We start from the raw sequence: 55,531 nt of genomic DNA on the forward strand, positions 1-55,531 counted from the left end.
TCCACGATGACCACTTGCCGCGTCGCGCGGGGCGGGCTCGGCTGCTCCAGCGTGCGGCCATCGCTGAGCAGCCAGAGCCAGCCGTCGAACGCTGGCGCTTGGGCGTGCCCGCTGCCCTGGGCCGCATGGGGCGCATGGCGCGCACGGGTGGCCGAGGTGGCGCGAGCAGCGCCGCAGACGCGTGAGGCGGCTTGCAGCAGACGGTCCGCCTCCGACAGGGCTTGGGCCAAGGGCGTGCCTCCGCCCCCGCCCAGGGGACGCAGGCGATGGCGGGCCGCTGACCGCACCGGCCCGGGGGGTATCAGCAGCTCCACGCCCCGGCCACCAAAACACAGCACGGCCACGTCGTCACCCTGGCGCGCGGCCTGCTCCAGCATCGCGGCCACCTGCCCCTTGGCCCGGGCCAAGCGGCCCTGCTGGTGCATGGAGCCGGAGGTGTCGAGCACGATGCAGTGCAGCCGCGCGGCGCGCGCGGCCAGGGGGCGATGGCGCAGGTGCTGGCGCCGCAGGGGCGCGGGGCCTTTGGCCAGCAAGGTCGGCAACCAGGCGATGGACGCGCCAGGCGCGCGCGTGCTCATGGCGTGCTCGCTCACACGAGGTCGTGCAGGTCGCATCGTGGCAAGAGGCCACCGCCCGCCGCCCGCCCCGCCTGGGACTGGGCGGCCGGGGTGGCCTAGGCTTTTTTTGCGGGCCACCCCGCAATGCGCGGCGCCGCGACCATGCCGGCCGGCTGGGCGGGCAAGGCGCCCCAATCGCCGTTCGGCTTGGGATTGGGATTGGACCGCGCCCCCGAGTGGCCTGCAGTGGACAGATGATCCTCGGCGGGGCCTGCGCCCTGCGACGGCTGACCAGGCGCGGAGGAAGCGGTAGTGGTAGCAGTGGCAGTGGCGGGGCCGCGTGTCTGAGGACCTGCCGCATTGCGCTCGGCCGCGCGGGCGTGATTCGCCTGGTGCGCCTGATGCGCCAGAGGGTTCGCATCGGCCAGATCGGACGGATCAAGCCTGCGGTGCGCCAAGGCGAATTCGGCCACCGCGTCCACATCGGCCACCGTCACCGCGTCGCGCGCCTGCAGCGCGGCCAACGCGCGGGCGGCGCGCAGCATGACGAGATCGGCGCGCAGGCCGTCCACGCCCGCGTGCAGCGCGCGGTCCGCGGCATGGCGCAGCACCTCGTCCGGCCACGCCAGGCGGGGCAAGGCGGCGCGGGCCGTGATCAAGGCGGCGCTCAAGGCCTGCTGCCGTGCCGCATGCTGGGCGATGAGCGCGGCGGGGTCGGCGTCGAAGTCCAGGCGCGCGCGCAGGATGGCGGCGCGCTGTGGTGCGTCCGTCGGGTTGTCCAATGTCACCGAGAGCCCAAAGCGGTCCAGCAGTTGGGGACGCAAGTCGCCCTCCTCCGGGTTCATGGTGCCGACCAGCACGAAGCGCGCGGCGTGCTGGTGCGAGATGCCGTCGCGCTCCACGGTGTTGACGCCGCTGGCGGCCACGTCCAGCAGGGCGTCCACCAAGGCATCGGCCAGCAGGTTGACTTCGTCCACGTACAGCACGCCCCCGTGGGCGCGGGCCACCAGGCCAGGCGCCAGGCGCAGCTGGCCGTCGCGCAGCACGTCTTCCACATTGAGCGTGCCCACCACCTGCTCCAAGCTGGCCGCCAGCGGCAGCGTCACGAAGGGCGCGCCGGGCAGCAAGGCCGCCAGCGCGCGCGCCGCGGTGGACTTGGCCGTGCCGCGCGGTCCGCTGATCAGCACGCCGCCAATGCCGGGGTCGATGGCGGCGAGTTGCAGGGCCAATTGCAGCCGGGGCTGCCCGATCAGCGCGGTGAAGGGGAAAGGCAGGCGCACGGCGGGCTCGGTCGCTGAACCCGGTGTGTGCGCGGATGCTTGCGGGGTGCTCATGGCAAAGGTCCTTCTCCGTGTTCTTCGAGGCGGCGCTCCAGCGCCAGCAAATGGTCTTCGATGCGCGCGCGGTGCTCACCGGGCTCGGCCCACAGGCCGCGCTGCATGGCTTCGAGCAGGCGTTCGCCGATGCCGCGCAAGGCGCCGGGGTTGTGCTGTTCCAGGAAGGCGCGGTTGGTGTCGTCGTGCAGGTAGGCCTCGGCCACGAGGGCGTACTGGTGGTCACCGACCACGCCGGTGGTGGCGTCGAAGGCGAACAGGTAATCCACCGTGGCGGCCATCTCGAAGGCGCCCTTGTAGCCGTGGCGGCGCACGCCTTCCAGCCACTTGGGGTTGACCGCGCGTGAACGCACCACGCGCGCCACCTCTTCGCCCAGCGTGCGGATGCGCGGCGCGCCGGGCACGCTGAAGTCGCCGTGGTAAAGCGCGGCCGCCTTGCCTGCGAGCTGCGCCACCGCCACGGCCATGCCGCCCTGGAACTGGTAGTAGTCGTCCGAGTCCAGCACATCGTGCTCGCGGTTGTCCTGGTTGTGCAGCACGGCGTCCAGGCCGCTCAGGCGCTGCTCGAAGCTGGCACGCGCGGGCACGCCATGGCCGCCGCCTTGGCCTTCCTGGTCTGGCCCGTGGCCTCGCCCATAGGCAAAGGCCCCCGCGCGCAGATAGGCTTGGGCCAGGTCGGCGCCATCGTTCCAGCGCCCGCTGGCCATCAGCTCTTGCAAGCCGGCGCCGTACCCGCCGGGACGCGGGCCGAAGACCCGCCAGGTCGCTTGGCGCTGCGCCGCCTCGGCGTCCATGCCCTGGGCCTGCGCCTGCGCGGCCTCGCGCCGGATGCGAACACGGATGGGGTTCACGTCGTCGGGCTCGTCGTCTTCGCTGATGGCGGCGACCGCGCGCACGGCGGTGTCGAACAGATCGATCACGTTCGGAAAAGCGTCGCGGAAGAAGCCCGAGACCCGCAGCGTCACGTCCACGCGCGGGCGGTTGCGCACGGCCATGGGCAGCACCTCGATGTCCACCACCCGGCTGCTGCCCGCCGCCCATTTGGGCCGCACGCCCAGCAAGGCAAAGGCCTGGGCGATGTCCTCGCCGCCCGTGCGCATGGTGCTGGTGCCCCAGACCGAGAGGCCCACTTGCCCTGGCATCACGCCGTGGTCTTGCAGATGGCGCTCGACCAGGCGCTCGGCCGCGGCGGCGCCCATGGCATAGGCGGTCGGCGTGGGCACGGCGCGCGTGTCCACCGAATAGAAATTGCGCCCCGTGGGCAGCACGTCGGGCCGTCCGCGCGAGGGCGCGCCACTGGGCCCGGCGGGCACGTGCCGCCCGTCCAGACCCGCCAGGCATTGCGCGATCTCCTCGGGGCCGCAGGCGTCCAGGCGCGAACGCAGCACGGCGCGCATGCGCTGCAGCACGGGGGCGGTGTGCGGCCAGGGGCGCAGTTCATCGGCGCTGGCCTGCGCATCACCCAGCACATGGCACTGCACCAGCTCACGCGCGAGCAGTTCCAGCCGCTCGCGCGTGTGGCCGGCATGTCGCCAGGCTTCGCTGCTCACGGCTTGCAGCACGGCCGGGCGCGGTCCCTTCCAGGGTGTGGCCCATTCGGGGTTCAGGACGTGGAAGCCGTCCAGGCCCTCCAGGCCCAGGTCGTGCGCCAGCGCCACCAGCAGGCTGCGCTGGCCCGGCGCGGTGCCCGAGGGGAAGCGCGCCAAGGCCACCAGCGTGTCGATGCGTTGGCGGCCCTGGGGTGAGCTGCCCAGGATGTGCAGGCCATCGCGAATCTGCGACTCCTTGATCTCGCAGAGGTAGGCGTCCAGGCGCCGCAGCAGCGCTTCGCGGCCCTCTTCATCGGTGCCGTTGTTGCTGTTGCTGGTGTTGCTGTTGTTGGCGGCTCCGGTGAAGCCCAGCTCGGTGTGCAGCCCCTCGCGCAGCACGTGGTCGAGGATGTCGTTGCGCAGGCGCTGGGCGCGGCGCGGGTCCAGCGCCAGGGCCTCGTAGTACTCGTCCATCTGGCGCTCCAGCGCCTGTAGCGGCCCGTAGGTCTCGGCGCGCGTCAGGGCCGGCATCAGGTGGTCAATGATCACGGCCTGCGCGCGGCGCTTGGCCTGGCTGCCCTCGCCCGGATCGTTGACGATGAAGGGGTAGAGATGCGGTAAGGGGCCCAGGATCGCGTCAGGCCAGCAGGCCGCGCCCAGGGCCACGCTCTTGCCGGGCAGCCACTCCAGGTTGCCGTGCTTGCCCACATGCACCACGGCGTCCACCGCGAACTGGCGGCGCAGCCAGAAGTAAAAGGCCAGGTAGCCGTGCGTGGGCACGAGGTCGGCGTCGTGGTAGCTGGCGACCAAGTCCAGGTCGCGCCCACGCGCGGGCTGGATGCCCACGAACACGTTGCCCAGGCGCAGGCCCGCGACCATGAAACGGCCGCTGCGCACCATGGGGTCGTGCTCGGGTTCGCCCCAGAGCGCGTTGACCGCGTCGCGGCTGGCTACATCAAGGCGGTTGAAATCAGTCAGGTAGTCGGCCAGGGACAGGCTCTGCCCCGCCGGTCGGGCGTCATTCGCATCGAGGTTGTTGGTCACGCCCGCGACCAGGGCGGCGATCAGCGCGTCGCCGCTGTCGGGCAGGTCGCCTGTCGCGTATCCAGCACCTTGCATGGCGCGCAGCAGGGCCACGGTGGAGGCCGGGGTGTCCAGGCCCACGCCGTTGGCCAAGCGCGCGTCGTCGTTGGGATAGTTGGCGAGGATGAGGGCCACGCGTTTGTCCGCGTTCGGCTTGTCGCGCAAGACGCACCAGCGGCGCGCGAGTTCGGCCACGAAGGCGATGCGCTCGGGCTCAGGCTGGTAACGCGCCACGTCGACCTCGGTGCGCTCGCAACGCCAGGCCAGGCCCTTGAAGCTGATGGCGCGCGTGACGATGCGGCCGTCCACCTCGGGCAGCACCACCTGCATGGCCAGGTCGCGCGGGCTCAGGCCGTGCGGGTCGGCCTGCCATTGCTCTTGGGCGCAGCCCGCGGTGATGAGCTGCAATACCGGCGCGTCACCGGCCAATGCCTGGGTGCGCGCATCCAGCACGCCGTCGCCATCCGCCGCATCCAGGCTGCTCAAGGCGAAGCTGGTGGCGTTGAGCACCACGCCCGCGCGGTGTTGCCGCGCCAGCTCGCGCAGCAAGGACAGGCTGGTCGGGTTCTTGAGCGAGTCCACTGCCACCGCCAGGCTGTTGAGCCCGCGCTCGGACAGCGCGGCCTGCAAGGCCTCGAACACCGCCGTGTTGCCAGATTGCCAATGCGCGCGGTAGTACACCAGCAGCGCCATCGGTGCGCCATCGTGACTAGGCAGATCGGCCGCCGCGCCCTGGGGCGGCACCACGAGCGCGGGCGGCAGCGAGACGGGTGGCTCGGGCCGCTCCCCGATGCCAAACACGGCATGGCCGATCAGGGCGTAGAAACTGCGCGCGTGGTCGGGCCCGCCTTCGCGCAGGCAGCGCCAGAGGTGGCGGCAGTCGTCGTGCGCGGCCGTGCTGCGCAAGAGCAATTGCAAGTCTTCGCCGAAGTCCCCCGAAAACAGGGCCAGCCATTGGCGTCGTGCACGGGCCTGTTCCTGCGCGCGCTCCACCAGATAGGCCCAGTCACTGGCCGCGCCCAGGTGGTCAATCACCACCACGCGGGCGTGCCGCAGCACCTCGTCCACGTAGAGGTCCACCGACGCGGGCTGGCGCAGCCACATCAGGTTGGCCAGACGGACCGTCGGAAAATCGGCGGGCAAGGCCCGCGCCGCGTCGGCCAGCAAGGCCAGCGTGGTGTCGGCCGCGCTGAGCACCACGATGTCGCCCGGCGTCTGGGCCACGCGCACCACGCCTTGGCCCCCGTCGTCGACGTGGCCGCCTGGGCGGGTGGAGAGCAGATGCATGAGAGATTGATCCGGGTGCGTGGGACCGCGCGCTCACGCGGTCACGGGCGCGGCCAGTGCCGCTTCCAGCTCGGCCTGAAGCGAGGCTTCGTCCAGCGCCGAACCAATCAAAACCAGGTGTGACTGACGGTTCTCGCCGAAACTCCAGGGCCGGTCGAAATAGCTGTCAAACCGCGTTCCCACGCCCTGCACCACCAGGCGCATGGTCGCGTTCGGCAAGGCCACGAAGCCCTTCACACGGTAGATCTCGTGACGCGCCACCAGCGCCTGCAAGGCCTCCAGCAGCTGTTCGCGGCTGGGGACGTCCAGCGCCACCTGCACCGAGTCAAAGGCATCGTGGTCGTGGTCCTCTTCGTCGTCGTGGTGGGTCTTGCGCTGGTCGATCTGGTCTTCCACCGCGCGCTTCAAACCCAGCAGCACGTCGATGTCGACACGGCCGTGCTGGGCATGCACCAGCTTCACGCCGGGCAGGGTTTCGGCGCGGATGGCGGCCTCAACGCGGGCCAGTTCCTCGGCACCGAGGCCATCGGTCTTGTGCACCACCACCAGATCGGCGGTAGCCAGCTGGTCTTCGAACAGCTCGTGCAAGGGCGAGTCATGGTCCAGGTTCTCGTCGGCGCGGCGCTGGGCGTCCACGGCCACGGGGTCGTCGGCGAAATCGCCCGCGGCGACGGCGGGCGCGTCCACCACGGTGACGACGGCGTCCACCGTGAAGGTGTTGCGCAGGGCGGGCCACTGGAAGGCCTGCACCAGGGGCTTGGGCAGGGCCAGGCCCGAGGTCTCGATGACGAGGTGGTCGATCTGGTCGCGGCGCGCGGCCAGCTGCTCCATCACGGGCGCGAACTCTTCCTGCACGGTGCAGCACAGGCAGCCATTGGCCAGCTCGTAGAGCTGGCCGTTGTCCTGACCGTTCTCATCGCAGCCGATGCCGCAGCCGCGCATGATTTCGCCGTCGATGCCCAGTTCACCGAACTCATTGACGATGACCGCGATGCGGCGGCCCTGGGCGTTGGCCAGCAGGTGACGCAGCAGCGTCGTCTTGCCGCTGCCGAGGAAGCCGGTGACGATGGTGGCGGGTATTTTTCGAGATGGCATGCGCACAGTCCTTGAATTAAAAAATGTCAGCGAAGGTTGAGGTATTTCGGCGCGCTACTCACGCGGGGGCAAGGCCATGAGGCAATCGACCAGCATCTGCGCGGCTTCGCCCAAGCGCGGGCCGGGGCGCGAGAGCAGGTCCATGCGGTCCGCGTCCAGCAGGCACAACTGCTGCTGGCGCAGGGCGGGCAAGGCGCTCCAGCCTGGGCGGTCCGCCGCGTGGGCCAGCGTGGCGCGCGGGCCGATGATGAGGTCCGGCGGCTTGCGCAGCAGCAGCTCGGGGTTGATGCGGGGGAACAATCCCAGCTCGCCCCCCACCACATTGACCAGACCCAGCCGGGCCACGGTCTCGCCGATGAAGCTCTTGTCGCTGGCGGCCGATCCGGGCGCCACTTCGACGTAGACGGAACGCCCGCGCAGCGCGGCGGGCAAGCGCGCGGCGGCCGCGGCCAGCTCGGCGTCGATGCGCGCCACCAGCTCGGCGGCGCGGTCCGGCTCGCCCAGGGCCTCGCCCAACTTGAGCAACATCCGCTTGAGGTCGGCGTGGGTGCGGCCATCCAGCGTCAGCACGGGCACGCCCAAGGCCTGAAGTCGTTCGCCCGCGCGGCTGCGCGGCCCCAGCAGCACCATGTCGGGCCGCAAGGCGACGATGCCTTCGATGTCCGCGTCCTCCAGCCCACCCATCCGGGGCAGCGGCAACACGCTGAGGGGCCAGCTCGAATGGCGGTCGGCACCCACGAGCTGCGCGCAGTGCCCCAGAGCGCAGACGGACTCGGTCAGCGAAGGCGCGAGCGTGACGATGCGCTGCGGCGGCTGGGCCGAGGCCACGCACGACAGCAGGCTCCAGGCCGCCACCGAGGACAGGCGGGACAGTCTGAAACGCGTGGGGGGCAGCGCAGCACACGCAGTGGCCAGCGTGGGGGCGAACATGTCCCTAGTCCTCGATGCCGCGCTGCGCCGGCACACCCGCGTTGAAGTGGTGCTTGATGAGGGTCATCTCGGTCACGGTGTCGGCCAGTTCCACCACCTCCGCGGGCGCGTTGCGCCCCGTCAACACCACGTGCACATGCGCCGGCCGCTCGCGCAGGCAGGCAAGAACGGACTCCAGCGCAATCCACCCATAGCGCAGCGGGTACATGATCTCGTCGAGCACCACCATGAAGTGCTCACCCGCGCGGATCGTGGCCTCGGCCTTGGCCCAGCCTTCTTGCGCCAACTGGGCCGAGTGGTCCAGATCGCGGCTCTTCCAACTGAAGCCGTCGCCCAGGCCTTCGATGGGGATGCCCAGCTGCTCGAACAAGCGGTGTTCGCCAAAGCGGGCCGTCGGCACTTTCATGAACTGGTAGACCTTGACGGCCTTGCCGCGGCCATGCGCGCGCAAGGCCAGGCCGAAGGCGGCGGTGCTCTTGCCCTTGCCGGTGCCGGTGTGCACCAGCACCAGGCCCCGGCGTTCGCCCTGGGGCTTGGGGGTGTCGCGGTGGATGGGAGGGGTTTCAATCTGCATGGTGTTCAACGGTGTTGCGTGCCCGCCTGAGCAGGTAGGTGTCCATGAGCCAGCCGTGCCGCGCGCGCGCTTGCTCCCGCTCCCGCACGATGGTAGCGGACACCTCGGCCAGCGGACCGCTGATGCACAGCTGGTGCGGCATGCCCAGGAAGGCGCCCCACCAGATGTGCAGGCCCACGGGGTCCAAGTGCTGGAAGGACCCCTGCCCGTCGAGCAGCACGGCCACGGTTTCGGCGCTGGCGGGCCAGCCATCGGCGCGCAACTGGCGTCCGGTGGTGATCAGCACCGGCGCGTTGATCTCGTTGAGCGGGATGGCGTGCGCCGCCGTCAGCGCCTGCAGCGCGGTGATGCCCGGCACCACCGTGACGGACAGGTCCACGCGCGAGGCCAGGCGCTGGGCGATGCGCAAGGTGCTGTCGTAGAGCGAGGGGTCCCCCCAGACCAGCAAGGCCACGGCGCCGCCTTCGGGCAGGTGACGCGCGATGGTGTCCAGCCAGACCTGGGCAATCGCGTCGTGCCAGCGGTCCACCGCGCCCAGGTAATCCGTCTCGCCTCCTTGGCGTACCGGCATGTCGAACGGGGCCAGCACCGCGGCGCCGGGCGGCAGCAGTTCGCGGCACAGGCTCAGGCGCAGATCGGCCAGGTCCGCCTTGTCCGCGCCCTTGCGCGGCACCAGCACCAGCTGCGCGCGGCGCAGCGCCGCCACGCCTTGAAGGGTGATGTGATCGGGGTGGCCCGCGCCCATACCGATCAGGCTGAGGTGGACTTTCATTCGCCCTCCTCGGGGAAACGCGGCACCGGGCCCAGCGGGCGGTAGCGGCGGTCGTAGTCCGCCGCATAGAGGCGGCTGTGGCCGAAATCCACCGCCCCCAGGTTGCGCCCCACCAGGATCAGCGCGGTGCGGTCGATCTCTGGCGCGATGGCGGCTTCGATCATCGCCAGGCTCGCGCGCACCACCCGCTCGTCGGGCCAGCTGGCGCGCCAGACCACGGCCACTGGACAGTCGGCTCCATAGTGCGGCAGCAAGTCCTTCACCACGCGCGGCAAGACGTGAATGGACAGGTGGATCGCCAGCGTGGCCCCCGTGCGCGCGAAGTTCGCCAGGGCCTCCCCTTCGGGCATGGGGGAAGCACGGCCGCTGGTGCGCGTGAGCACCACCGACTGGCTCATGCCCGGCAGCGTCAGCTCGGCACCGAGCGTGGCGGCGGCCGCGGCGAACGAGGGCACACCGGGTGTGACGGTGTAGGGAATGCCAGCCTCGCGCAGGGCCCGCATCTGCTCGCCCAGGGCCGACCAGACCGACAGGTCGCCCGAGTGCAGTCGGGCCACGTCCTGCCCGCGCGCGTGGGCCTGGCGCATCTCTTGCACGATCTGCTCCAGCGACAACGGTGCGGTGTTGACGATGCGCACGCCGAGCGGGCAATGGGCGAGCACGCCTTCGGGCACGAGCGACCCGGCGTACAGGCACACCGGGCTGGCGGCGATGAGGTCGCGGCCACGCAGGGTGAGCAGATCGGGAGCGCCGGGTCCGGCACCGATGAAGTGGATGGTCATGGGGTCGGGGGCTCGGACGAAGGGTCGGCGATGGCGATGGCGGCCGTGGCGCTGCCATCGGCGCTGACGTGGCGGCCACCGGCCAGCACCGCTGCGGGACCGGCGGCAGCCAGGGCCGCAGCTTCGGCCACGCTGCGTGCGCCATAACGCGCGGGCACATGGGCGCTGGGCCGCGCGGCCTGCAAGGGCAACTGGTCAAGCGCCACGGCACGCAGCGGCAAAGCCGATTCGCGGGCCAGTTGCAGCAGGGCCGGGTGCTCGCATTTGTCGGCCGCGCTGGCCAGCGCGCACAGCCTCAGCGGCGCCCCGACCTGCTGCCCGGCCTCGGCCAGAGCCACGGACAGGACCTGGCGCAAGGCCTGCACACTGGCCTGCTGACGCAGACCGATGCCAGCGATCACGTGGGTCACTTCGGTCAGTTCGGTCACATGGGTCCGGACGGTCACAGCACAACACTCCACTGCACCACCGGGCGCACCGGCTGCCAGCCACGCATGTTGCCCAAGGACTCGGCATGGGCCAGCGACACCTGCAGCAGTTCGCCACCGTGGCGCGCGTGCAATTGCAGCAGCAGGGTCTCGGTCTCCAGGGTCACGCTGTTGACGACCAGGCGGCACCCCGGGCGCAGCAGCGCCCGCAGGGCGTCGAACAGGGTGGCGTCCATGCCGCCGCCCACGAACACCGCGTCGGCGGCGGGCAGCGTGGCCAATACATCGATGGAGGCCGCGTGATGCACCCGCAGGCGATGCGGCACCCCCAGTTGCTCGGCGTTGCGGTGGATATTGGCCACGCGCGAGGGCGACCGCTCCACGGCGTGACACACACCGCCGGCCAGGCACCATTCCACGGAAACGGAGCCCGAGCCGGCCCCCAGGTCCCACAGACATTCGCCGGGGCGCGGCGCCAGCGCGCGCAGGGTCAGCGCGCGCATCGGCGACTTGGTGATCTGCCCATCATGGGCAAACCATTCGTCGGGCAGACCGCCGCTGGCGGGCAGGCCAGCGGGGCCATCGTGCAGGTCCAGCGCGAGTGCCACGGGTGCTTGCGGGGGCGGGATGTCTGGCGCGTCCAGGCGCAAGCGCTGGATGCGTTCGCGCGGTCCGCCCAAGCGCTCCAGCGCCCAGCCGCTGCTCGCGCCGAATCCGTGACCGCTGACCAAGGCGGCCAGCGCGAGCAGGGCTTCGCCGTCGCGCACCAGGCTAATCAGGCGCTGGCCACGCCGCAGCCAGGGCCGCGCCGCCGCCAGCGGCAGCGCGTGCAAGCCCAGGCAAGCCAGCGTTTCCAGCCGCCAGCCCAGCGCCGCGGCGGCGAGCGAAAAGGTGGACGGCGCGGGATGGGCCACCCATTCGCCGGGCTGCAAGCGCTGCGCCAGGCTGCCACCCGCGCCAAACCAGAAGGGATCGCCCGAGGCCAGCACGGCCACGGCTTGCCCGCGCAGGGCCAGCACCGGCGCCACGTCAAAGGGCACGCCCCATTCGGTGCCGCGCGCCGCGACCCCGGCCAGGGCCAGGTGACGCGCGCCCCCAAAGACGTGGCGGGCCGAGGCCAGCGCGGCGCGGCTACCATCGTCGAGACCCGCCAGCCCCTGCTCTCCCATGCCGATGATCGACAGCCAAGCCTCAGCCATACAACGTGTCCTCCTGCTGGGGGGCACCACCGAAGCCCGCCTGCTGGCCCAGGCCCTGGCCTTGGCGAAGGTGGACGCAGTGTTTTCCTATGCGGGCCGCACCGAGGCTCCTGTGGCCCAGCCCCTGCCCACCCGCGTGGGCGGCTTCGGCGGCGTGGGCGGTCTGAGCGACTATCTGCGGCGCGAAGCCATCACCCACGTGATCGACGCCACCCACCCGTTCGCTGCCCAGATGAGCCAGCATGCGGTGCAGGCCTGCGCCGATCTGGCGCTGCCCCTGCTGGCGCTGGAGCGCCCCGCTTGGCAGGCCCAGCCGGGTGACCGCTGGCATCAGGTGCCCGATCTGGCCGCCGCGGTGGCCGCCCTGCCCGCCGAGCCGGCGCGTGTGTTCCTGGCCATCGGCCGCCAGCAGGTCCAGCCCTTTCTGGATGCGGGCCGGCACTGGTTCTTGCTGCGTCTGGTGGACTCGGGCTTTGACTTGCCCGAGGAACGCGGCGCGGTGGTGCTGGACCGAGGCCCATTCACCGTGGACCAGGACCTGGCCCTGCTCAAGCGCCACGGCATCACCCATGTGGTGGCCAAGAACTCGGGGGGCCAGGGCGCGCAAGCCAAACTGCACGCCGCGCGCCAACTGGGCTGTCCGGTGATCCTGATGGCTCGCCCAGCCATGGCCCCGCGCCCGGTCGTGGACTCGGTGGCGCAGGTGCTGCGGTGGCTGGGGGTGTCGGCGGTTCATGACCCTGCCCCCGGCACCGAACGCGGTGTGTAGACAAAGCGCCCCACGCGGCGCGTGGTCGAACTGCCGACGATGACCAGGGTGCCCATGTCGGCCATGTCGGCCCGCGCCTCGGACAAGGACACGCAAATCAGGTGCTCGCGCGGCGTGCTGACGGCGCGCGCGAACAGCAGCAGGCGCTCGGGTTCGCAGGTCTCGCGCAGCACGTTCAGGGTCTGCTCGAAGCCCTGCGGGCGACTGGCCGAACGCGGGTTGTAGAAGGCCATGGCCATGTCGGCGCCCACGGCGGCGCGCAAGCGCTTTTCGATCAGTGCCCAGGGCTTGAGGTTGTCGCTGAGGTTCAGCGCACAGAAGTCGTGACCCAGGGGCGCGCCCGCGCGCGCGGCGGCGGCCAGCATGGCGGTGATGCCAGGCAGCACGCGCACGTCCAGCGACTGCCAGTCGGCGCGGCCTTCCATGACCTCGAACACGGCCGAGGCCATGGCGAACACGCCCGGGTCGCCGGACGACACCACCACCACCCGGCCCCCGGCGGCGGCGAGCGCCAGCGCCGAACGCGCGCGGTCCAGCTCCTCGCGATTGTCCGAGGGGTGCAGGGTGAGGCCCGCGCGCGGCGCCACACGGGCCACGTAAGGGATGTAGCCCAGCACGTCGGTGGCCTCGGCCAAGGCGTCACGCACCTCGGGCGTCACCAGCGCCTCGCTGCCCGGCCCCAGACCGGCGATGCACAGCCACCCTGTCACGCGACGGCCCTCCCCCCGCGCGACCACCCCCACGGGGCAGGCGCGTGGCCGATTCGCGGCAGTCCGCGCGCGCTCATGGCGCCACCTCCGGCCTGCGCCCCTGACCGTGCACGAGCACGATGGCGAAATACGGGCACACCTCCATCGAGGTGTCGACCAAGCGGCTGATCTGCTGCTGCGGCATGGTGCCGTGCTGCACCAGCCACGCCTGCTCCAACTTGCCCGCGCGCGCCAAGGCCCGGCGCACGCGCGGCAGGTTGCGGCCGGTTTTCATGATGGCGATCGCGTCGGCCGCCTGCATGTGGCGCGTCAAGTCATCTTCCGGCAGCGTGCCCATCAGCACGGTCAGCACATCGTCGCCCCAGGTCATGGGCAAGCCGGTGGCCCACCAGCACCCGACCATGCCCGGAACGCCCGGCACCACCTCGACCGTCGCCCGCCCCTGCAAGCGGGTGTAGAGGTGCATGAAGGAGCCATAGAAAAACGGGTCACCCTCGCACAAGACCACGATGTCCCGCGTCTGAGCCTGTTCGGCCAGGCGGTCGGCCCAGCCATCGTAGAAACGGGCCAGGCAATCGTTGTAGTCCGCGCTGTCAAAAGGCAGCTCCGTGGTGACGGGGTACTCCATCGGATATTCGGTCACATCCGGGGCCAATAGACCGTCCACCATCTTGCGGGCCTGGCCGGGGCGGCCCTGCTTGCGGAAATAGGCCACATGCCGCGCGGACCGCACCAAGCGGTCGGCGCGCACGCTCATCAGCTCGGGATCGCCCGGGCCCAGGCCGGCGCAAATGATGCGTCCCATCAGATCTCCTTCTCGCTGGCCAGCGCGTTGATGGCGGCGGCCGTGATGGCCGAGCCCCCCAGGCGGCCATGCACCACCAGGGCGGGCAGACCCTGGGTGTCCATCAGCGCGGCCTTGGATTCGGCGGCCCCGACAAAGCCCACCGGGCAGCCGATGATGGCGGCTGGTCTCGGACAAGCAGGCTCTTGCAGCAGGTTGAGCAGATGGAACAGCGCCGTGGGCGCATTGCCGATGGCCACCACGGCCCCAGCCAGGTGCGGCCGCCACAGTTCCACCGCGGCGGCGCTACGCGTTGTGTCCATCTCACGGGCCAATTCGGGCACCTGCGGTTCCTGCAAGGTGCAAATCACGGGGTTGTCCGCCGGCAGCCGTTTGCGGGTGATGCCCACGCTGACCATGCGCGCGTCGCACAAGATGGGCGCGCCGTCGCGCAGCGCGAGGCGCACGGTTTCGGCCGCGCCGGGCGTGAAGGCCACGTGCTGCTCCAGTCCAACGAGGCCAGCGGCGTGGATCATGCGAACGACCGCGAGTTGTTCCAGCGGCGTGAAGCGGTCGAGCGCGGCCTCGGATCGGATGATGGCGAACGACTGCCGGTAGATGGCGTCGCCATCGCGTTCAAAGCGGTGCGGCATGGGGACGTTCTTGTTGTTGGAGCAGTTGCATGAGGGCATGGCGGTCCAGGCCGCGGTGGTCAGGCAGGCTGTCGGCCTTGCCCCGCCAGATCAGGTCCAGCCCGTTCGCGGTGGTGACCACGGTGGTGGCCTCCCTCGGGTGGGCGCAGCCCTTGGGGCAGCCGGAGACATGCAGGCCCAGCCCCTCGGGCAGCAGAGGTGCCCAAGGCGCCAGGGCCAGCGCCAGGGCGCGCGGCGAGCCCTGGGCCTGCGCCGCCTGCTCGCAGTCAGGGGCGCCCGTGCAGGCGGCCACGCGCAGCCGGGCATCGCCAGGAGCGGTGATGAGGTCGGGCAAGGCGGGAACAGGTCCCGCCGTTTCGAGCAGCAGGCAGCGCCAGGGCGACAGCCGCAGGGCGCCACGGCGGCCCAGCGCCGCCAACGTGTCGGCCTGCACCAAGCCAAAGGCGAATCCCACCAGCTGGCCCGCCGCATGGGGGCCCAGAGCGGGCGTGCCTGCGGCGACGTCGGGCACGGGCACCACGCGCCAGTCTTCGGGCAGCGCGCGATGGCGCAGCGCATCGGCCATGCGGCCGCGCCCCTGCGTCACGGCGCCCGACGCCAAAAACCAACGCGCCAGCGCCAGCGCGGCGGAGGTAGCCTCGTCCAGCGGCACCACGCGGCCATGGACGGCGCCGTCGGCCCAGACCAGCACGGCGTCGCCGTGGCGTTCCAGGCGCACGTCGGCCGGCGCGTCACGCAGGCAGGGATGGGGCCCCGTGTCCACCGCGAAGCCGAACTTGGCGGGCAGCCGCGGCGCATCGCCGCGCACCAGCCGATCAGACAGCTCGCGGGCCAATGCGGGCGTGGGGTCACCGTCGGTCCACAGCGGTTGCACCTGCACGTTGCGCCGGGCTTCGGCCTCCGAGTCCGCGTCCAGCACACCGAGCGCGCGCAAGCCGTCCAGCAGCGCCGGGTGCTGCGCGGCGTGCACACCGCGCAGCTGCAGATTGGCCCGGTTGGTCAATTCAAGCTGAGGCCGCGCATACCGCAGGGCCAGCGCGGCCAGGCCCTGGGCCTGTTCACCGCTGAGCCGCCCCGCGTGCGGGCGCACGCGCACCACCAGCCCGTCGCTCGCCGCCATGGGCCGCAAGGCGCCGGGGCACCAGCCCTTGACCCGGACGGCGGCGTGGGCCTGCGTTGGCAATGGCTCGGTCATGCCTGCCTTGAACCCGCGCTCACGCGAACCGCTCGCGAAGAGCAGGCCGTGCGACGCAATCCGATCTGCGGGACCATGGCCCTCGACCTCAGGCGGCAGCGAACAGGCGCTGCTCGACCCAGGCGCTGCCCTTGAGGCGGTGCACGGTCTTGGCCAAGGCCAGCACGCCCAGGTCCACCAGGGGCTCCAGCAGCACCACCGTCATGTAGGCGGCGCCAAAGCTGCCGATCTGGGCCAGATTGGCCGCGCTGAATCCATGGCCGTACAGCGCCCAGAACGCCACCCAGGCCACGATGCCGCCTTGGTAGGCCACCGACAGCTTGAAGGCCTGCTGGTAACTCAGGTCCACATAGGCCATGTGCTCGGGCACGATGCGGCGCGCCAGGGCGTGGGTCACAAACAAGGGCACGAGCAAGGTGGTGACGTTCATGCCGTACTGCGGCAGGTCTTGCTGCGCGAAGAACAGGCTCTGGATCGCGAGACCGCCCGCGAGACCCAGCGCGGCGGGTGCCACGCCGAAGACCAGCAGCAAGGTGGTGCCCAGGATCAGGTGCACCTCCGACACGCCCACCGGATGGTGGGGCAGCACCTCGAAGAAGCAGAACACGAGGGCCACGCACAGCAGGCTGCGCGCGAGCACGGACAGCGGGCCGTCTTTCTTGAGGGCCTGCCAGGCCAGCTTGCTGGCGTAAAGGGCGGCGGCGGTGCCCGTGGCGTAACTCAGGAAGATCTTGGTTGCATCAACCAGTCCGGGTTCGATGTGCATGGTCTGACTCCTTGGTGAAAATGGAAAAACGAAGGACGGAAAAAAACGCAGCCCGGCTCAGCCAGGTCGCTCGGGCGGTGTCACGGGCAGCGCCACCCACTGCCCTTGCAAGGCATGCAGGGTAATGCGGTGTTCGAAGACGTCTCTCAACGCGGCATGGGTGGCACTGTCGCCGCTGGCACCGTGGTGAGTCACCCGGCCCTGCGCCATCACCACCAGGGCGTCGGCCTGCAAGGCCATGCTGAGTTCGTGCAGCACGCTGACCACGGTGCCGCCGCGCGCCACCAGGGCGCGCACCACGACCAGCCAGTCGGCCTGGTGCGGCGGGTCCAGATTGGCCAGCGGTTCGTCCATCAGCAGCACTTCGGCCTCGACGGCCAGCGCACGCGCCAACAGCACGCGCTGGCGCTCGCCGCCCGAGAGCTGACCCAGCGGACGTTCGCGCCAGTCCCAGGCCTGGGTGGACCGCAAGGCGCGCTCCACGGCCGCGTGGTCGGCCGCGCTGGGCGGGGCCAACCAGGCCTGGTGCGGCAGGCGGCCCAGCATGGCCACGTCATGGACCGGGAGATCATCCGTCACGCTTTCGTTCTGGCCCAGCCACGCCAGGCGGCGCGCGCGGGCACGGGCCGGCAAGTCATTGAGCGTCGTGCCCATCAGCCGGACCTCGCCCCGGGCCTGGGGCAGCAAACCCGCCAGGGCCTTGAGCAGCGTGGACTTGCCCGCGCCATTCGGGCCCACGATGCTGGTCCACCGGCCCGCGCTCAGGTCCAGGTCGACCGCATGCAGCACCTCGGTGGAACCCAGGCTGACGCGCAGGCCACGCGCGCTCAAAGCCGGCACGGCCACCGGTGCGGAAGGGGACGCGGCCGGGGATGCAATGTGGGGGGCACTCGGCGTCATGCCAGCCCTCCCCCGCTGCGCGTGCGCCGGTGCATCAGCCACAGCAAGTAGCTGCCGCCCAGCACCGCGGTGAGCACGCCCACGGGCAGTTCTTGCGGCGCGATCAACCAGCGCGCCAGGATGTCGGCCGCCATCAACAACACGCCGCCCATGCCAGCCGACAGCAGCAGCAAGCGGTCGTGCGTGGTCTTGACGATGGAGCGCACCAGGTGCGGCGCGGCCAGGCCGACGAAGGCGATCAAGCCGGTCTGGGCCACCGCCGTGCCCGTGGCCAGCGCGAGCACGGCCACCAGCACCCGGCGCATGCGCGCCAGCGGCAGGCCCAGGCTGGCCGCCGTGGCCTCCCCCAGGCTGAGGCCGTCGAGCGCGCGCGCGCAGACCCAGGCCGCCAGGGCGCACAGCAGCCCCAGGCTGGCCATCAGCGCGCAGCCCGACCAGCCCACGAAGCCCGCGCTGCCGAGGTTGAAGCCCAGCATGGCGGGCACGATGTCGGGCGCCGCCAGCGTGATCAAGTCCTTGGCCGCGCCCAGCACCACCCCGACGATGACGCCGGCGAGCAGCAGGCGCAGCGTGTGCTGCACACCGCGCGCGAGCTGCAAGGTCAGCAGCACCGCGAGCACCGCGCCCGCGAAAGCCGCGCCCGTGAGACCCAGGCGCGTGAGCCACGCCAGGCTGGACGTCCCCCCCAAGGTGGTGCCCAGCAAGGCCATGGCCGAGGCCACGCCCAGCGAGGCCCCCGAAGCACTGCCCAGCAGAAAGGGATCGGCCAGCGGGTTGCGGAACAAGCCCTGTGCCACCGCCCCGGCCAAGCCCAGCAGCGCGCCAGCCAGCCAGGCGCCCAGGGTGCGGGGCAAGCGAATCTGCCCGACGATCTGCGCGGCCACCGGGTCCTGCGCGGCGCGCAGCACGCTCTCGAAGCCCGTGCTGCCCACGCTGGCGCCCAGCACCATCAGCACCAGGGACAGAAGCAGCAGCGCCAGACCGAGCAGGAAGGCCTTGCGTCTCATGGGCGCGCTCCCGGCGACGTGGACGTGGAGGACGTGGAGGACGGGCCGGAGGGCACGGGCAAGGCCAGCTTCTCGGCGATGCAGCGCGCCATGATGCGCGCCGCCTCGGCCATGCGCGGGCCGGGCCGCACGACCACGTCCGAGTCGTCCACGCCGTAGACGCACAAGCGCTGGCCGCGCACCGCGCGCATCTGGTCCCAGCCCGGATACGGCGAGCGCGACTGCATGCTGCGGTTGCCAATCATGATGAGGTCAGGGTCGGCGCGCACGACGAACTCGGGGTTGAGGCGCGGGAAGGGCCCCAGCTCCGCCGGGATCACGTTCTTCACGCCCAGGCGCGCCAGGGTCTCGCCAATGAACGACACCTCACCCGCGCCGTAAGGGCCGCGGCTGACCTCGAAGTACACACGCAGGCCCCGCGCGGCGGGCGGCAGGCCGCGCGCGGCGGCGTCCACGCCGTCCTGGATCTCGCGCCAAAGCCGCTCGGGCTCGGTCGCGGGCACGTCCAGCAGCACGCCCAGGACCTGCAGCACACGGTGCACATCGGCATGGGTCTTGGGCTCAAGCGCCACCACCTTGAGGCCCAAAGCCTCCAGGCGTTCGCTCGCGCGCGAGGAGACCGACAGCAGCACCACGTCGGGCCGCAGGGCCACCACGGCCTCGATGCTCGGGTCCAGGCCGCCGCCGAGGCGGGGCAGGCGCGCGATGCTCGGCGGATGGTTCGAGTAACGGTCCACGCCGACCAGGCGCGGGCACTGGCCCAGGGCGCACACGCTTTCGGTCAACGACGGCAGCAGGCTGACGATGCGCTGCGGGCTCTGCGAGAAACGCACGGTGACGCCGCGCTGGTCGGTGATTTCCAGCGCTTGGGTTTGGGTTTGCGCATGTCCGGCCTGGGCCATCAGCAGCGGGACGACGAGCGCGAAGGCAAGGCGCAATCTCATGCGTTTCCCTTCAGCGTGAGCGGCAAACCCGCGGCCATGAAGGTCACGCGCTCGCACAGGGCGGCCACCTCCTGGTTGAGACGGCCCAGGGCGTCGACGAACTGCCGCACCTCGCGCCCGAGCGGGATCACGCCCAGGCCGATTTCATTGCCCACCAGCACCACCGGCCCGGGCGCGGTGCGCAGCGCCTGCAGCAGCGCGTCCACGGGCGCTTCCCCCGCGACGCCGTCCATGGGCATCAGGTGGTTGGTCAGCCACAGGGTCAGGCAGTCCACCACGAGCAGGGTGTCAGCGCGGCTGTGCGCCACGATGGCCTGGTTCAGTCGCAAGGGTTCTTCCACCGTGCGCAGGCCAGGCACGCGCTGCGCACGGTCCCGCTGGTGCCGTTCGATGCGCGCGCACATCTCCTCGTCGTGCGCGCGCCCCGTGGCGATCAGCACGGCGTGATGATCCGCAGACACGGCCAGCCAGTCACGCGCCAGCAGCTCGGCCCGGCGCGACTTGCCGCTGCGCTGGCCGCCGAGGATGAGTTCGCTGCGCGCGAAGGGCGAGGGCAAGGACCTGCTCATGCGGCCAGCGCTCCTGACTGCGCACCCAGTACGGACAGGCCACCTCGCCCGCCGAATATGCGTGCTACCAAGGCCGGGGCCGACGGGAACCAAGCGTGGAAGTAGCTGGCCGCGATGCTGCCGTGCAGGTACACCGCCTCGCCCTCCCCGACCACGCCCGCCGCGGCACCGGGCGGGTGGGTGCGCCAGCGTGCTGGCAAAGGGGTGTCGCAGGTGGAGTAATGGAAGGTGTGGCCACGCAACTCATCGGCGCCGATGCGCAGACCTTGCGGGCCGAGGGCGGCCAGGCGTTTGTGCAAGGTCACGCTGCCAGGCAGCAGGCCCCAGAGCGCATGCGTGACGCCCTGCCCGTCGGTGAGTCGCTCGAACAAGGCCATCATGCCGCCGCATTCGGCCCACACGGGCCGGTCTGCCGCGACGTGAGCGCGCAGGCTGTCGCGCAGGCCGTGGTTGGCGGCCAAGCGCGCGGCATGCAGCTCGGGATAACCGCCGGGCAGCCAAACGGCATCGCAGTCGGGCAAAGCCTGGCCGGCCAGCGGCGAGAAGAACACCAGGCGCGCGCCCAAGGCTTGCAGGCAATCCAGGTTGGCGGCGTACACAAAACAAAAGGCGGCATCGCGGGCCACGGCCACGGTGCGGCCCTGCAAGCAGGGCGTCGCAGGCACCGCAGGCGGCGCGGCGGCTGGCTCGGGAAAGTCCACGGACCAGCGCTCTTGCCATTCGCGCGGCGTCATGCGCCCCAACGGGGTGTCGGCCAGCGCATCGGCGGCGGCGTCCAGCCGTTGCAAGGCGTCCTCCAGCTCCGTCGCGGCCACCAGGCCCAAATGGCGTTCGGGCAGCACCAGGGCCGGGTTGCGCCACAGGGCCCCCAGCCAGTGCCCAGGCTCACGCAAGCCCTGCTGCAACATGCCCGAGTGGCGCTCGCTGCCGACGCGGTTGGCCAGCACGCCCGCCCAACGCAGGCCGTCCTGGTAATGCTGCAGGCCATGCGCCAGCGCGCCGAAAGTGCCGGCCATGGCCGAGGCGTCGATCACGGCCAGCACCGGCAGGCCGAAGCGCCTCGCCAGATCGGCCGCGCTGGGCTGGCCGTCGTAGAGGCCCATCACGCCCTCGACCAAGACCAAGTCGGCCTCTTGCGCGGCCGCGTGCAAGCGCGCGCGACAGTCGGCCTCGCCCGTCATCCAGAGGTCGAGCTGGTGCACGGGCGCGCCGCTGGCCATCGTATGCCAGAACGGGTCCAGGAAGTCCGGTCCGCACTTGAAGACCCGCACGCGACGCCCCTGGCGCGTGTGCAGGCGCGCCAGGGCCGCCGTGACCGTGGTCTTGCCCTGGCCCGAGGCCGGGGCAGCGATCAGCAATGCAGGACAGCGTGCGACGGAGGTCATGGGGCGAGCTTAACGGGACATCCCGCCTTCAACGAGGCGCCCAGCGCAGGGTCAGGTAACCCGCGCGGCCGGGCTGGTTGTAACCATTGGCCGTCTGGTACTCCTTGTCGGCCAGGTTGTTCAGGCGGGCTTGCACGGACCAGTCGGGATGGAGGGCGTAGTCGACATGGAGGTCGAGCGTGGCGTAAGCGGGCAGCTCGACGGTGTTTTTTTCATCGTCATACCGCTCGGACGCCGCCAGCACGGTGGCGCCGTACTTCCATGCGCCGGTGCGGTAGTCCGCCCCCAAGTTCAGTTGTTCGTCAGCGCGGCGGCGCAACTGCTTGCCCGTGACCTCGTTGCGGGCGTCCAGCAGATCCAGCGTGGCGCGCAGGTCCAGCGCATCGAATTGGCCGTTGTAGCTCAGCGTCCAGCCCTGGATGCGTGCCCGAGGAATGTTCGTGACCGCGGGCTGCGTCGTGATGAACCCCTTGATCCGGTTGTCGAAGTAAACCGCCTGGTAGGTCTGCGTGCCCGGTGTGTACGCCAAACCGGCCTCGCGGTTGCGCCCTTCCTCGGGCTGGGTGGTCACGTTGCCGTAGCTGGGGTAGTAGAGCTGATTGAACGACGGTGCCTTGAAGGAGGTGCCATAGGAGACATGGGCACGCCACTCAGACGTGAGCTTGTATCCATACCCCGCGAAACCGGTGTTGGCCTCGCCAAACTGCGAGTTGTCGTCCCTGCGAACATTGAGTTGCCAGCCATGGGCGCCAGCGTCGCCATTGAGACCGGCGAACACGGAGTCCGTGGTGCGGTGATCCACCGTGTATGCGGTGGTTCCGCTCACCCGCTGCTCGACAGTTTCCAGCCCCAGCAACAGCACACCTAGGGGTGTGCCGATCTCGTTGAGCCAGGTCCATTGGTCTTGATGCGTGTCGAAGCGGGTCGGTTGGCTGCCCGTGTGATTGGTGGAGTTGTCATCGCTGCCGCCATAAGCGAGGCGCGATTTCCAGTTCGGCACCAGCCGCCCTTCCAGACCCATGGCATAGCCTTGGGTCAGGACATCGGCATGCGTGTCATAACTGCCGCTGCCGCTGTCGTAGTTGTTGACGCCGTCGGCGTGGAGCCAACGTGCGTCGAACTTCCATCCTGGCGCAAAACGCCAGTCTGCGGAGGCATTCACGCTGTGTTGAGAAAAGCCATCACGGTCGCTGTTATGACTGCTACCCACGTTGGAGTTGGTCGCCGAGAAGCCATCTTCGCGCAGCGTTTGCACGCCCAAGCTGTAGGACACGTCATGGGAGCCACCACTCAGGCCCGCGCTGGCCTCGCGCCGCCCGGCACTGCCCGCCGTGGCAGAGGCGTAAGGGAAAAAGCCCTCGCGACCCTGGCGGGTGAAGATCTGGATCACGCCGCCGACGGCATCGCTGCCATACAGGGCCGAGGCCGGTCCCTTGAGCACTTCGATGCGTTCGATGCTCTCGAGTGGAATGCTGTCGAAGTTGGGGGTGCCGGTGGTGGCCGAACCCACGCGCACACCGTCGACCAGCAGCAGCACATGGCGGCTCTCGGTGCCGCGGATGTAGACGCTGGACGTCTTGCCCAGGCCGCCATTGGACGAGATCTGCACGCCGGCCACGCGGGCCAGCAGCTCGGCCACGGTGCGGCCCGTGCCCTGTTCGATCTCATCGCGGGTGATGACGGTGATGTCGCTGAGCACCGCGTCGGCGCGCGATTCGGTGCGCGTGGCGGTCACGACGGTGGGTGGAAGTTCAGCCGTCTGGGCCTGCAAGGAAGCCGCGGCGGCCAAGGTCAGCGCGAACACAGCTGGGCGCTGAAACGAAACGCTTTTTTTCATTGGAAGGGAAACGCAAACGAAGTCCTTCCCCGGCTTCCCCGCCAGGGCATGGACGTCACGGATGCACATAGACACGCGCATCCACCTCGTTGGCCGGTATCCGGGCTGGTGGAAACGACCTTCCTCGCCTTCCCGACGGCTTGTTCAGGGCTGTCAGTGGCCATTGAGGGAAGCGGCGCCTCGTTGTTGATTCGAGGCGCGTCCACTTACCGTTGCGGGGGCAGCGCAGGTTGGGCTAGCCGCGAAACGACGCGCCTTCCTGCTTCCCGTTGAACTGCGGCCTGTGAACCACGCCGCGAGCACCAACGGCGGAGATTCTACGTTCGAAATCTCTCGCAAACCCTAGAATGGGAACACTTTCATCGGCGATCCATGTCTGAACCCACTCCCATCGAAGCACTGGTCGAACGCGTCGACCGCCTGCTCGTGCGCTACGAAGAATTGCAACGCACCAATCAACTGCTGGTTGGACAGGTCAACGAGCTGACCACGGAGCGTGATCAGCTCAAGCAGCGCCTGGTGGCGGCGCGCACGCGCGTGGATGCTCTGCTGGAGCGCATCGGCGAGCCGGGCCACAAGGAAGACCTGAAGGACACCCCATGAAACAGCTCGAAGTTCAGATCATGGGGCAAAGCTACCTGCTGGGCGCGCCCGAGGGCGGTGAGGAACGCCTGCGCCAGGCGGTGCAGCGGGTGGATGACGCCATGTGCAAGATCCGGGACGCCGGCAAGATCAAGGCGCGCGAGCGCATTGCCGTGCTCGCGGCCCTTAACCTGGCGTTTGACCTGGGCGCGTCCGCCGCGGCCAACGAAAGGCCGAACGCCGCTGAAGTCATCGCGCCCCCCACGCCCTCCCCTGACTTCTCGCAGGCCTCCGCCCAGGCCGATGCGGCATTGAACGCCTTGATCGGACGGCTGGACACTGCTCTGGGCGAAGACGGTCGGCTGATCTGAGAACGTCAGCCTGTGCAGGGCCGCGTGCTGCGCCTACAATGTGCTGGTCTGCAATGCCTGCCGGGCTTTATATTTCCTTGAACCAATGCTCATTGAGCAAGGGCTTGGAACATTGCCCTGCCAGCGTGATCGTCTCGCGTCAGATGAACCCAAGGCAGGGTTGACCTCGCCCACCTGAACCCCTGGTTCAGGATGCCGGTCCGGTGGGACCATTGCAGACACCCTCTTTTCGCGCCGCTGCCGCCCCGCGCAACGGCTCTTCTCCCAGCGACACGACCTTCCCCCGCTCACCTCATGCGCATCGCCCTCATCGGTCAACAGGATTTTGGCAAGGCCGTGCTGCACGCCTTTCTCGCGCGCGGCGCATCCCAGGGCGACACCGTCGTCGGCGTGTTCTGCAAACCCGAGCAGCCCGGCGAGAAACCGGACGCCCTGCGCGAGGCAGCGCAGGCCGCCGGCCTACCCGTGTTTCAGTTCGCCAGCCTCAAGAGCGAGGAAGCACACGCCGCGCTGCGTGCGCTCGACGCGGACCTGGGCGTGATGGCCTATGTGCTGCAGTTCGCCCCGCAGAGCTTCGTGAAGCTTCCGAAGCACGGCACCATCCAATACCACCCTTCCCTGCTGCCCCGGCATCGCGGCCCCTCCTCCATCAATTGGCCGATCGCGCTGGGCGCGACCGAAACCGGCCTGACCATCTTCCGGCCCACCGATGGACTCGACGAAGGCCCCGTCATCCTGCAAAAGCGTTGCGCGATCGAAGCCGATGACACGCTGGGCGAGGTGTACTTCAACAAGCTCTTCCCCCTGGGCGTGCAAGCTTTGCTGGAAGCCGCCGACCTGGTTGTCGCGGGCCGGCACACCGAGCATGTCCAAGACGAAAGCCAAGCCAGCTACGAAGGCTGGTTCAAGTCCGAGGAAGCGCGCATCCACTGGGCCCAGCACGTCGACCAGGTGTACAACCTGATCCGTGCCTGCAATCCCGCGCCAGGCGCATGGTTCGAGATGAGCGATGCCCACGGTCGCCCGATGAAAGTCTCGGTCTATGACTGCCGCAAGCATGTGACCCGCACCTTCGCTGCGGTGCGAGGCAAGCCGGGCGACATCGTGGAAATCGCGACGCAGTCCCTCTTCATCGCGGCACATGGCGGCGAAATCGAGGTGCTGCGGGTCAAGGCGCAGATCGCGGGGGCAAGCGGCAAGAAGGTGGACGCCGCCGCCTTCGCTCGCGAACACGGGCTGCGCGCCGTGTGCTGAATCAGGCGGTTCGCGTGGCACATGGAGAGATGACTTTTTGCCAACTGCAAGAGTCAGCGAGATGACACAGGGAATGCACAGGCATCGCTGAAGTCAGCTTACGAATTTTTGAAGAGCACACTGCAGGGCAGTCCCGTCACGCGATGGGACTGCCTTTTTGTTGCGCCTGCGAAACGCACTTTCATTGGTGTTTGCCCTTGCTTTGGTCACGGATGCGATCCGCCACACTCGGAGAAGCCCCAATCACGGAAACCCTAGGGGACCTCTTAAAAATAAAGAAAGTTGACCGCAATCAAGAGGATTTCAGCACCAAAATTTAGAGTACGCCCCATCGATTGGTGCTGATGCGAATGAGTCCATTCGATGAGGCTATCGAAGAAGAAATCCACGTCCTAAAACCGTCCGCGACGGTGCAACGTCAACAGGAGACAAAGATGAAGAGCTTTCATGCCAGACTGAAAACCAAGGTGGCCACGGTGGCCGCCGCTGTCATCGCGGCCGCCGGCCTGGTCGCCCCGATGGCGGCGCAGGCCTGGGAACCGAGCAAGCCGGTCGAGTTCGTGGTGCCCGCTGGCACGGGTGGCGGCGCTGACCAGATGGCCCGTCTGATCCAGGGCATCATCGTCAAGCACAACCTGATGAAGCAGTCGCTCATCGTCGTCAACAAGTCGGGCGGCGCGGGCGCGGAAGGTTTCTTGTCCGTCAAGGAGGCCAAGGGCGATCCGCACAAGATCATCATCACCCTGTCCAACCTGTTCACGACACCGCTGGCCACCGGCGTGCCCTTCAACTGGAAGGAGATGACCCCGGTGTCGATGATGGCGCTGGACCAATTCGTCCTGTGGGTCAACGCCGACACGCCCTACAAGACCGCCAAGCAGTACATCGATGCCGTGAAAGCCGCTGGCCCGAACAAGATGAAGATGGGCGGCACGGGCTCCAAGCAGGAAGACCAGATCATCACCGTGGGTCTTGAAAAGGCCACCGGCACCAAGTTCATTTACGTGCCCTTCAAGGGCGGCGGCGAAGTGGCCGTGCAACTCGTGGGCGGCCACATTGACTCCACCGTGAACAACCCCGCCGAGGCCGTGGCGCAGTGGCGCGCGGGCAAGCTGCGCGCATTGTGCGTCTTTGATGACCAACGCCTGCCCTACAAGGCCAAGGTGACGGACACGCAGAGCTGGAACGACATCCCGACCTGCAAGGAATCGGGCGTGCCCACCGACTACGTGATGTTGCGCGGCATTTTCACCTCCCCGGGCGTCAGCGCCGACCAGATCAAGTACTACGTGGACTTGCTGGCCAAGGTGCGTGAAACACCGGACTGGAAGGCCGCCATGGAACAGGGCGCTTTCAATCAGACCAGCATGAGCGGCGCCGACTTCACGAAGTGGCTGACCACAGCTGAAGCGAACCACCGCCAATTGATGACTGAGGCCGGCTTCCTGGCGAAGTAAACCGGTAGACCTACGGAAGTAGACAGCACGCCGGGCCTTGAAGGACGACACAGCAACGTCAGCGAGGCCCGGTTTTTTTGAAGTCAGTAATCGACAGAAGTTATCTCGTCATGGAATCCAATCAAACTTCCGAGGAGGGCAGCGCCCTCGCCACCAACGGCACGGTGGACGCCGTGGTCGCGGTGTTGATCTTTCTCCTGGGCGCCCTCGTGGTTTTCGGCAGCCGACAACTCGGTGCCGAGTGGGGCGACGACGGCCCCGGACCGGGCTATTTCCCCTTCTACATCGGCGTCATCCTGTGCATCTCTGGCTTGGGCGTGCTCGCTCAAAGCCTGCTGGCCAAGGGCAAGGCCAAGGAAAAGAACGCCGAGGCTTTCGTGGACCGTGAGTCCATGGGCCGCGTGCTGGCCGTGCTGATTCCCGCCATCTTCTACGTGGCCGCGGTGGATCTGATCGGCATCTACGTCGCTTCGGCCGTCTACATCGTCCTCTTCATGGTGTATCTGGGCAAGTATGGGTGGATCAAGAGCGTGATCGTCGGCCTGGCAGTGAACGCCCTGTTCTTCCTGATGTTCGAAGTCTGGTTCAAGGTGCCGCTGCACAAAGGCACCTTTGATCCGCTGAGCTTCCTGGGTTATTGAAGACAAACACGCGGATCAATCTCGGAGACACAAGAAAATGGAAGAACTCAACGCACTGTTCCACGGGTTTGCGACCGTCATATCGCCGATGAACTTCCTGCTGATGCTCGTAGGCATCATCCTGGGGGTTCTGATCGGCGTGCTGCCCGGCCTGGGCGGAGCCAATGGCGTGGCCATCCTGCTGCCGCTGACCTTCAGCATGAACCCGACCTCGGCCATCATCATGCTGTCGTGCATCTACTGGGGTGCGCTGTTCGGCGGCGCGATCACCTCGGTGCTGTTCAATATCCCGGGAGAGCCCTGGTCGGTGGCCACCACCTTCGATGGCTATCCCATGGCCCAGCAGGGCAAGGCCGGCGAGGCGCTCACGGGAGCCTTCACTTCGTCCTTCATCGGTGCTTTCATCGCGGTGGTCATGATCACCTTCATGGCACCGCTGGTCGCCAAGTTCGCGCTGAAATTCGGCCCGCCGGAATTCTTCTCGGTCTACCTGCTGACCTTCTGCTCCTTCGTCGGCATGGGCAAGGGCTCGCCGTTCAAGATCCTGGCCTCGATGACCTTGGGCTTCGCCCTGGCCTGCGTCGGCATGGACACCGTGACCGGACAGCTGCGCCTGACTTTCGGTTTCCACGAGCTGATGCGCGGCTTCGACTTCCTGATCGCGGTGATCGGCCTGTTCGGCATCGGCGAAATCCTGCTGTCGATGGAAGAAGGCCTGGCCTTCAACGGCAAGAGCGCGCGCATTGACCCCAAGGTCGTGTTCAACACCTGGAAGCAGCTCCCAGCCTATTGGGCGACATCGCTGCGCGCTTCCCTGATTGGCATCTGGATGGGCATCACACCCGGTGGCGCGACGCCGGCCTCCTTCATGAGCTATGGCGTGGCCAAGAAGATGTCCAAGAACGGCAACAACTTCGGCAATGGTGAGCTGGAGGGCGTGGTCGCTCCGGAAACCGCAGCGCACGCGGCTGGCACCAGCGCCCTGCTGCCCATGCTGGCCCTTGGCATCCCCGGCTCCCCGACAGCGGCCGTGCTGCTGGGCGGTCTGCTGATCTGGGGCCTGCAGCCCGGTCCGTTGCTCTTCGTCGAGCAAAAGGACTTCGTCTGGGGCCTGATCGCTTCGATGTACCTGGGCAACCTGGTGGGATTGCTGGTCGTGCTGACGACGGTGCCGCTGTTCGCCTCGATCCTGCGCATCCCCTTCTCGATCATTGCGCCGGTGATCATCGTGATCTGCGCGATCGGCGCCTACACCGTGCACAACGCCATGCTCGACATCTGGTTCATGCTGCTGTTCGGCGTGGTGGGCTACGTGTTCAAGAAGCTGGATTACCCGCTCGCGCCGCTGGTGCTGGCCCTGGTGCTCGGCGACAAGGCGGAAGACGCGTTCCGGCAGTCCATGCTGCTGTCGCAGGGCGATCTGTCCATCATGTTCTCCAATGCCCTGGTCGGCGGCATCACCGCCCTGGCGCTGGTCATGCTGTTCTGGCCGCTGATTTCTAAGCTGATCGCCTTGGTCAAAGCCCCCAAGCAGCAGCAGTTCGCGGCGGAACGTCCGGTGGATTGACATTCGACGACATCGCCTGCAACACAAGGCAAAAGGCCCGCTTCGATTGAAGCGGGCCTTTTTTCATGCAGGAGCAGCACGGTGGCGTGCCGGAAAGACTTCAAGCCAAGTGGCTTGACCGAGGCTCAAATCTTGCCGCGCTGTTTCAGGCGGCTGAGCGTCTCGGCGGAGAGGTTGAGGTAAGCCGCCAATTCCTTCTTGGGAATGCGGTCAAACAGCTCACCATGCTTGCGAAGAAAGCGGTGCACCCGACCTGGCGCGTCCAACAGGTGCAGGGTGATCGTGTGCGCCATGATCTCGCTCATATGGCTCATCACGCTGTGCTCGAACAAGCGCTTTTCCTCGGCATGTTGCTCCAGGAAGGCGATCCATTCCGGCATGGGCAGCTTGACGACTCGCGCCTTGGTGACGGACACGATGCTGTAAGGCGCCGGAGTCTTCAGCATCCAGGCGGCGTAGCTGGTTTCCATCTCGCGCTCCGCCGCGAAGCGCAAGATCATTTCCTTGCCCTGGGGATTGGCCACGACGCGTTTGAGGACACCATCCAGGATGAAATACTGTTCCATCTCGTGCACGCCCTGGTGCAGCAGGAAATCGCCCTTGCTGCAATCCACGACGGTCAAGTGGGGTTCGAGCGACTGGTGCGCATCCACGCCCAAATCCTTGAGCACTTGGTTTTGGCGCAATTGGACCCGGATGACGTTTTTTTCCGGGTGATTCTCGATACTGCTCATGCTTTCCACGCGCACACGCCCTCCGCGCCGGCACGGGGCTCCGGGTTAGCGCTACTCTGATTGACCAAGGTCTTTGTCCCGAAATTGACCGTGGTCAATGGAGCCTCCATAACAGCTTCCTATCATACCCCCGCGTTGCACCTTCGCGTGCCGGCCACCCTGGCGCGGCCAGGCGCGCGCGCAATGGCCAACGATAACTTTTACAGCTACTAGCAGAGAGACGCACCATGTCCAACGACGCCCAAACCAGCACGCTGACCGATGGTTTCCACCTCGTCATCGATGCGCTCAAGCTCAACGGCATCAGCAACATCTACGGCTTGCCCGGCATCCCGGTCACCGACCTGACCCGCATGATGCAGGCCGAAGGCATGCGGGTGATCTCATTCCGCCACGAAGCCAATGCGGGCAATGCGGCCGCGATCGCCGGTTTCATGAATGGCGCCAAGGGCGTGCCCGGCGTGTGCCTGACGGTGTCCGCGCCTGGTTTCCTGAATGCTTTGGTCGCACTGGCCAACGCAACGACCAACTGCTGGCCCATGATCCTGATCTCGGGCTCCTCCGAGCGTGAAATCGTCGACCTGTCCCAAGGCGACTATGAGGAGATGGACCAACTCGCCATCGCCAAGCCACTGTGCAAAGCGGCGTTCCGCGTGCTCAATGCCGAGGACATCGGCGTGGGCATCGCCCGCGCCATCCGTGCCGCGGTCTCCGGTCGCCCTGGCGGTGTCTACCTGGACCTGCCGGCCAAGCTGTTCTCGCAAACCATGGACGCCGCCGCGGGCAAGGCCTCGTTGATCAAGGTAGTGGACCCGGCCCCGCGCCAGATCCCCGCGCCCGAATCCATCGCCCGCGCACTGAACCTGCTCAAGGGTGCGAAGAAGCCGCTGATCCTGCTGGGCAAGGGCGCGGCCTACGCGCAGGCTGACGCCGACATCCAGGCCCTGGTCGAGAAGACGGGCATCCCCTACCTGCCCATGTCCATGGCCAAGGGCATCTTGCCCGACACCCACCCGCAATCGGCCGCCGCCGCGCGTTCCTTCGTGCTGCCCGAGGCCGACGTGGTGCTGCTGATCGGCGCGCGCCTGAACTGGCTGCTCTCGCACGGCAAGGGCAAGACCTGGGGCGGCAAGGACCACAAGGACTGGGGTGGCCAGAAGTTCATCCAGATCGACATCGCCTCCACCGAGTTCGACAGCAACGTGCGCATCGACGCACCCATCGCGGGCGACATCGGTTCCTGCGTCTCGGCCCTGTTGGCCGGCGTGGGCAACAGCTGGGCCAAGCCGCCCGCTGAGTGGACCAACGCCATCAACGACAAGAAGAGCAAGAACATCGCGAAGATGGCCGAAACCCTGGCCAAGGACCCCAAGCCGATGAACTTCCACAGCGCGCTCAACGTGGTGCGCGACATCTTCAAGGCCCATCCCGACACGCTGCTGGTCAACGAAGGCGCGAACGCGCTGGATTTCACCCGTTCCATCGTGGACATGTACAAGCCGCGCAAGCGCCTGGACGTGGGCACCTGGGGCGTGATGGGCATCGGCATGGGCTTCGCCGTCGCCGCCGCCGTCGAGAGCAATCAGCGCGTCGTCGCCGTCTGCGGTGACAGCGCCTTTGGCTTCTCCGGCATGGAGGTGGAAACCATCGCCCGCTACAACCTACCGGTCTGCGTGGTGATCTTCAACAACAACGGCGTCTACCGCGGCACCGACGTGAACCCGACCGGCGGCGCCGACGTGGCCCCGACCGTGTTCGTCAAGGATGCGCGTTACGAGAAGCTGATGGAAGCCTTCGGTGGCGTGGGCGTCTATGCCCAGACCTCGGCCGAGTTGCGCAAGGGCATCGAGGACGCCCTCAAGTCGGGCAAGCCCACACTGATCAACGCCATCATCGACGAGACGGCCGGCACGGAAAGCGGACGCATCACGAGCCTGAACCCGGCCGCCGCGATCAAGAAGTAATCCTAGACACAACACCCATTCAAAACCCGTTCCGCATCCACGGGACCTATCTCAGAAGGAGCAGAAAATGTCCGGAAACAAACCCCTCAAGGGCATCAAGATCATCGACTTCACGCACGTGCAAGCCGGTCCCGCCTGCACGCAGTTGCTGGCTTGGTTCGGCGCCGACGTGATAAAGGTCGAGCGCCCGGGTGCCGGTGACGTGACGCGCAGCCAACTGCGTGACATCCCCGATGCCGACGCGCTCTACTTCACGATGCTCAACAGCAACAAGCGCTCGCTGACGCTGGACACCAAGACCCCCGAGGGCAAGGAAGTGCTGGAGAAGCTGATCAAGAAGTCCGACGTGATGGTCGAGAACTTCGGCCCCGGCGCCCTGGACCGCATGGGCTTCACGTGGCAGCGCATCCAGGAGCTGAACCCCGGCATGATCCTCGCATCCGTCAAGGGCTTCTCCGACGGCCACCACTACGAAGACCTCAAGGTTTATGAAAACGTGGCGCAGTGCGCGGGCGGCGCGGCCTCCACCACCGGCTGGTGGAAGGGAGAGAACGCTGGCCCGACGATCTCGGCCGCGGCCCTGGGTGACTCCAACACCGGCATGCACTTGGCCATCGGCATCCTGACCGCCATCATCGGCCGTCAGCAAACCGGCAAGGGCCAGAAGGTGGCCGTGTCCATGCAAGACGCCGTGCTCAACCTCTGCCGCGTCAAGATGCGCGACCAACTGCGTCTGGACAAGGTCGGCTACCTGGAGGAGTACCCCCAGTATCCGCACGAGAAGTTCGGCGACGTGGTGCCGCGCGGCGGCAATGCGGGCGGCGGTGGCCAGCCGGGCTGGATCCTGAAGTGCAAGGGCTGGGAAACCGACCCCAACGCTTACATCTACTTCACGATCCAAGGCCATGCCTGGGAGCCGATTTGCGACGCGCTGGGCAAGCCGGAATGGAAGACGGACCCCAACTACACCACGGCGAAGGCGCGTCAACCGCACATCATGGACATCTTCGCCACCATCGAGAACTTCATCAAGGACAAGACGAAGTTCGAGGCCGTGGACATCTTCCGCAAGTTCGACATTCCTTGCGCGCCGGTGCTGTCCATGAAGGAACTGCTGCACGACAAGTCGCTGCGCGCTTCGGGCTCCATCGTCGAAGTGCCGCACAAGGTGCGTGGCAGCTACTGGACGGTGGGCAGCCCGATCAAGTTCTCCGACCTCAAGCCCGAGGTGACGGCCTCTCCGCTGCTGGGCGAGCACACCGACGAAGTGCTGGCTGAGCTGGGCTACAGCAAGGACCAGATCGGCAAGATGCACAGCAACAAGGCGGTCTGACCCTCCCCGTCACCCAGCCTGAGACGGCGCCGCTCCTTCGGGAGGGCGCCGTTTTTTCATGGTCAGCTCTCTTCTCGCTTTTTCCTTTAACGAAACCCTTTTTCACTGCGCAGCAACACATCCAAAAAAGCAAAAGTGTTCTGCATGGAACATCGCCGTCGCGCAGGCTGCGCGCGCAAGGGTGCTCCCTATAATCATTTGGAATATTTGACATGCCGATGACCATGGGTCCTTGGCCTGGTGAAGTGCGCATTCCAAGCAACAATTGAATGAATGCTCCCACGCTCCGCCGCTGTGCGGGTCGCTACCCCCCGAGGGGGTGCTTCTTGCCTTGGGGCGGTCCGACGGCAAAAATGCCGCATTCACCACAAGAGTTTTTAACTTCTGGAGTTTTTTTCATGACCAAGGCGCTCGAAGGAGTCCGCATCCTCGACTTCACGCATGTGCAGTCGGGCCCCACCTGCACGCAATTGTTGGCGTGGTTTGGCGCGGACGTGATCAAGGTGGAAAAGGCCGGCGAAGGCGATGCGACGCGCGGACAGCTGCGCGACATTCCAGGCGCGGACAGCCTGTACTTCACCATGCTCAACCACAACAAGCGGTCCATCACGCTCAACACCAAGGACCCCAAGGGCAAGGACGTGCTGGTGGATCTGATCAAGCAATGCGACGTCATGGTCGAGAACTTCGCACCGGGCGCGCTCGATCGCATGGGCTTCAGCTGGGAGCGGATTCAGGAAATCAACCCGCGCATCATCCTCGCCTCCATCAAGGGCTTCGGTCCCGGTCCCTACGAGGATTGCAAGGTCTACGAGAACGTCGCGCAATGCACGGGCGGCGCAGCCTCCACCACGGGTGACCCGGACGGCCTGCCCACGGTGACAGGCGCTCAGATCGGCGACAGCGGCACCGGTCTGCACCTGGCCCTGGGCATCGTGACCGCCCTCTTTCAGCGCGAGAAGACCTGCCGCGGACAGAAGGTCAGCGCCGCCATGCAAGACGCCGTGCTCAATCTCTGCCGCGTCAAGCTGCGTGACCAGCAGCGGCTGGAACGCACGGGCGTGCTGAAGGAATATCCGCAGTACCCGGACATCGAGTTCGGAGAGGCCGTGCCCCGCGCCGGCAATGCCTCGGGCGGCGGCCAGCCCGGCTCCATCCTCAAGTGCAAAGGCTGGCAGAAGGACCCGAACGCCTACATCTACTTCATCACGCAAGGCGCGGTCTGGCCCGCCATCTGCAAGGTCATTGGCGAGGAAGACTGGATCACCAATCCGCACTTCGCCACACCCGAGGCTCGACTGCCACACCTGAAGATGATCTTCGCCCGCATCGAGGAATGGACCAAGACCAAGACCAAGTTCGAGGCCATGGACATCCTCAACGAGCATGACATCCCTTGCGGCCCCATCCTCTCGATGAAGGAGATCGCAGAAGACAGCTCCCTGCGCGCCACCGGCACCATCGTGGAGGTGGACCATCCCGTGCGCGGCAAGTACCTGACCGTGGGCAACCCGATCAAGCTCTCGGACAGTCCCGTGGACGTGACGCGCTCACCGCTGCTGGGCGAGCACACCGAGGAGGTGCTGGCCCAGATGGGCTATGGCAAGGCTCGGATCGAAGAACTGCGCAGCGCGAAGGTGATCTGAAACCCCGCAGGGTCCGTATCGAACGTGCGGGGCGAGGCGCCCATCCCGAACTCTGCGGGCCGCGCCCGCCCTTGCACCTGAGAAACCACCTGACAAACGACATGAAACCCCTTGATCGCGACGACCGGCCGCGGACCTTCCCGCACCTCACGCTGCTGGCAGTCCTGGCTTGCGTGCCGCTGCTGAACGCATGCACCTCGCAAGCCTGGTACGAAGGTTCGCGCGCCAGCGCCCGGCAGCAATGCAATCAGCAACCCCCGGGCGCGTACGAAGACTGCATGCGCCGCGTGAACGAAGGCGTGGGCAGCAAGAGCTACGACAGCTACGAACGCGAGCGCGAGGAATTGCGGCGCAAGTAGGTCCCAAGAGAGGGGTGGAGGGACAAGGGCGGCAAGGAGCTGGCAGAGACGGGAAGGCCGGCAATCCATCGTCCAGTCGGGATGAACTTGGTGCGCGCCTGACGGTATCGCGCCCCTGACACGCAGCGTTGGTTTCAGTGGTCGCCAGCACGCTCGCGCAGGGCATGCCACAATCCGCCCCCGCTGTCCTCCGCGCCTTTTCATGCAACAGAACTTCTTGCGCACGGCCCTCGTCCTGGGCCTGCTGTCCGCCGTCGGCCCCCTCGGCATCGACCTCTACCTCCCCGCCCTGCCCCTGATCGGGCATGAACTCCAGGCCTCCATCGGCGCGGTCCAAGCCAGTTTGATGATCTTCTTCATCGCGCTGGGCGTTGGGCAGCTGGTCTATGGCCCGGTCTCGGACATGCTGGGGCGCAAGCCGCCGCTGTACTTCGGCCTGGTTCTGTTCGCGGTCGGCAGCGTGGGCTGCGCCTTCGCGCCCAACGTGGAATTCCTGCTGTTCATGCGCTTCTTTCAAGGGCTGGGCGCCTGCGCCTGCACGGTCATTCCGCGCGCCGTGGTGCGTGACCTCTACACCGGCCACGAGGCCTTGCGCATGATGTCCATGCTCATGCTGGTCTTCAGCGTCGCGCCCATCCTCGCACCGCTGCTCGGCAGCTTCCTGATCGATGCACTGGGCTGGCGCAGCAGCTTCTGGGGCATGCTCGGGGCCAGCCTGCTGGGCCTTGTGCTGATGGCGACCCAACTGCGTGAAACGCGTCCCGCCGAGGTTCGCGCGGCGGAACGCGAGGCGCGCAACGCCCCAGGTACACGGCGGCCAACAGGTGACTGGTCGATGGTGCTTGGCAGCTACCGCACGCTGCTGTCGGATCGGCATTTCCTCGGCTTGGTCTTCATCGGTGCCTTTGGCATCGCCGCCTTCTTCACCTACCTCGCGAACTCGTCCTTCGTGCTGATCAACCACTACGGACTCACGACGCGACAGTTCAGCATCGCCTTCGCCTCGAACGCGGCGGCCTTCATCGGAATGTCGCAACTGACCAGCCGCTTGAGCCGACGCTTCGGACTCAAGCCCATGGTGCGCGTGGCCGCGCACGGCCACGCCGCGGTGATGCTCACCCTGCTGCTGCTGTTTGCCCTGGGCGTCGAAGCCCTGCCCGTGATGCTGGTGTTGCTCTTCATCGGGTTTGGCTTTCTCGGCCTCATCGTGCCCACCTCGGCCATCCTGGCGCTCGAAAGCCACGGACCGATCGCCGGCACGGCCTCGGCACTCCTGGGCACCCTGCAGTTCGGCACTGGCGCGCTGATGATCGCTGTCTCCGGCCAAGTGGCCAATGGCACCGGCCTGCCCATGGTGGCCTGCATCGCGGGCGCCGCGACCATGACATGGCTCTTCGCGCAGACCACGCTGCGCAAGGGCAGCGCCACGGAGAACGCTAGGAGTGCCTCGGCGCGAACATGATGATGGCCATGCCAGCCAGGGCCACACCACCTCCGACGACATCCCACACGCCCGGGCGAATGCCCTCCACCGCCCAAAGCCAGAGCAAGGCGGCGCAGATGTACACACCGCCATAGGCGGCGTAGACACGCCCCGCCGCGGCGGGATGCAGAGTGAGTAACCAGGCAAAAAACGCCAGGCAGAGCGCGCCGGGCAGCAGCAGCCAGACGCTTTTGCCCTCACGCAGCCACAGCCAGGGCAAGTAGCATCCCGCGATTTCAGCCAGCGCGGTCAGGAAAAACAGAGCCAGGGTCTTGAGTTCGGGCATGGGCGCGATCGTAAACGAGCGCCTCCTGCCTGCCAGCGTCAACCAGCCAGCCAGAACGGCAGCGACTCAACCCATGTGCAGGCCGCCGTTGACCGAGAAGTCGGCACCGGTCGAGTACCCACTTTCGTCACTCGCGAGCCAGGCGATGATGGACGCAATCTCGCCCGGCTCCCCCAGACGCTTGACCGGGATGGTGCCCACGATCTTCTCGAGCACGTCGGGGCGGATGGCCTTGACCATGTCGGTGCCGATGTAGCCTGGGCTGACCGTGTTCACCGTCACGCCCTTGCCCGCGAGTTCCTGGGCCAAGGCCATCGTGAAACCGTGCATGCCCGCCTTGGCGGCGGAGTAGTTGGTCTGGCCGGCCTGGCCTTTTTCGCCATTGACGCTGCTGATGTTGATGATGCGACCCCAGCCCTTTTCGACCATGTCGCCCACGACCTGCTTGGTCACGTTGAACATGGAGGTGAGGTTGGTGTTGAGCACGGCATCCCAGTCCTCGCGCGTCATCTTGAGGAACATGCGGTCGCGGGTGATGCCCGCGTTGTTGACCAGCACGTCGATCGAACCGTGCGCCGCCTTGGCCTTGGTGAAGGCCTCCACGGTCGACTCCCAGACACCGACGTTGCCCACCGAGGCATGGAAGGTGTACCCCAAGGCCTGCTGTTCGGCCAGCCACTTGGCATGGTCGCGCGTGGGACCGCAGCCGGCAATGACCCTGAAACCATCACGGTGCAGGCGCTGGCAAATCGCGGTGCCGATGCCGCCCATGCCGCCGGTCACGTAAGCGACTTTCTGTTGCACGGTGTCCTCCTCTGATGTGCGATGTGCGATGTGCCTTGAATCTCCGCAAGAACTGTACCCAAAACCCGGGGGCTGTCTCCCTAGGAAAACACGGGGACGGTCGCGCGACGCCCGGACTAGCGGCTGAGATGCCGTGTCCTAGAATGCCCGCGTCCCACAACGGCATTTGCCGGCGCCCCGGTCACAAGCTGGAAGGCCCGCGTTTTTCCGCGTCCCTGCAGGCTACAGCCCCGCAAGCGGTTCTCATCGCCACGCCATTCCAATTTCCAACAGCGCCTTGTGAACTCCGTCCCTGCAAAGACCCCGGCAACGCCCGTCGCCGCGCCCACTCTCGACGCCGACCTCGACCCATCCGCGCCATCGGATCCTCCTAAACTCGAAGACCGGCTCACCGTCATCGTGATGGCACTGCTGGCACTCATCACCTTCGCGAACGTGCTGGTGCGTTATTTCACCAACCAGTCGTTTGCGTGGACCGAGGAAATCTCGGTCTTCCTGATGATCGTGCTGGCCCTGGTCGGAAGTGCGGCCGCGGTGGCGCGCAACAGCCACATCCGCATCGAATTCTTCGCCGACAACGGGCCAGCGCGCCGCCGTCGCCTGCTCGCGCGCTTTGGAGCGCTGATGACAGCCCTGCTCTTCACCCTGATCGCCGTGCTGAGCAGCCGCACGCTCTACGACGACCTCCGCTACGGCGAAACCTCGCCCGGCATCGGCGTGCCCCAGTGGTGGTACACGGTCTGGCTACCCCTGCTCTCCGCCGTGATCGCGCTGCGAGCGTTCGGCATCTTCTTGCGCCATGGCAAGAAGGGCGAAGACGAGCGACAAGACGGGCCACCGACGGGCCGTTCCCAAGGTGGCCCAGCCCCCTCGGGGGGCAGCGACCCACACGCAGTGGGGGAGCGTGGGGGCCCACCATCAGGGGGGCAAGCCACATGATCGCCATCCTGCTCTTCTCAGCCTTCCTGGCGCTGCTGTTCCTCGGCGTGCCCATCGGGGCGGCTCTGGGCCTGGCGGGCGCGGTCTGTATCGCCCTGGCCAATCTGGACGCGCCCTGGTTCGGCCTGCTGGCCGTGCCGCAGAATTTCTACGCCGGTCTGGGCAAGTACCCCTTGCTGGCCGTGCCCATGTTCGTGTTGGTGGGCAGCATCTTCGACCGCTCGGGCGTGGCCTCTCGCCTGGTGAATTTCGCGGTGGCCATCGTCGGACGCGGCCCCGGCATGCTGCCGCTGGTGGCGATCGCGGTGGCCATGTTCCTGGGCGGCATCTCGGGCTCGGGCCCGGCCAATGCCGCCGCAGTGGGCGCGGTGATGATCGCGGCGATGAAACGCGCGGGTTACCCGCCCGCCTTTTCGGCGAGCATCGTCGGCGCGGCGGCCGCGACGGACATCCTGATTCCGCCCTCGGTGGCCTTCATCGTTTATTCGGTGCTGGTGCCGGGCGCCTCCGTGCCCGCGCTCTTCGCCGCCGGCATGGTGCCGGGGGTGCTCGCGGGGCTGGCCCTGATGGTTCCCGCCGTGTGGCTGGCGCGCAAGCACAAGATGGGGCTGCTGGAGGCCGAGCTGCCACGCCCGCCGTTTTGGCGCAGCCTGCGCGCATCGCTCTGGGGCTTGGCCGCGCCAGTGCTCATCCTGGGCGGCATGCGCGCGGGCTGGTTCACGCCCACCGAGGCCGCCGTGGTGGCGGTGTTCTACGGCCTCTTTGTCGGCATGGTGGTCCACCGCACCATCCGGGTTCGCGACCTCTGCGGCATCCTGCGCGAGTCGGGCGAACTGTCGGCCGTGCTGCTGTTGGTGATCTCCCTGGCCGGCATCTTTGCTTTCTCGCTCTCGACCCTGGGCGTCATCGACCCGGTGACGAACGCCATCGTGCATTCGGGTCTGGGTGAATACGGCGTGCTGGCGCTGCTCATCGTGCTGTTGGTCACGGTGGGCATGTTCCTCGACGGCGTGTCCATCTTCCTGATCTTCGTGCCACTGCTGCTGCCCATCATGCGCCACTACAACTGGGACCCGGTGTGGTTCGGCGTGGTGCTCACGCTCAAGGTGGCGCTGGGCCAGTTCACGCCGCCGCTGGCGGTCAACCTGATGGTGTCCAGCCGGATCGCCGGCATCCCGATGGAAGCCACGGTACGTTGGGTGGGCTGGCTGCTGGTGTCCATGGCCTTGGTCATGGTGCTGGTCATCGCCTTCCCGCAGCTCGCATTGTGGCTGCCCAACGTGTTGGGCTACTGAGTTCGAGACCTGGCCCCACACGCCCTGATTTTTGACCCGAGTTTCACGCGATCACACAACGCAACCCCAAGGAGACAAAACCATGACACTGCATCGCATCGTCCAAACGCTGACCGCCGGCCTGGCAAGCGCCTTGCTGGCCTGCGCCGCGCTGGCCCAGAGCAACTACAAGCCCGAGTACCGCATGTCGCTGGTGCTGGGCCCGCCCACGCCCTGGGGCCAGTCCGGCCAGATCTGGGCTGACCTGGTGAAGGAGCGCACGCAAGGGCGCATCAACATCAAGCTCTACCCCGGGGTCTCGCTGATCCAAGGTGACCAGACGCGCGAGTTCAGCGCCATCCGCCAAGGCATCATCGACATGGCCGTGGGCTCCACCATCAACTGGTCGCCCCAGGTCAAGCAGCTCAATCTGTTCTCGATGCCCTTCCTGATGCCGGACTACAAGGCGGTGGACGCACTCACGCAAGGCGAGGTGGGACTAGAGATCTTCGCCGCCATCGACAAGGCGGGCGTGCTGCCCCTGGCCTGGAGCGAGAACGGCTACCGTGAGCTGACCAACTCCAAGCGCGCGGTCCGCTCGCCGGCAGACCTCAAGGGCATGAAGATCCGCGTGGTCGGCTCGCCGCTGTTCGCCGACATGTTCACGGCCCTGGGCGCCAACCCCACGCAGATGAGCTGGGCCGACGCGCAGCCTGCGCTGGCCAGCGGCGCGGTGGACGGGCAGGAAAACCCGCTCTTCATGTTCCCCTTGCTCAAGCTGCACAACCTCGGCCAGAAGTTCGTCACCACCTGGGGCTACATGGCCGACCCGCTGGTCTTCGTGGTGAACAAGGACGTCTGGTCTTCGTGGACGCCGGCCGACCAAGCCATCGTGCGCCAGGCTGCCATCGACGCGGGCAAGCAAGGCGTGGCCATCGCCCGCAAGGGGTTGGTCGAAGCCGACAAGCCGCTGCTCAAGGAGATCGCAGGCTTTGGCGTGACCGTGACCCAACTCAGCCCCGCCGAGCGCGACGCCTTCGTGAAGGCCACGCGCCCGGTTTATGACAAGTGGAAGCAGACCATCGGCGTCGATTTGGTCAACGCGGCGGAAAAGGCCATCGCCGCGCGGAAATAAACGCGCACGACACCTCAGACGACGGGGGGAGCCACGGCTCCCCTTTTTTCTGCCCTGCCCCCCGCGCCTGAGGTTGTGCGCTGGCTTTGGGCCTCGATTCTGATTCGGACCCGCGCCCAGCCAGGCCAATGTTTGAGGCTCAGGCCTGCTGCCGAACGTAGCGCCCCGGCGCCGGCTCAAGGGCCTTGTATTTGCCCTTGCCAAACTTCTTCGGGGCCGGGACCAGGGGGCCGGCGTGCTGGTCCAGCCACGCCGCCCAGTCAGGCCACCAGCTGCCGGGTTGCTCTTGCGCGCCCGCCAGCCAATCGTCCAGCCGTGGTGGCAACTGTCCATCGGCACGCACCCAATGGCTGCGCTTTTTTTTCTCGGGCGGGTTGATGACGCCCGCGATGTGCCCCGACGCGCCCATCACGAAACGCCGCGGTCCGGACAAGACCTGGGTGCTGGCATAGGCGCTGCCCACGGGCACGATGTGGTCCTCGCGCGAGCCGTAGAGGTAGGCCGGCAGGTCGACGCTGCGCAGATCGACCGCCTCGCCGCAAACGGTCAGCCGCCCAGGCTGGGCCAGATTGTTCTCAAGGTAGGTGTTGCGCAAGTACCAAGCGTACCAAGGGCCAGGCAGGTTGGTGCTGTCACCGTTCCAGTACAGCAGGTCAAAGGGCGGCGGCGTCTCGCCCTTCAAGTAGTTGCGGGCCACATAGTTCCAGACCAGTTCAGAAGGACGCAGGAAACTGAAGGTGGCGGCCAGCTCGCGCCCGGGCATCACGCCCCCTTGCGCGAATTGCTGCTCACGCAAGCGCACTGCCGCCTCGTCGATGAACACATCGAGCACGCCGGTGTCGGAGAAATCCAGGAAGGTGGTGAGCAAGGTGAGGCTGGCCACCGGCTTCTCTCCGCGCGCCGCCAGCACCGCGAGGGCCGTGCCCAGCAAGGTGCCGCCGACGCAAAAACCCAGCGCATTGATCTGGCCCTGACCGTCGGCCTGCTCCGGGTCTGAACCTGAGGCGTCGCTCTTGTGGGGCTTCTGGGGCTTGTGCGCGGCAATCTCCCGCGTCACGGTGATGGCGCGGATGACGGCGTGCTCCACATAGTCGTCCCAGGTCTTGGTCGCCAGGCTGGCGTGGTCAGGATCGGCCGGGTCGACCGGCGGATTGCGCCAACTGATGACGAACACGCGGTGGCCCTGCGTGAGCGCGTAGCGGATCAAGGAGTTGCCGGGCTGCAAGTCCAGGATGTAGAACTTGTTGATGCACGGGGGCACCAGCAGCAGAGGTCGGGCGTGCACCTGCTCCGTCAGGGGCTGGTACTCGATCAACTGGAACAGTTCGTTCTCATAGACCACCGCGCCCGGCGTGGTGGCGACATTGCGGCCCACCTCGAACTGACTCGCGTCCGTCATGCTCACTTGGCCTCGCCCCAAGTCATGCAAGAGGTTCTGCAGGCCTTGGGCCACGCTGCGCCCCTGGGTTTCGATGGCCTTGCGCTGGGCCTCCCGGTTGAAGGCCATGAAGTTGGCGGGCGCGCTGGCAGCCACCCATTGATCGACCCCAAAACGGATGCGCGCACGGGTCTTGGCATCGGCCTGCACGGCCTCGGCCATCTGCGTGAGCAGGCGCGCATTGAGGGCGTGCAAGGCCTGGGCCGTGTCTTCCTTCCAGCCTTCACGGCCCAGCTGGACGCAGTCGTTCACGTACTGCTGCTGCAAGGACTGCAAGGTGTCGGTCGGAATGCGCGGCAGCTCGTGCAAGGGAAAGGCTGACGCTGGGATGCCTGGCGTCAAGCTGCCCCCGGCGGGAGGCACGGCCGCCGGGAAGGTCGCTGCCCCGGGCGCTGCGCCAGCAGGCCAGCTGAACAGCCCTTGCAGCCCCGGAGCCACCCCCTGCGCCATGGCGGCGGCGTACGTGGCCAACTGCGCCTGCTGGGCCTGAACCACGGCGTGCATCCACGCCGACCAGGACGACATCGCATCGGCGGTATGCTCATGCCCCCGCGCATTCTGGCCTTCTGCCCCGCTCGCCCCGTTCATGTCCGCTCCTCGCATCCAGCACGGCAACATGCCGCGCCCTCGGTTCGGTGCCCAGTATTGCAGGCGCCGCCCGCCGTGCCAAGGCACGGCCTGCTTCATTCCTCGGGTATAGCCCCCATGTTCCTGCCCCTGATCGCGATCGCGTGGCTTTATGTCGCCCTCATGATGGCCGTGGCCGAGGCCAGCAGCCCGATCGGCAGCCTGCTGGGCGCCATCGTCACCTTCCTGCTCTACGGCGTGGGCCCGGTGGCGCTGCTGCTCTACATCCTGGGAACACCACTGCGCAAGAAGCTGCGGCGACTGAGGGACAGCCGCGAGGACCAGGTGAGCGAGTCGGCCACGACCGAGGGCTCCCAGCCAGCCGCCGGGGACTCACCAGCCTCAGCCCAGCCAGATGCAGGCGGCCATGCGGCCGCTGACGCGGTCGCGCCGGTGCGAAAAGAACCGTGAACGCTGGGTGACGGTGCACCAGCTGTCCGAGCCGTTGTTGCCATAGATCTGCTGCACGCCCAATGCGTGCAGGCGCTGCCGTGCCAGGCCAGGCAGATCGGCCAGCCACTTGCCGGTCTTGCCGGGCACGGGCCGGAACAGGGACGCAGCCTGCCGGTCCCAAGCCTCGAACGCGGATCGCACGTCCGGCCCCACCTCGTAGGCCATGGGGCCGATGCAAGGCCCCAGCCAGGCCAGCAAATCGCTGGGCAACAGCCTCTGCCCCTGCGTGCGCAACTGGGTCAGCACGGCCCGTTCCAGGGTTTCCAGCACACCATCGCCCCCTTCGCCCGACAGACCGCGCCAACCCGCGTGGGCCGCCGCCACGAAGCGGCCTTGCCGGTCGGTCAGCAGCACGGGCAGGCAATCGGCGATCAGCACCGTGCAGACCACGCCGCGCTCTTGTGTCCAGCAGGCATCGGCCTCATTGCCCTGGGATGTGAAACGGTCCAGACGCAGCACCTTGTTGCCGTGCACTTGCTGCATGAAGACCGGATGGGCCTGCAGCGCCTGGGCCAGCCGGGCCCGATTGCGGCCCACGGTCAGCACATCGTCACCCACGTGATCACCCAGGTTGAGGCTGTCATAAGGCGACACGGACTGCCCCCCCGAACGCGTGGTGCAGAGGGCGTGCACCGCGGCAGGCACGGGCCATTGGGGACGAAGCCAGTCGGGATGGGGGCCAGGGCGGGAAGCGGAATTCATGCCGCAAAGGATAAGCGAGAATGCCAGCCATCCCAACCCGGAAAAAGCCATCAGCGCAGGAGCACTCGACCCATGATTCTGGAACTCGCCGACATCCGCATTCAACCCGGCCAGCAGGCCGCCTTTGACGAGGCGATCCAGCGCGGCTTGGCCACCGTGATCAGCCAGTCGCGGGGCTACCGCGGCCACAAGGTCAACAAGGGCGTGGAAAGCCCCGAGCGTTACATCCTGATGATCTTCTGGGAGACCCTGGAAGACCACACCGTGCACTTCCGCCAATCCCCCGCCTTCACCGCCTGGCGCGCCATCGTGGGCCCCTTCTTTGCCCAGCCGCCCCAGGTGGAACACTTCACGCTGCTGTCGAAAAGCAACTGACCCTGCCCAGGCCAGGCTCGGTACCCCGCCGGGCGCCGCGTCGTCCCGCACGGGGCGATGTCTGTGGCCTGACGACGCCGGTGACTCGCCCCCCTCGCACAGAACCCTCCCGATAAGGAATTGGCTTCCATGTCTTACGTCATCCCCGCCCCCGCACCCGTCTCCGTGCCCGTCGTCGGCCGCGCCGAGCGCTTCCCCGTCAACCGGGTTTACTGCGTGGGCCGCAACTACGTGGCGCATGCCCAGGAAATGGGCTTCACGGGCCGCGAACCGCCCTTCTTCTTCATCAAACCGGCCGACAGCTGCCTGGTGGTGGAGGCGGGCCAAACGGCGCGGCTGCCCTACCCCAGCCTGACCCAGGATTACCAGCACGAGATCGAACTCGTGGCCTGCATCGGCAAGGGCGGCATGAACATTCCCGCGGACCAAGCCCGCCAGCACATCTGGGGTTACGCCGTGGGCCTGGACATGACGCGCCGCGATCTGCAGGGTGAGCAGAAGAAACAAGGCCGCCCCTGGTGCATCGGCAAGACCTTCGAGGCCGCCAGCCCCATTGGCCCCATCACACCCGCGGCGGACGTGGCCGCCCAGATCGAAAGCGCCGAGATCACGCTCGCGGTCAACGGACAGACGCGCCAAAAAAGCGACGTGTCCAAGCTGATCTGGAACCTGGGCGAGATCATCGAGCACCTCAGCCGGGCCTGGCTGCTCAAGCCTGGTGACCTGATCTACACGGGCACGCCCGAAGGCGTGGCGGCGCTCCAGCCAGGTGACGTGCTGGCGGGCCAGGTCAGCGGGCTGACGCCGATCCAACTGCAGGTGGTGTGAGGCGCAGGGGGCTTGACTTGAGTCGCACCGGGCGCGGCCCCGCCGTGGGGCCCGTGCTCATCGCCTCTGTGGCTTAAGTCAAGCCCGGGTCTGGCCCGAACCCTGAACAGCGATGCAGGTTCAGGGCTGGTAGGGCCGCACCAGGCGGACCACCAAGGCCGTGCCGCGCGAGACATCGCCCCTCGACTCCCCATTGCCGAGATGCACGGCCCAACCCAGGCGAGCCGAGAGGCGTTCCTGGCGGTTGGTGCTGCCGCTGGCGATGTTGTCGTAGTTGTAAGGGTTGGTCTGCGCGACGTTGATGCTGGCGTTGCCGCTCCAGGTCCAGTCCCTCGGATCGCCTGGGAAGAGCGTGGCGCTGGCGGGGTCGTCCTTGAGGCGACGCAGCTCGTGGATGCGCGGCAGGCGCCACGCCACACCGTCGGCCTTGGCGCGCGCGGTGGCCAAGGCCTGGGCGGTGGTGTAGGTCATCAAACGCGCTTCACCTGCGCATTGGTGGCCGTTCCAGGTCATGCCCTCCACGCAGCGCAGCCACGCCAGCTTGTTCTGCGCATCGAGCACGTAGGCACCGTCGGCGCTGAGCACCAGGGCAGGGCCTGCCGCCGCACCCTCGGGCTTGAGCTTGGGCGTGGGCTTGGACTCCACCTTGCCTTGAGTCTTGCTTTCAGCCGGCGCCGCAGTCACCTCGCCCCCGACGGGCGGTGCGCTATCGGGCGTGGCCTGGGCCCGTGCCTGGAGGTGCGCCGCCCCGATGCCTAGCCCCACGGACAGGACCAGCAGCGCAAGCCGATGTCTGTGCAGGCGTCTCAGGCTCATGGTGCGGTTCATGCCAGGGGCTCCTCTGTCTGGTGATCGCGGACCACGCAGCCCACGCATCGTCTCATTGTCCAACTTCACGCCACCGCCGCTTTGACGATGCGCAAGGTTTCGGCGAAGGCCGGGTGCTCGGCCGAGCGCAGCCACTCAAAAGCCACCATCTCGGTCGTCACCAGTTCCGCCCCAGCCCCCGCCAAGCGATCGAAGGCGGCATCTCGGTTACGTTCCGTGCGCGAGGCACAGGCATCGGTCACCACCCAGACATCGAACTCCTCTTCGAGCAAGGCCAAGGCCGTCTGCATGAGGCAGACGTGGGTCTCGCACCCCGCCAGCACCAGGGTGCCCCGCTCGGGAACCGCCTCCGGCTTTTTCTGCAGGTGTTTGGGCAGACTGCGGGCATTCCCGCCTTGGGCTTGCTGGGTCTTTGCAGGTGGGCGCAGCAATTCACCCAGGCCGTCGGCGACGGCATTGAAACTCATCTTGGCGAAGGACTTGCCACCTGCGACCTGTTGGGTCTGGGCCACGAGCGTCTGCAGATCGGCTGACGTGGCGCCCAGTCCGCCGGGGTTCTCCTCGGTCAGCCAGACCGGCACCTTGAACAAGCGCGCCAGTTGCGCCAGGCGTCGGGCATTGGCCAGGGCCAGCGCGCCCTCGTGCAAGGCAGGCAGCAGCTTGGCCTGGTAATCCACCAGCAGCAGTTGAGAGTCGTCGCGTTCCAGCAGCATGTCGTGTGTGTTCCTGAAAAAAATTCGTCAAGCCGTGATTCTGACAACGATGCGGCCGCGCACCTGCCCCGCCATCAGCTGTTGGGCTTTTTCCAGCGCCGCGGACAGCGGCACCTCCTCGGTCATGTGTTCCAGCAAGGCCGGGTCGAGGTCGCGTGCCAGCCGATCCCATGCGCGCTGGCGCTTCGCGCGGGGCGCCATCACCGAGTCGATGCCCACCAGTGTGACCCCGCGCAAGATGAAGGGGGCCACCGTGCCCGGCAGGTCCATGCCCTGCGCGAGACCGCAGGCGGTCACCACGCCGCCATAACGCGTCTGGGCCAGGGCGTTGACCAGGGTGTGCGAGCCCACGGCGTCCACCACCGAGGCCCAGCGCTCTTTCTGCAAGGGCTTGCCAGGCGTGGCGAGTTCGGCGCGGTCCATCACGGCCGCGGCCCCCAAGGCCCGCAGGTAATCCGACTGCGCCGACTTGCCGGTCGCGGCGGTGACCTGGTAGCCCAGTCGGCTCAACAAGGCCACGGCGATGCTGCCCACCCCGCCGGTCGCGCCGGTCACCAGCACCTCGCCCGAAGCCGGGGTGATGCCCTGATCTTCCAAGGCCAGCACACTGAGCATGGCGGTGTACCCGGCCGTGCCGATGGCCATGGCTTGACGGGGCGTAAAGGCCGTGGGCAGGCGCACCAGGCCATCCCCCTTCAGGCGCGCCGTGGCGGCCAGGCAGCCCCACAGCGTCTCGCCCACGCCCCAGCCGTTGTGGATGAAGGCATCGCCCGCGCGCCAATCCGCGTGGCGCGATTCGAGTACCGTGCCCGCGCCATCGATGCCCGGCACCATGGGCCACTTGCGCACCACGGGGCCCTTGTTGGTCAGCGCCAAACCGTCCTTGTAGTTGAGCGTGGAGTACTGCACGGCCACCGTCACATCGCCTTCGTTCAGGGGCGGCAGACTCGCCTCGTCCAGGGTCGTCAGACGCGCGGTGAAGCCTTCGGGCCGGCCGTTGGCTTGGTCCAACAAAATTGCCTGAAACATGTCTTTTCTCCTCGTAAAAAAGCCTTGGAATGCGGCAGGATCGGCGCCGAACCCTATGCTAACCGGATGCCTTGCGCGCCCCACCCGAAGATGCCCCTGACCCGCGCCCACCCAACCGCGACGCTGAGTGCCCTTGCGCTGACCTTGGCCGTGACGGCACTGCTGCACGGTTGCGCTTCGCCGCAGCGCTGGGCCGGCGAAACCTATGACGACGGCCCGCATGCCGCGGTGCACGACGGCGCGGAAGACCGCCGCGCCGAGATCGTGGTCGCCGCCATGGGTGCCCTGGGCACCCCCTACCGCTATGGCGGCGGCAGCTACGAAGGCGGCTTTGACTGCAGCGGCTTCGTGCGCGCGGTCTACCAGCAAACCTGGGGGGTGACCCTGCCCCGCCAGTCCGCGCAGCAGGCCCGCGCCACGCGCGCCATCACGCGGCGTGATCTGCAACCGGGCGACCTGGTCTTCTTCAACACCGTGGGCCAAGCCTTCAGCCACGTGGGCATTTACGTGGGCGATGACCGCTTCATCCATTCGCCCAAGGCGGGGGCCAGCGTGCGCATCGAAAACATGCGTCTGCGCTACTGGGACGACCGCTTCAACGCCGCGCGGCGTGTCAGCCCCCCGAGTTGAAAGGCCGCCAGGGTGCAGGCCAAGGTTATGCTCGCGCCTTCCCGCTGGGGCTCCTGCCCGCGCAAACCGCCGTGCACCTTCGCCGCTTTCCCTGTTTTTCCTACACGTTGAGCTTTCCCGTGCCACGATTTTTCCTTCGTTATTGTCTCCTCGCGGCCTTGCTGACCTCTTGCGTCTGGCTGCCGGCCCGCGCTCAGTTGCTCAATTTCCTGCAACCGTCCGACCCAAGCTACCTGACCGCCGAGCCCCTGAGCATCACGCTCGAAGGCTGGCCCTACCCCTACCCGGTGAGCCTGCTGCAAATCTCGCTGGAGGGGCAAACCGTGCGCATGGCGTACATGGACGTGCGCCCCAAGAGTCCCAACGGCCAGACCCTGTTGCTGCTGCATGACCAGTACTACAGCAGCGACTACTGGGAGCGCACGCTGCGCACCCTCAGCGACTATGGCTATCGGCTCATCGTGCCCGACCAAATCGGTTTCGGCCGCTCCTCCAAGCCGGACATGCCCTACCGTTTTGGTCTGCAAGCCCAGTCCACGCTGCGCCTGCTGGACCACCTGCAAATTCCTCAAGTGGCCGTGATCGGCCATGGGATGGGCGGCATGCTGGCCGTGCATTTCGCGCGGCGCTACTCGCAGCGCGTGAGCGCGCTGGTGCTCGAGAACCCCGCGGGACTGGAAGACTACGCCGCGCTGCCGCCGGTCAACACCGAGGTCATGACACGGCAGAATTTGCTGCTCACGCCCACGGCGTACCGGCGCGAACTCAAGTCTCAGTTCGCGACTTGGCGTCCGACCTACGAGCGCCACGTCGAGCAGTTCGCGCGCCTGCAACTCAGCAGCGAGTACCCGCGGCATGCACAGGTCGCCGCGCAAACGCAGCAAATGATCCTCGAAGGTCCGATCCTCAACGAGATGCCGCGCCTGCTGGCCCCCACCTTGCTGATCATCGGACTGAAAGACCGCACCGTGCCGGGCCAGCGCTACTACCCGGCCGACGTCATCAAGAACTTGGGCGACTTTTCCAAGCTCGGCAAGGACGCGCAAGCCCGCATTCCCGGCGCGCAACTGCGCGAACTGCCGGACATCGGGCACACACCTCACCTGGAAGACCCGGACTATTTCATCGCGCTGGTGACGGATTTTCTGTACAGCAAGAAACCTTGATTCAGGCGACGCCGGAAACCCGCCTCTTTTGTCAACGTCGCTGACGCTGAAGCGAGTTTCTCGACTACCAACGGTACGTTGTGGTCATCACGACCTTGCGCTGTGTTCCGAAGTAGCAACTGCCGTAGCCGCAATTGGCGATGTACTCCTTGTCGGTCAAGTTGCTGGCATTCAACGCCACGCTCCAGTGATCAATGTCATACCCGAGCATGGCATCCAACAGGGTGTAGCCGGGTATTTCGGTCGTGGCCGTCTCGTAGTTGCCGTTCGTCGGGCCGACATGGCGCACTCCCAGACCCAACTTGAGGCCGGTGGAGAACCGGTAGTCCCCCCAAAGCGAAAGACGTTGCTTGGAAACGGCCGAAGCCTGCTTACCGACTTCGGCGGGATCCTCGCTGCGGGTCACGTCAGCCTTGGGCGTGTAGGCATAGGCCACAGTCAGGTTCAAGCCTGCCATGGGCGTGACCACGGCTTCGAGCTCAAGACCGCGCACGACGATTTCCCCCGTCTGCTTGGGCGTTCCGGTCGCTGGCTCGTAGGTGACGTACTTCTGGCGGCGCAAATCAAACATCGCGGCGCTGTAAATGGCTTTGAGGTTTGCGGGCTGGTAACGGACGCCCGCTTCGATCTGGCGCCCGGTTTCGGGATCAAAGGCATCCCCCGTGTCCGGGTTGATGGTCGTGCTCGGGATGAAGGAGGTGGCGTAACTCGCATACGGCGCCCAGCCACTCGGGTGTAGATAGACGAGACCAGCACGACTGCTGAACTGGCCGTCAACCTGGGATGACCTGGCATCCGCCAGGTGATCGTCGACGTCGATCGTGGCACGGTCGTAGCGACCGCCCACCGTGGCCACCCAGTTTCCCCACTTGGCCTGGTCTTGCAGATAGAGCCCGGCTTGCACGAGTCGGGTCCGCAGATCCATGTCCGCGGGGCCAATCGTCACCGGTCCGCCATACACCGGGTTGTAGAGGTCGAAATCGGTGGCTGTACCGCTGAAATAGCTGGTCTGGTCAAAGCGTCCGTTCTGATAGTCGAAGCCAGCGAGCAGGGTGTGATGCACCGTCGCGCCGTTGATCTCCAGCTGGGCTTGATGGTCCATCGTGAACAAGTTGGTCTTTTCCTTGCTCGCATGCACCCGACGCGTGATCTGACGATAGTTGACGGGGTCGCTTGGGTCGGAATTGACGGTCACGAAATCACGCAGCGAGACCTGGCCGAAGTCCATGTCCAAGTGGGCGTAGCGCACGTTCTGGCGCAGGGTCACGACGTCGTTCGGCTTGTGCTCAAGCAGGTAGCCCACCGACCACTGGTCTTGATCCAGGTGATTGAAATCGGGTTCGCTGATGTAGGTGTTGGTGGGCAACTTCGTCCCGGCGGGGGTCTTCACCAGGGTCCCCTGCTCTGGCAAGCTGCGCACATAGGTGCCTGCGCGGCTGCGCAGGACATGCGATAAGAGCGTGAGCGAGGTTTGCGCGGAAGGCTTGAGCGTCAGCGAGGGCGCCAGATAGAACCGGTCGTCGGGCATGTCGCCCTGGGGCAACTCCGCGTCGCGTACCAGACCGACCACGCGGTACAGCGCCGTGCCATCCTCACCCACGGACCCAGAGAAATCTCCCGCAAGCTGCTTGCGCGCATCGCTGCCGACTTGCACCTGCACCTCATTGCGCTGCTCGCCCAAGGGCTGCTTGCTGACCAAATTGACCATGCCGCCAGGACCATTCTGGCCATAGAGCACCGAAGAAGGCCCTCGCAGGATTTCAATGCGTTCGAGGCCGTAGTTTTCGGTCTGCCAAATCGCCCAATAACCGTTGTTGCGCAGTTGCAGACCATCCTGATAGAAGCCCGGCGCATAGGCTTCGAAGCCTCGGATGACCATCCAGTCGTAGCGCGAGTCCGTGCCGTAGGGAGCGATCTCAACACCCGGCGTGAAGGCCAGCACGTCCTTGATGTTGGTCGCGCCCATGGCTTCGATGCGATCCGCCGTGATCACGGACACCGACTGAGGCGTTTCGACCAGAGGCGCGCCCGTCTTGGTGCCCGCGGCGCTTTGACGTGCCACATACGCCACGCTGCCCTCCGTGGCCGAGACGCGAACTTCGGGCAGGGGACGTGGCGTGCTCGGCGGCGAGCGACGCAGCTGATAGCTTCCGTTGGCACCGGGCACGGCTTCCAGCCCGCTGTCTTCCAGCAGTTTGCTCAGAGCGGCAGCGGGGGTGTAGTTGCCCTCCAGCATCGGCGCCTGCTTGCCCGTGAGCAGACTGCTGTCGGCGCCAATCAGCAAACCGGTCTTCGCTGCCAGCTCGGTCAGCGCTCTGTCCAGCGATTGAGCCGGGATGCGCAGTGGGATGGCAGTCTGCCCAGTGGTTGAAGACTGGGACCAAACTGGCAAGGTAAGACCCAGGCACAAGGCCAAGCAGGCCAGCCGAAACGGGGGACGGCGGAACGCAGGTCGCACAAGAAACTCCTCAAAGTTGGTGAAAACAGCTGTCTCACCAACAATGACCGGCGACACCGGCATTCGGGCAGTCCCAGACCGTAAAAATTTCTACGGCGCTTCCAGCCACACCACATAGGGTGTCAGTTGGTCGATCTTGAGCTGGAGGTTCTGGGCCACGATGCGCAAGGCGGCGTCGGTGTCATCGAGTGGCAGCACGCCCGTGAAACGCAAGTTCTTGAGCTTCTCTGCATCCCTGATCGTCAGCATGCCGGAGCGGTAACGCGACAGTTCCGCGACGACCTTCTCCACAGGCGCCTCGTTGAAGACCAGTCGCGCTCTGGTCCAGGCCAGCGCCGCCGTCGTCGTCAGGACCGCGGTTCTCGCGCCGACCGCTTGATCGGTGTAGTCAACGCCCTCGCCTTCTTTCAGCACGATGGGCTCGTCCGGATGCAGGCGACTGGCCACCGCTACGGTGGACTCCAAGACCTCCACGCGCGTGTCCGTCGCTCGCTGATCGACGATGTAGCGCGTACCCAAGGCGCGCGCTGATCCGTCACGGCCGGTGACCACGAACGGCCGACCGGTCTGGTCCTTGGCGACCTCGGCCAGGACCCTGCCCGCATGCAGGCGGATTTCTCGCTTGTGCGCATCCATGCGCACATCGACCGCCGTGCCGCTGTCCAGCGTCAACGCACTGCCATCCAGCAAGACGACGCGGCGCACCTCGCCCAGCGCGGTACGCTGATCGGCCATCCAGCGCTCCGTCGGCAGCAGCACCCATGTCACGAGCATCAGGACGATGGCAACGGCGACCGATGCCTTGCGACGAGGCTTGGGTGCGTCCACCGCCTGCCACATCTGCCGCATCTGCCGGAACACGCGTTCGTGGCGCGCGTCCTCGGCGCACCATGCGCGACAGGCCTCCTCGCTGGCGGCACGTTCCTGCTCGGTGCCCGCGCCCTCGATTTCGACGATCCACTCGGCCGCGCGGTCACGCAGGGCGGTCAGCGGATCCGAAAGAGGCCGCTCTTCAGCCATGGGCGTTCAAGGCATGAAGACGCGCATGGCAGTGCGCCAGTACCTTGGCAAGGTACTGCTTGACGCTGCTCTCGGAAACGCCCAACTCGGCGGCGATCTCGGCGTACGACTGGCCGTCGACGCGCGCCATGAGAAAGGCGCGCCGAGGTTTTTCGTCAAGCTCGTCCATCAGCAGGAGCATGGTGTGCCCCAGCAACTGACGCGTCGCGACGATGTCCTCCGGGCTGTGGGCCAGGCTGTCCTCGGCAAGGACCGCCATGGCGCGTAATGCCTCTTCCTCGAGCTTGCGCCGGTGAAACTGGTTGATGAGCAGATGGTTGGCCGTCACCAGCAAATAAGCGCGCGGCTCGCGCAGCACCGGCAGTTGCGGCAAGGCCAGCAGCTTGACGAAGGTGTCCTGCACGATATCGGCCGCCTGATGCAGACAGCCCAACTTCTTGCGCAGCCAACCTTGCAACCAGCCTCGGTGGTTGGCGTACAGAGTGGCGAGGGGATCGACGGAATTCGTGGACACGGCGGCTAGAGATCACACCGACTGATGAGCATGGACGCATGCAGCCCAACAGTATTAATTGAGAATTATTCTCATATTTGACACGAAAAACCTCTGGCCGTCAATCCGTCAGCCCTGAGTCCGCGCCAGCAGACGCAGAAGACGCAGCGGTTCAAGCAATGAAAAGCCCAAAGCCCAGGCGGTTACCCGCCTGGGCTTTGGGCTTGAGCAGCTTCAGAACCGCTTATTTCTTCTGCGGCGGCACGTCCGTGCAACTGCCGTGGGCGATCTCCGCCGCCATGCCGATACTCTCGCCCAGCGTGGGGTGCGGGTGGATGGTCTTGCCGATGTCCACGGCGTCGGCGCCCATCTCGATGGCCAGGACGATCTCGCCGATCATGTCACCCGCGTGCGTGCCGACGATGCCGCCGCCCACGATGCGGTGCGTCTCCTCGTCGAACAGCAGCTTGGTGTAGCCCTCGTCACGCCCGTTGGCGATGGCGCGGCCGGAGGCGGTCCAGGGGAACAGGCCCTTCTTGACCTTCACACCCTGCGCCTTGGCCTGGTCTTCGGTCAGACCCACCCAGGCCACTTCGGGGTCGGTGTAGGCCACGCTGGGGATCACGCGCGCGTCGAAAGCGCTGCTGGCCAGCTCCGGGTTGCCCTGCAATTCACCGGCGATGACTTCCGCCGCCACATGCCCTTCGTGCACGGCCTTGTGCGCCAGCATGGGCTGGCCCACGATGTCGCCGATGGCGAAGATGTTCGGCACATTGGTGCGCATCTGCACGTCGACATTGATGAAACCCCGGTCCGTGACGGCGATGCCGGCCTTCTCGGCGGAGATTTTCTTGCCATTGGGCGTGCGGCCCACGGCCTGCAGCACCAGGTCGTAGACGCCTTCGCTCTTGGTGCCGTCCAGGCCTTCGAACTGGACCTTGATGCCTTGCGGCGTGGCTTGCGCGCCCACGGTCTTGGTCTTGAGCATCACATTGTCGAAGCGATGCTTGTTCATCTTGTCCCAGACCTTGACCAGGTCGCGGTCGGCCCCCTGCATCAAGCCGTCCATCATCTCCACCACGTCCAGGCGCGCGCCCAGGGTGCTGTAGACCGTGCCCATCTCCAGGCCGATGATGCCGCCGCCGACGATCAGCATCTTCTTGGGCACCTGCGTCAAGGCCAACGCGCCTGTGGAATCCACCACGCGCGGGTCCTCGGGCATGAAGGGCAAACGCACGGCTTGCGAGCCCGCCGCGATGATGGCCTTCTTGAAGGCCACCACCTGCTTCTTGCCGGTTTTTTGCTGGGCCGCGCCCGAGGTCTCTTCCACTTCGAGGTGGTTGGCACCCGCGAAGGAACCGTAACCGCGCAGCACCGTGACCTTGCGCATCTTGGCCATGGCACTCAGACCGCCGGTCAGCTTGCCGATCACCTTTTCCTTGTGGCCGCGCAACTTGTCGATGTTGAGCACCGGCTTGCCAAATTCCACGCCCAGGTCGGCCATGTGGCTGACCTCATCCATCACGGCCGCGACGTGCAGCAGGGCCTTGGACGGAATGCAACCCACGTTCAGGCAGACACCGCCCAGGGTGGCATAGCGCTCGACCAGAACGACCTTGAGGCCCAGATCGGCCGCGCGGAAGGCCGCCGAATAACCGCCGGGGCCGCCGCCGAGCACCAGCACGTCGCACTCCACGTCGGCGCTGCCACCGAAGCTGGCCGCCACGGGGGCTGGCGCAGCAACGGGTGCGGGCGCCGAGGCCGCGGCGGGGGTGGCAACAGGGGCCGCCGGTGCCGGCGTGGCTGCAGCACCCGCCGCCTCCAGCATCAGCACCACCGAGCCTTCCTTCACC

51 protein-coding genes, 2 pseudogenes and 1 riboswitch are annotated in these 55,531 nt (G+C 67.1%); of the genes and pseudogenes, 20 read left to right on the forward strand and 33 right to left on the reverse strand.

Going from position 1 to position 55,531, the window contains the following annotated elements; translation table 11 throughout:
* The 10 genes and pseudogenes from HGR_RS12680 to cbiT form a co-directional block, all read right to left on the reverse strand.
* A partial coding sequence (locus tag HGR_RS12680; protein ID WP_039853519.1) for a vWA domain-containing protein occupies positions 1 to 578 on the reverse strand: 578 nt, incomplete at its 3' end.
* Between the two features lie 95 nt (positions 579 to 673).
* On the reverse strand, positions 674 to 1,891 hold the full coding sequence (locus HGR_RS12685; RefSeq protein ID WP_006298675.1) for an ATP-binding protein: 1,218 nt from the start codon (positions 1,889 to 1,891) through the stop codon (positions 674 to 676).
* Complete coding sequence (gene cobN / locus HGR_RS12690) at positions 1,888 to 5,790, reverse strand: cobaltochelatase subunit CobN (protein ID WP_006298676.1); 3,903 nt, start codon at positions 5,788 to 5,790, stop codon at positions 1,888 to 1,890. The genes HGR_RS12685 and cobN overlap by 4 nt, the downstream gene beginning before the upstream one ends.
* Before the next feature lie 33 nt (positions 5,791 to 5,823).
* A complete protein-coding gene (cobW, locus tag HGR_RS12695; protein ID WP_006298677.1) occupies positions 5,824 to 6,885 on the reverse strand; it encodes a cobalamin biosynthesis protein CobW in 1,062 nt (353 codons plus the stop codon).
* 54 nt (positions 6,886 to 6,939) lie between these two features.
* Positions 6,940 to 7,815: an ABC transporter substrate-binding protein gene (locus HGR_RS12700; protein ID WP_006298678.1), complete on the reverse strand. Its 876-nt coding sequence runs from the start codon at positions 7,813 to 7,815 to the stop codon at positions 6,940 to 6,942.
* 4 nt (positions 7,816 to 7,819) lie between these two features.
* Positions 7,820 to 8,389, reverse strand: coding sequence for a cob(I)yrinic acid a,c-diamide adenosyltransferase (gene cobO / locus HGR_RS12705; RefSeq protein ID WP_006298679.1), 570 nt, complete (start codon positions 8,387 to 8,389; stop codon positions 7,820 to 7,822).
* Positions 8,379 to 9,161, reverse strand: a complete 783-nt coding sequence (cobF, locus tag HGR_RS12710; RefSeq protein WP_006298680.1) for a precorrin-6A synthase (deacetylating) — start codon at positions 9,159 to 9,161, stop codon at positions 8,379 to 8,381. Before cobF ends, cobO begins: the two co-directional genes overlap by 11 nt.
* Positions 9,158 to 9,943, reverse strand: a complete 786-nt coding sequence (gene cobM / locus HGR_RS12715) for a precorrin-4 C(11)-methyltransferase (RefSeq protein WP_006298681.1) — start codon at positions 9,941 to 9,943, stop codon at positions 9,158 to 9,160. The genes cobF and cobM overlap by 4 nt, the downstream gene beginning before the upstream one ends.
* 92 nt (positions 9,944 to 10,035) lie before the next feature.
* Positions 10,036 to 10,404, reverse strand: a pseudogene (locus HGR_RS12720) (cobalamin biosynthesis protein); the annotation flags it as partial.
* A complete protein-coding gene (gene cbiT / locus HGR_RS12725) occupies positions 10,386 to 11,570 on the reverse strand; it encodes a precorrin-6Y C5,15-methyltransferase (decarboxylating) subunit CbiT (RefSeq protein ID WP_039853513.1) in 1,185 nt (394 codons plus the stop codon). The pseudogene HGR_RS12720 and the gene cbiT, both read right to left, overlap by 19 nt.
* Here cbiT and HGR_RS12730 point away from each other — a divergent pair.
* Entirely contained in the window at positions 11,539 to 12,339 is an 801-nt protein-coding gene (locus HGR_RS12730; RefSeq protein WP_006298684.1) for a cobalt-precorrin-6A reductase, read from the forward strand. The genes cbiT and HGR_RS12730 overlap by 32 nt on opposite strands.
* Here HGR_RS12730 and cobJ read toward each other — a convergent pair.
* From cobJ to HGR_RS12785, 11 genes are all read right to left on the reverse strand, one after another.
* Complete coding sequence (gene cobJ, locus HGR_RS12735; protein ID WP_006298685.1) at positions 12,303 to 13,049, reverse strand: precorrin-3B C(17)-methyltransferase; 747 nt, start codon at positions 13,047 to 13,049, stop codon at positions 12,303 to 12,305. The genes HGR_RS12730 and cobJ overlap by 37 nt on opposite strands.
* 73 nt (positions 13,050 to 13,122) lie before the next feature.
* Positions 13,123 to 13,854 (reverse strand): precorrin-2 C(20)-methyltransferase, encoded by a 732-nt coding sequence (gene cobI / locus HGR_RS12740; RefSeq protein WP_006298686.1) that lies wholly within the window; start codon positions 13,852 to 13,854, stop codon positions 13,123 to 13,125.
* On the reverse strand, positions 13,854 to 14,486 hold the full coding sequence (locus tag HGR_RS12745) for a precorrin-8X methylmutase (RefSeq protein ID WP_006298687.1): 633 nt from the start codon (positions 14,484 to 14,486) through the stop codon (positions 13,854 to 13,856). Before HGR_RS12745 ends, cobI begins: the two co-directional genes overlap by 1 nt.
* Positions 14,470 to 15,681 (reverse strand): precorrin-3B synthase, encoded by a 1,212-nt coding sequence (locus HGR_RS12750; RefSeq protein WP_006298688.1) that lies wholly within the window; start codon positions 15,679 to 15,681, stop codon positions 14,470 to 14,472. Before HGR_RS12750 ends, HGR_RS12745 begins: the two co-directional genes overlap by 17 nt.
* An 88-nt stretch (positions 15,682 to 15,769) precedes the next feature.
* Complete coding sequence (locus tag HGR_RS12755) at positions 15,770 to 16,447, reverse strand: energy-coupling factor ABC transporter permease (protein WP_006298689.1); 678 nt, start codon at positions 16,445 to 16,447, stop codon at positions 15,770 to 15,772.
* Between the two features lie 57 nt (positions 16,448 to 16,504).
* Entirely contained in the window at positions 16,505 to 17,347 is an 843-nt protein-coding gene (locus tag HGR_RS12760) for an ABC transporter ATP-binding protein (RefSeq protein ID WP_050797462.1), read from the reverse strand.
* On the reverse strand, positions 17,344 to 18,354 hold the full coding sequence (locus tag HGR_RS12765; protein WP_006298691.1) for a FecCD family ABC transporter permease: 1,011 nt from the start codon (positions 18,352 to 18,354) through the stop codon (positions 17,344 to 17,346). Before HGR_RS12765 ends, HGR_RS12760 begins: the two co-directional genes overlap by 4 nt.
* Entirely contained in the window at positions 18,351 to 19,298 is a 948-nt protein-coding gene (locus HGR_RS12770; protein WP_006298692.1) for an ABC transporter substrate-binding protein, read from the reverse strand. Before HGR_RS12770 ends, HGR_RS12765 begins: the two co-directional genes overlap by 4 nt.
* Positions 19,295 to 19,867, reverse strand: a complete 573-nt coding sequence (cobU, locus tag HGR_RS12775) for a bifunctional adenosylcobinamide kinase/adenosylcobinamide-phosphate guanylyltransferase (protein ID WP_006298693.1) — start codon at positions 19,865 to 19,867, stop codon at positions 19,295 to 19,297. The genes HGR_RS12770 and cobU overlap by 4 nt, the downstream gene beginning before the upstream one ends.
* Positions 19,864 to 21,252: a cobyrinate a,c-diamide synthase gene (locus tag HGR_RS12780; protein WP_006298694.1), complete on the reverse strand. Its 1,389-nt coding sequence runs from the start codon at positions 21,250 to 21,252 to the stop codon at positions 19,864 to 19,866. Before HGR_RS12780 ends, cobU begins: the two co-directional genes overlap by 4 nt.
* A 28-nt stretch (positions 21,253 to 21,280) precedes the next feature.
* Positions 21,281 to 23,089: a TonB-dependent receptor domain-containing protein gene (locus HGR_RS12785; protein WP_006298695.1), complete on the reverse strand. Its 1,809-nt coding sequence runs from the start codon at positions 23,087 to 23,089 to the stop codon at positions 21,281 to 21,283.
* Between the two features lie 74 nt (positions 23,090 to 23,163).
* Positions 23,164 to 23,411, reverse strand: a riboswitch (cobalamin riboswitch).
* A gap of 50 nt (positions 23,412 to 23,461) precedes the next feature.
* Between HGR_RS12785 and zapB the strand changes: the two genes are divergently transcribed.
* The 6 genes from zapB to HGR_RS12815 all read left to right on the forward strand — a co-directional run bounded on the left by zapB (position 23,462) and on the right by HGR_RS12815 (position 28,961).
* The gene (gene zapB, locus HGR_RS12790) at positions 23,462 to 23,692 is read left to right on the forward strand and encodes a cell division protein ZapB (RefSeq protein WP_006298696.1); all 231 of its coding nucleotides are present in this window, start codon (positions 23,462 to 23,464) and stop codon (positions 23,690 to 23,692) included.
* On the forward strand, positions 23,689 to 24,042 hold the full coding sequence (locus tag HGR_RS12795) for a cell division protein ZapA (RefSeq protein WP_006298697.1): 354 nt from the start codon (positions 23,689 to 23,691) through the stop codon (positions 24,040 to 24,042). The genes zapB and HGR_RS12795 overlap by 4 nt, the downstream gene beginning before the upstream one ends.
* Positions 24,043 to 24,336: 294 nt before the next feature.
* The gene (locus HGR_RS12800) at positions 24,337 to 25,296 is read left to right on the forward strand and encodes a methionyl-tRNA formyltransferase (protein ID WP_006298698.1); all 960 of its coding nucleotides are present in this window, start codon (positions 24,337 to 24,339) and stop codon (positions 25,294 to 25,296) included.
* 434 nt (positions 25,297 to 25,730) lie between these two features.
* On the forward strand, positions 25,731 to 26,753 hold the full coding sequence (locus HGR_RS12805; RefSeq protein WP_006298699.1) for a Bug family tripartite tricarboxylate transporter substrate binding protein: 1,023 nt from the start codon (positions 25,731 to 25,733) through the stop codon (positions 26,751 to 26,753).
* 110 nt (positions 26,754 to 26,863) lie between these two features.
* Entirely contained in the window at positions 26,864 to 27,394 is a 531-nt protein-coding gene (locus tag HGR_RS12810) for a tripartite tricarboxylate transporter TctB family protein (protein ID WP_006298700.1), read from the forward strand.
* A gap of 37 nt (positions 27,395 to 27,431) precedes the next feature.
* The gene (locus tag HGR_RS12815; protein ID WP_006298701.1) at positions 27,432 to 28,961 is read left to right on the forward strand and encodes a tripartite tricarboxylate transporter permease; all 1,530 of its coding nucleotides are present in this window, start codon (positions 27,432 to 27,434) and stop codon (positions 28,959 to 28,961) included.
* Positions 28,962 to 29,086: 125 nt separating this feature from the next.
* On the opposite strand, the gene HGR_RS12820 is transcribed toward HGR_RS12815, so the two are convergent.
* Positions 29,087 to 29,695, reverse strand: coding sequence for a Crp/Fnr family transcriptional regulator (locus HGR_RS12820; RefSeq protein ID WP_006298702.1), 609 nt, complete (start codon positions 29,693 to 29,695; stop codon positions 29,087 to 29,089).
* A gap of 227 nt (positions 29,696 to 29,922) precedes the next feature.
* Here HGR_RS12820 and oxc point away from each other — a divergent pair, with 227 nt between their 5' ends.
* From oxc to HGR_RS12845, 5 genes are all read left to right on the forward strand, one after another.
* Complete coding sequence (gene oxc / locus HGR_RS12825; protein ID WP_006298703.1) at positions 29,923 to 31,659, forward strand: oxalyl-CoA decarboxylase; 1,737 nt, start codon at positions 29,923 to 29,925, stop codon at positions 31,657 to 31,659.
* Positions 31,660 to 31,726: 67 nt separating this feature from the next.
* Positions 31,727 to 32,992 carry a formyl-CoA transferase gene (gene frc, locus HGR_RS12830; RefSeq protein ID WP_006298704.1) on the forward strand — a complete coding sequence of 422 codons (1,266 nt, stop codon included), beginning with the start codon at positions 31,727 to 31,729 and terminating at the stop codon, positions 32,990 to 32,992.
* Positions 32,993 to 33,390: 398 nt separating this feature from the next.
* Positions 33,391 to 34,638 (forward strand): formyl-CoA transferase, encoded by a 1,248-nt coding sequence (gene frc / locus HGR_RS12835; RefSeq protein ID WP_006298705.1) that lies wholly within the window; start codon positions 33,391 to 33,393, stop codon positions 34,636 to 34,638.
* 101 nt (positions 34,639 to 34,739) lie between these two features.
* On the forward strand, positions 34,740 to 34,997 hold the full coding sequence (locus HGR_RS12840; protein ID WP_006298706.1) for a hypothetical protein: 258 nt from the start codon (positions 34,740 to 34,742) through the stop codon (positions 34,995 to 34,997).
* A gap of 202 nt (positions 34,998 to 35,199) precedes the next feature.
* Positions 35,200 to 36,459, forward strand: coding sequence for a multidrug effflux MFS transporter (locus tag HGR_RS12845; RefSeq protein WP_006298707.1), 1,260 nt, complete (start codon positions 35,200 to 35,202; stop codon positions 36,457 to 36,459).
* Here the strand turns inward: HGR_RS12845 and HGR_RS12850 are convergent.
* Both HGR_RS12850 and phbB read right to left on the reverse strand, forming a co-directional pair.
* Positions 36,434 to 36,766: a YnfA family protein gene (locus HGR_RS12850; protein ID WP_006298708.1), complete on the reverse strand. Its 333-nt coding sequence runs from the start codon at positions 36,764 to 36,766 to the stop codon at positions 36,434 to 36,436. The genes HGR_RS12845 and HGR_RS12850 overlap by 26 nt on opposite strands.
* Positions 36,767 to 36,832: 66 nt before the next feature.
* Positions 36,833 to 37,570: an acetoacetyl-CoA reductase gene (gene phbB, locus HGR_RS12855; protein WP_006298709.1), complete on the reverse strand. Its 738-nt coding sequence runs from the start codon at positions 37,568 to 37,570 to the stop codon at positions 36,833 to 36,835.
* Between the two features lie 279 nt (positions 37,571 to 37,849).
* On the opposite strand from phbB, the pseudogene HGR_RS12860 reads away from it, so the two are divergent.
* From HGR_RS12860 to HGR_RS12870, 3 genes and pseudogenes are all read left to right on the forward strand, one after another.
* Positions 37,850 to 38,383: pseudogene (locus HGR_RS12860) on the forward strand (TRAP transporter small permease); the annotation flags it as partial.
* Positions 38,384 to 38,505: 122 nt separating this feature from the next.
* The gene (locus tag HGR_RS12865; protein ID WP_006298711.1) at positions 38,506 to 39,804 is read left to right on the forward strand and encodes a TRAP transporter large permease; all 1,299 of its coding nucleotides are present in this window, start codon (positions 38,506 to 38,508) and stop codon (positions 39,802 to 39,804) included.
* A gap of 82 nt (positions 39,805 to 39,886) precedes the next feature.
* Complete coding sequence (locus HGR_RS12870; protein WP_006298712.1) at positions 39,887 to 40,918, forward strand: DctP family TRAP transporter solute-binding subunit; 1,032 nt, start codon at positions 39,887 to 39,889, stop codon at positions 40,916 to 40,918.
* 139 nt (positions 40,919 to 41,057) lie between these two features.
* Here HGR_RS12870 and HGR_RS12875 read toward each other — a convergent pair whose 3' ends face one another.
* Complete coding sequence (locus HGR_RS12875) at positions 41,058 to 42,881, reverse strand: PHA/PHB synthase family protein (RefSeq protein WP_406564785.1); 1,824 nt, start codon at positions 42,879 to 42,881, stop codon at positions 41,058 to 41,060.
* Positions 42,882 to 43,061: 180 nt separating this feature from the next.
* Here HGR_RS12875 and HGR_RS12880 point away from each other — a divergent pair, with 180 nt between their 5' ends.
* Positions 43,062 to 43,394 (forward strand): hypothetical protein, encoded by a 333-nt coding sequence (locus tag HGR_RS12880; protein WP_006298714.1) that lies wholly within the window; start codon positions 43,062 to 43,064, stop codon positions 43,392 to 43,394.
* Here the strand turns inward: HGR_RS12880 and pgeF are convergent.
* Positions 43,326 to 44,138: a peptidoglycan editing factor PgeF gene (gene pgeF, locus HGR_RS12885; RefSeq protein WP_006298715.1), complete on the reverse strand. Its 813-nt coding sequence runs from the start codon at positions 44,136 to 44,138 to the stop codon at positions 43,326 to 43,328. The two genes, HGR_RS12880 and pgeF, sit on opposite strands and share 69 nt — an antisense overlap.
* Before the next feature lie 72 nt (positions 44,139 to 44,210).
* On the opposite strand from pgeF, the gene HGR_RS12890 reads away from it, so the two are divergent.
* Together HGR_RS12890 and HGR_RS12895 are read left to right on the forward strand one after the other, a co-directional pair.
* The gene (locus tag HGR_RS12890; RefSeq protein WP_006298716.1) at positions 44,211 to 44,513 is read left to right on the forward strand and encodes an antibiotic biosynthesis monooxygenase family protein; all 303 of its coding nucleotides are present in this window, start codon (positions 44,211 to 44,213) and stop codon (positions 44,511 to 44,513) included.
* Between the two features lie 129 nt (positions 44,514 to 44,642).
* Complete coding sequence (locus HGR_RS12895) at positions 44,643 to 45,341, forward strand: fumarylacetoacetate hydrolase family protein (protein WP_006298717.1); 699 nt, start codon at positions 44,643 to 44,645, stop codon at positions 45,339 to 45,341.
* A gap of 120 nt (positions 45,342 to 45,461) precedes the next feature.
* Here HGR_RS12895 and HGR_RS12900 read toward each other — a convergent pair whose 3' ends face one another.
* The 3 genes from HGR_RS12900 to acuI all read right to left on the reverse strand — a co-directional run bounded on the left by HGR_RS12900 (position 45,462) and on the right by acuI (position 47,911).
* Positions 45,462 to 46,169, reverse strand: a complete 708-nt coding sequence (locus HGR_RS12900) for an Lcl C-terminal domain-containing protein (RefSeq protein WP_006298718.1) — start codon at positions 46,167 to 46,169, stop codon at positions 45,462 to 45,464.
* 65 nt (positions 46,170 to 46,234) lie between these two features.
* Positions 46,235 to 46,882, reverse strand: coding sequence for an isochorismatase family protein (locus tag HGR_RS12905; RefSeq protein ID WP_006298719.1), 648 nt, complete (start codon positions 46,880 to 46,882; stop codon positions 46,235 to 46,237).
* A 27-nt stretch (positions 46,883 to 46,909) separates the two neighbouring features.
* Entirely contained in the window at positions 46,910 to 47,911 is a 1,002-nt protein-coding gene (gene acuI, locus HGR_RS12910; protein WP_006298720.1) for an acrylyl-CoA reductase (NADPH), read from the reverse strand.
* Between the two features lie 90 nt (positions 47,912 to 48,001).
* Here acuI and HGR_RS12915 point away from each other — a divergent pair, with 90 nt between their 5' ends.
* Complete coding sequence (locus tag HGR_RS12915) at positions 48,002 to 48,541, forward strand: C40 family peptidase (protein WP_081463542.1); 540 nt, start codon at positions 48,002 to 48,004, stop codon at positions 48,539 to 48,541.
* 119 nt (positions 48,542 to 48,660) lie between these two features.
* On the forward strand, positions 48,661 to 49,707 hold the full coding sequence (locus HGR_RS12920) for an alpha/beta fold hydrolase (RefSeq protein ID WP_237701416.1): 1,047 nt from the start codon (positions 48,661 to 48,663) through the stop codon (positions 49,705 to 49,707).
* Positions 49,708 to 49,771: 64 nt separating this feature from the next.
* On the opposite strand, the gene HGR_RS12925 is transcribed toward HGR_RS12920, so the two are convergent.
* The 4 genes from HGR_RS12925 to lpdA form a co-directional block, all read right to left on the reverse strand.
* The gene (locus tag HGR_RS12925; protein WP_237701417.1) at positions 49,772 to 52,099 is read right to left on the reverse strand and encodes a TonB-dependent siderophore receptor; all 2,328 of its coding nucleotides are present in this window, start codon (positions 52,097 to 52,099) and stop codon (positions 49,772 to 49,774) included.
* 156 nt (positions 52,100 to 52,255) lie between these two features.
* Positions 52,256 to 53,185 (reverse strand): FecR family protein, encoded by a 930-nt coding sequence (locus HGR_RS12930; RefSeq protein ID WP_006298724.1) that lies wholly within the window; start codon positions 53,183 to 53,185, stop codon positions 52,256 to 52,258.
* A complete protein-coding gene (locus HGR_RS12935; RefSeq protein WP_006298725.1) occupies positions 53,178 to 53,699 on the reverse strand; it encodes a sigma-70 family RNA polymerase sigma factor in 522 nt (173 codons plus the stop codon). The genes HGR_RS12930 and HGR_RS12935 overlap by 8 nt, the downstream gene beginning before the upstream one ends.
* 223 nt (positions 53,700 to 53,922) lie before the next feature.
* Positions 53,923 to 55,530: a dihydrolipoyl dehydrogenase gene (lpdA, locus tag HGR_RS12940; RefSeq protein WP_006298726.1), complete on the reverse strand. Its 1,608-nt coding sequence runs from the start codon at positions 55,528 to 55,530 to the stop codon at positions 53,923 to 53,925.
* Position 55,531: the final 1 nt, after the last annotated feature.

Source organism: Hylemonella gracilis ATCC 19624, from assembly GCF_000211835.1.
GTDB lineage: Bacteria > Pseudomonadota > Gammaproteobacteria > Burkholderiales > Burkholderiaceae_C > Hylemonella > Hylemonella gracilis.

What these genes read in the sequence shown, in the direction of transcription:
- cobN (WP_006298676.1), bottom strand. Translation starts at nt 5,790, where the DNA reads ATGCATCTGCTCTCCACCCGCCCAGGCGGCCACGTCGACGACGGGGGC.
- HGR_RS12810 (WP_006298700.1), top strand. Translation starts at nt 26,864, where the DNA reads ATGGAATCCAATCAAACTTCCGAGGAGGGCAGCGCCCTCGCCACCAAC.
- zapB (WP_006298696.1), top strand. Translation starts at nt 23,462, where the DNA reads ATGTCTGAACCCACTCCCATCGAAGCACTGGTCGAACGCGTCGACCGC.
- HGR_RS12900 (WP_006298718.1), bottom strand. Translation starts at nt 46,169, where the DNA reads ATGAACCGCACCATGAGCCTGAGACGCCTGCACAGACATCGGCTTGCG.
- HGR_RS12875 (WP_406564785.1), bottom strand. Translation starts at nt 42,881, where the DNA reads ATGTCGTCCTGGTCGGCGTGGATGCACGCCGTGGTTCAGGCCCAGCAG.
- acuI (WP_006298720.1), bottom strand. Translation starts at nt 47,911, where the DNA reads ATGTTTCAGGCAATTTTGTTGGACCAAGCCAACGGCCGGCCCGAAGGC.
- HGR_RS12880 (WP_006298714.1), top strand. Translation starts at nt 43,062, where the DNA reads ATGTTCCTGCCCCTGATCGCGATCGCGTGGCTTTATGTCGCCCTCATG.
- HGR_RS12760 (WP_050797462.1), bottom strand. Translation starts at nt 17,347, where the DNA reads ATGACGCCGAGTGCCCCCCACATTGCATCCCCGGCCGCGTCCCCTTCC.
- frc (WP_006298704.1), top strand. Translation starts at nt 31,727, where the DNA reads ATGTCCGGAAACAAACCCCTCAAGGGCATCAAGATCATCGACTTCACG.
- HGR_RS12795 (WP_006298697.1), top strand. Translation starts at nt 23,689, where the DNA reads ATGAAACAGCTCGAAGTTCAGATCATGGGGCAAAGCTACCTGCTGGGC.
- HGR_RS12815 (WP_006298701.1), top strand. Translation starts at nt 27,432, where the DNA reads ATGGAAGAACTCAACGCACTGTTCCACGGGTTTGCGACCGTCATATCG.
- HGR_RS12840 (WP_006298706.1), top strand. Translation starts at nt 34,740, where the DNA reads ATGAAACCCCTTGATCGCGACGACCGGCCGCGGACCTTCCCGCACCTC.
- HGR_RS12750 (WP_006298688.1), bottom strand. Translation starts at nt 15,681, where the DNA reads ATGACCGAGCCATTGCCAACGCAGGCCCACGCCGCCGTCCGGGTCAAG.
- HGR_RS12895 (WP_006298717.1), top strand. Translation starts at nt 44,643, where the DNA reads ATGTCTTACGTCATCCCCGCCCCCGCACCCGTCTCCGTGCCCGTCGTC.
- HGR_RS12845 (WP_006298707.1), top strand. Translation starts at nt 35,200, where the DNA reads ATGCAACAGAACTTCTTGCGCACGGCCCTCGTCCTGGGCCTGCTGTCC.
- HGR_RS12930 (WP_006298724.1), bottom strand. Translation starts at nt 53,185, where the DNA reads ATGGCTGAAGAGCGGCCTCTTTCGGATCCGCTGACCGCCCTGCGTGAC.
- HGR_RS12805 (WP_006298699.1), top strand. Translation starts at nt 25,731, where the DNA reads ATGAAGAGCTTTCATGCCAGACTGAAAACCAAGGTGGCCACGGTGGCC.
- HGR_RS12820 (WP_006298702.1), bottom strand. Translation starts at nt 29,695, where the DNA reads ATGAGCAGTATCGAGAATCACCCGGAAAAAAACGTCATCCGGGTCCAA.
- cobU (WP_006298693.1), bottom strand. Translation starts at nt 19,867, where the DNA reads ATGAGCAGGTCCTTGCCCTCGCCCTTCGCGCGCAGCGAACTCATCCTC.
- pgeF (WP_006298715.1), bottom strand. Translation starts at nt 44,138, where the DNA reads ATGAATTCCGCTTCCCGCCCTGGCCCCCATCCCGACTGGCTTCGTCCC.
- HGR_RS12745 (WP_006298687.1), bottom strand. Translation starts at nt 14,486, where the DNA reads ATGCCGCACCGCTTTGAACGCGATGGCGACGCCATCTACCGGCAGTCG.
- frc (WP_006298705.1), top strand. Translation starts at nt 33,391, where the DNA reads ATGACCAAGGCGCTCGAAGGAGTCCGCATCCTCGACTTCACGCATGTG.
- cbiT (WP_039853513.1), bottom strand. Translation starts at nt 11,570, where the DNA reads ATGGCTGAGGCTTGGCTGTCGATCATCGGCATGGGAGAGCAGGGGCTG.
- cobW (WP_006298677.1), bottom strand. Translation starts at nt 6,885, where the DNA reads ATGCCATCTCGAAAAATACCCGCCACCATCGTCACCGGCTTCCTCGGC.
- HGR_RS12780 (WP_006298694.1), bottom strand. Translation starts at nt 21,252, where the DNA reads ATGACCTCCGTCGCACGCTGTCCTGCATTGCTGATCGCTGCCCCGGCC.
- HGR_RS12785 (WP_006298695.1), bottom strand. Translation starts at nt 23,089, where the DNA reads ATGAAAAAAAGCGTTTCGTTTCAGCGCCCAGCTGTGTTCGCGCTGACC.
- cobO (WP_006298679.1), bottom strand. Translation starts at nt 8,389, where the DNA reads ATGCAGATTGAAACCCCTCCCATCCACCGCGACACCCCCAAGCCCCAG.
- HGR_RS12770 (WP_006298692.1), bottom strand. Translation starts at nt 19,298, where the DNA reads ATGAGATTGCGCCTTGCCTTCGCGCTCGTCGTCCCGCTGCTGATGGCC.
- oxc (WP_006298703.1), top strand. Translation starts at nt 29,923, where the DNA reads ATGTCCAACGACGCCCAAACCAGCACGCTGACCGATGGTTTCCACCTC.
- cobF (WP_006298680.1), bottom strand. Translation starts at nt 9,161, where the DNA reads ATGAAAGTCCACCTCAGCCTGATCGGTATGGGCGCGGGCCACCCCGAT.
- HGR_RS12870 (WP_006298712.1), top strand. Translation starts at nt 39,887, where the DNA reads ATGACACTGCATCGCATCGTCCAAACGCTGACCGCCGGCCTGGCAAGC.
- cobI (WP_006298686.1), bottom strand. Translation starts at nt 13,854, where the DNA reads ATGGGACGCATCATTTGCGCCGGCCTGGGCCCGGGCGATCCCGAGCTG.
- HGR_RS12700 (WP_006298678.1), bottom strand. Translation starts at nt 7,815, where the DNA reads ATGTTCGCCCCCACGCTGGCCACTGCGTGTGCTGCGCTGCCCCCCACG.
- HGR_RS12890 (WP_006298716.1), top strand. Translation starts at nt 44,211, where the DNA reads ATGATTCTGGAACTCGCCGACATCCGCATTCAACCCGGCCAGCAGGCC.
- HGR_RS12755 (WP_006298689.1), bottom strand. Translation starts at nt 16,447, where the DNA reads ATGCACATCGAACCCGGACTGGTTGATGCAACCAAGATCTTCCTGAGT.
- HGR_RS12765 (WP_006298691.1), bottom strand. Translation starts at nt 18,354, where the DNA reads ATGAGACGCAAGGCCTTCCTGCTCGGTCTGGCGCTGCTGCTTCTGTCC.
- cobM (WP_006298681.1), bottom strand. Translation starts at nt 9,943, where the DNA reads ATGACCATCCACTTCATCGGTGCCGGACCCGGCGCTCCCGATCTGCTC.
- HGR_RS12905 (WP_006298719.1), bottom strand. Translation starts at nt 46,882, where the DNA reads ATGCTGCTGGAACGCGACGACTCTCAACTGCTGCTGGTGGATTACCAG.
- HGR_RS12865 (WP_006298711.1), top strand. Translation starts at nt 38,506, where the DNA reads ATGATCGCCATCCTGCTCTTCTCAGCCTTCCTGGCGCTGCTGTTCCTC.
- HGR_RS12800 (WP_006298698.1), top strand. Translation starts at nt 24,337, where the DNA reads ATGCGCATCGCCCTCATCGGTCAACAGGATTTTGGCAAGGCCGTGCTG.
- HGR_RS12850 (WP_006298708.1), bottom strand. Translation starts at nt 36,766, where the DNA reads ATGCCCGAACTCAAGACCCTGGCTCTGTTTTTCCTGACCGCGCTGGCT.
- HGR_RS12915 (WP_081463542.1), top strand. Translation starts at nt 48,002, where the DNA reads ATGCCCCTGACCCGCGCCCACCCAACCGCGACGCTGAGTGCCCTTGCG.
- HGR_RS12685 (WP_006298675.1), bottom strand. Translation starts at nt 1,891, where the DNA reads ATGAGCACCCCGCAAGCATCCGCGCACACACCGGGTTCAGCGACCGAG.
- HGR_RS12730 (WP_006298684.1), top strand. Translation starts at nt 11,539, where the DNA reads ATGCCGATGATCGACAGCCAAGCCTCAGCCATACAACGTGTCCTCCTG.